This window comes from Streptomyces sp. NPDC019443 (assembly GCF_044389785.1).
In the GTDB taxonomy this organism is placed as follows: Bacteria; Actinomycetota; Actinomycetes; order Streptomycetales; family Streptomycetaceae; genus Streptomyces.
In genome coordinates, this window is sequence record NZ_JBIRYJ010000002.1 from 1 (window position 1) to 54941 (window position 54941).

Annotated in this window: 62 protein-coding genes and 3 pseudogenes; 33 read left to right on the forward strand and 32 right to left on the reverse strand. The window is 68.4% G+C overall.

The window, feature by feature from the left end; all coding sequences use genetic code 11:
* A partial coding sequence (locus tag ACH492_RS06110; protein WP_281179312.1) for a biotin carboxylase N-terminal domain-containing protein occupies window positions 1-96 on the reverse strand: 96 nt, incomplete at its 3' end.
* Window positions 97-452: 356 nt separating this feature from the next.
* On the opposite strand from ACH492_RS06110, the gene ACH492_RS06115 reads away from it, so the two are divergent.
* Window positions 453-914 (forward strand): hypothetical protein, encoded by a 462-nt coding sequence (locus tag ACH492_RS06115; RefSeq protein ID WP_398983347.1) that lies wholly within the window; start codon window positions 453-455, stop codon window positions 912-914.
* 1 nt (window position 915) lies between these two features.
* Here the strand turns inward: ACH492_RS06115 and ACH492_RS06120 are convergent, their stop codons facing one another.
* The 4 genes from ACH492_RS06120 to ACH492_RS06135 all read right to left on the reverse strand — a co-directional run bounded on the left by ACH492_RS06120 (window position 916) and on the right by ACH492_RS06135 (window position 3706).
* Window positions 916-1521: a Maf family protein gene (locus tag ACH492_RS06120; RefSeq protein WP_398983349.1), complete on the reverse strand. Its 606-nt coding sequence runs from the start codon at window positions 1519-1521 to the stop codon at window positions 916-918.
* A gap of 19 nt (window positions 1522-1540) precedes the next feature.
* On the reverse strand, window positions 1541-1669 hold the full coding sequence (gene mmpB, locus ACH492_RS06125; protein ID WP_398983351.1) for a morphogenic membrane protein MmpB: 129 nt from the start codon (window positions 1667-1669) through the stop codon (window positions 1541-1543).
* A 216-nt stretch (window positions 1670-1885) separates the two neighbouring features.
* Window positions 1886-2092, reverse strand: a complete 207-nt coding sequence (locus tag ACH492_RS06130) for an acyl-CoA carboxylase epsilon subunit (protein ID WP_398983353.1) — start codon at window positions 2090-2092, stop codon at window positions 1886-1888.
* Window positions 2093-2125: 33 nt separating this feature from the next.
* Window positions 2126-3706: an acyl-CoA carboxylase subunit beta gene (locus tag ACH492_RS06135; protein ID WP_398983355.1), complete on the reverse strand. Its 1581-nt coding sequence runs from the start codon at window positions 3704-3706 to the stop codon at window positions 2126-2128.
* A 114-nt stretch (window positions 3707-3820) separates the two neighbouring features.
* Here ACH492_RS06135 and ACH492_RS06140 point away from each other — a divergent pair, with 114 nt between their 5' ends.
* The 5 genes from ACH492_RS06140 (at window position 3821) to hutH (ending at window position 9876) form a co-directional block, all read left to right on the forward strand.
* Window positions 3821-4678 carry a biotin--[acetyl-CoA-carboxylase] ligase gene (locus tag ACH492_RS06140; protein WP_398983357.1) on the forward strand — a complete coding sequence of 286 codons (858 nt, stop codon included), beginning with the start codon at window positions 3821-3823 and terminating at the stop codon, window positions 4676-4678.
* A 300-nt stretch (window positions 4679-4978) separates the two neighbouring features.
* The gene (locus tag ACH492_RS06145) at window positions 4979-6067 is read left to right on the forward strand and encodes an adenylate/guanylate cyclase domain-containing protein (RefSeq protein ID WP_398984774.1); all 1089 of its coding nucleotides are present in this window, start codon (window positions 4979-4981) and stop codon (window positions 6065-6067) included.
* A 90-nt stretch (window positions 6068-6157) separates the two neighbouring features.
* Window positions 6158-6952 (forward strand): enoyl-CoA hydratase/isomerase family protein, encoded by a 795-nt coding sequence (locus ACH492_RS06150; protein WP_398983359.1) that lies wholly within the window; start codon window positions 6158-6160, stop codon window positions 6950-6952.
* Window positions 6953-7051: 99 nt separating this feature from the next.
* Window positions 7052-8218 carry a diguanylate cyclase domain-containing protein gene (locus tag ACH492_RS06155; protein ID WP_398983361.1) on the forward strand — a complete coding sequence of 389 codons (1167 nt, stop codon included), beginning with the start codon at window positions 7052-7054 and terminating at the stop codon, window positions 8216-8218.
* A gap of 86 nt (window positions 8219-8304) precedes the next feature.
* Entirely contained in the window at window positions 8305-9876 is a 1572-nt protein-coding gene (gene hutH, locus ACH492_RS06160) for a histidine ammonia-lyase (RefSeq protein WP_398984776.1), read from the forward strand.
* Window positions 9877-9938: 62 nt separating this feature from the next.
* Here the strand turns inward: hutH and ACH492_RS06165 are convergent, their stop codons facing one another.
* Window positions 9939-10211, reverse strand: coding sequence for a hypothetical protein (locus ACH492_RS06165; protein ID WP_398983363.1), 273 nt, complete (start codon window positions 10209-10211; stop codon window positions 9939-9941).
* A 108-nt stretch (window positions 10212-10319) separates the two neighbouring features.
* Between ACH492_RS06165 and ACH492_RS06170 the strand changes: the two genes are divergently transcribed.
* The 3 genes and pseudogenes from ACH492_RS06170 to ACH492_RS06180 form a co-directional block, all read left to right on the forward strand.
* Complete coding sequence (locus tag ACH492_RS06170) at window positions 10320-10697, forward strand: hypothetical protein (protein WP_398983365.1); 378 nt, start codon at window positions 10320-10322, stop codon at window positions 10695-10697.
* A gap of 158 nt (window positions 10698-10855) precedes the next feature.
* The gene (locus ACH492_RS06175; RefSeq protein ID WP_398983367.1) at window positions 10856-12115 is read left to right on the forward strand and encodes an Ig-like domain-containing protein; all 1260 of its coding nucleotides are present in this window, start codon (window positions 10856-10858) and stop codon (window positions 12113-12115) included.
* Between the two features lie 166 nt (window positions 12116-12281).
* Window positions 12282-12638, forward strand: a pseudogene (locus ACH492_RS06180) (zinc-binding dehydrogenase); the annotation flags it as partial.
* A gap of 73 nt (window positions 12639-12711) precedes the next feature.
* On the opposite strand, the gene ACH492_RS06185 reads toward ACH492_RS06180, so the two are convergent.
* From ACH492_RS06185 to ACH492_RS06220, 8 genes are read right to left on the reverse strand one after another with little or no spacing between them, the layout of a single operon-like run.
* Complete coding sequence (locus ACH492_RS06185) at window positions 12712-13080, reverse strand: VOC family protein (protein ID WP_398983369.1); 369 nt, start codon at window positions 13078-13080, stop codon at window positions 12712-12714.
* 56 nt (window positions 13081-13136) lie between these two features.
* Window positions 13137-14786, reverse strand: a complete 1650-nt coding sequence (locus tag ACH492_RS06190; protein WP_398983371.1) for a hypothetical protein — start codon at window positions 14784-14786, stop codon at window positions 13137-13139.
* A 57-nt stretch (window positions 14787-14843) separates the two neighbouring features.
* A complete protein-coding gene (locus ACH492_RS06195) occupies window positions 14844-15032 on the reverse strand; it encodes a hypothetical protein (protein WP_398983373.1) in 189 nt (62 codons plus the stop codon).
* 21 nt (window positions 15033-15053) lie between these two features.
* Window positions 15054-16310, reverse strand: a complete 1257-nt coding sequence (locus ACH492_RS06200) for an ABC transporter substrate-binding protein (protein ID WP_398983376.1) — start codon at window positions 16308-16310, stop codon at window positions 15054-15056.
* Window positions 16307-17554, reverse strand: coding sequence for a branched-chain amino acid ABC transporter permease (locus ACH492_RS06205; RefSeq protein ID WP_398983378.1), 1248 nt, complete (start codon window positions 17552-17554; stop codon window positions 16307-16309). The genes ACH492_RS06200 and ACH492_RS06205 overlap by 4 nt, the downstream gene beginning before the upstream one ends.
* Window positions 17547-18437, reverse strand: a complete 891-nt coding sequence (locus ACH492_RS06210) for a branched-chain amino acid ABC transporter permease (RefSeq protein WP_398983380.1) — start codon at window positions 18435-18437, stop codon at window positions 17547-17549. The genes ACH492_RS06205 and ACH492_RS06210 overlap by 8 nt, the downstream gene beginning before the upstream one ends.
* The gene (locus ACH492_RS06215) at window positions 18434-19306 is read right to left on the reverse strand and encodes an ABC transporter ATP-binding protein (RefSeq protein WP_398983382.1); all 873 of its coding nucleotides are present in this window, start codon (window positions 19304-19306) and stop codon (window positions 18434-18436) included. The genes ACH492_RS06210 and ACH492_RS06215 overlap by 4 nt, the downstream gene beginning before the upstream one ends.
* Window positions 19303-20163 carry an ABC transporter ATP-binding protein gene (locus ACH492_RS06220; protein WP_398983384.1) on the reverse strand — a complete coding sequence of 287 codons (861 nt, stop codon included), beginning with the start codon at window positions 20161-20163 and terminating at the stop codon, window positions 19303-19305. Before ACH492_RS06220 ends, ACH492_RS06215 begins: the two co-directional genes overlap by 4 nt.
* Window positions 20164-20533: 370 nt before the next feature.
* Between ACH492_RS06220 and ACH492_RS06225 the strand changes: the two genes are divergently transcribed.
* From ACH492_RS06225 to ACH492_RS06235, 3 genes are all read left to right on the forward strand, one after another.
* The gene (locus tag ACH492_RS06225) at window positions 20534-21838 is read left to right on the forward strand and encodes a PucR family transcriptional regulator (RefSeq protein ID WP_398983386.1); all 1305 of its coding nucleotides are present in this window, start codon (window positions 20534-20536) and stop codon (window positions 21836-21838) included.
* Window positions 21839-22113: 275 nt separating this feature from the next.
* Window positions 22114-22335, forward strand: a complete 222-nt coding sequence (locus ACH492_RS06230; protein WP_398983388.1) for a hypothetical protein — start codon at window positions 22114-22116, stop codon at window positions 22333-22335.
* Window positions 22335-23939 (forward strand): cation acetate symporter, encoded by a 1605-nt coding sequence (locus tag ACH492_RS06235; RefSeq protein WP_398983390.1) that lies wholly within the window; start codon window positions 22335-22337, stop codon window positions 23937-23939. The genes ACH492_RS06230 and ACH492_RS06235 overlap by 1 nt, the downstream gene beginning before the upstream one ends.
* 37 nt (window positions 23940-23976) lie before the next feature.
* Here the strand turns inward: ACH492_RS06235 and ACH492_RS06240 are convergent, their stop codons facing one another.
* Window positions 23977-25962 (reverse strand): nitrate- and nitrite sensing domain-containing protein, encoded by a 1986-nt coding sequence (locus tag ACH492_RS06240; protein ID WP_398983392.1) that lies wholly within the window; start codon window positions 25960-25962, stop codon window positions 23977-23979.
* 138 nt (window positions 25963-26100) lie between these two features.
* Between ACH492_RS06240 and ACH492_RS06245 the strand changes: the two genes are divergently transcribed.
* Window positions 26101-27321: a hypothetical protein gene (locus ACH492_RS06245; protein ID WP_398983394.1), complete on the forward strand. Its 1221-nt coding sequence runs from the start codon at window positions 26101-26103 to the stop codon at window positions 27319-27321.
* Between the two features lie 88 nt (window positions 27322-27409).
* Here ACH492_RS06245 and ACH492_RS06250 read toward each other — a convergent pair whose 3' ends face one another.
* Together ACH492_RS06250 and ACH492_RS06255 are read right to left on the reverse strand one after the other, a co-directional pair.
* Window positions 27410-27793, reverse strand: a complete 384-nt coding sequence (locus ACH492_RS06250) for an MmcQ/YjbR family DNA-binding protein (protein ID WP_398983396.1) — start codon at window positions 27791-27793, stop codon at window positions 27410-27412.
* A gap of 417 nt (window positions 27794-28210) precedes the next feature.
* A pseudogene (locus ACH492_RS06255) lies at window positions 28211-28288 on the reverse strand (DUF4291 domain-containing protein); the annotation flags it as partial.
* A 199-nt stretch (window positions 28289-28487) separates the two neighbouring features.
* Between ACH492_RS06255 and ACH492_RS06260 the strand changes: the two are divergent.
* The 12 genes and pseudogenes from ACH492_RS06260 to ACH492_RS06315 all read left to right on the forward strand — a co-directional run.
* Window positions 28488-28901, forward strand: a complete 414-nt coding sequence (locus ACH492_RS06260) for an Imm10 family immunity protein (RefSeq protein WP_398983398.1) — start codon at window positions 28488-28490, stop codon at window positions 28899-28901.
* A gap of 418 nt (window positions 28902-29319) precedes the next feature.
* Window positions 29320-29838: a hypothetical protein gene (locus ACH492_RS06265; RefSeq protein WP_398983400.1), complete on the forward strand. Its 519-nt coding sequence runs from the start codon at window positions 29320-29322 to the stop codon at window positions 29836-29838.
* A complete protein-coding gene (locus ACH492_RS06270; protein WP_398983402.1) occupies window positions 29838-30914 on the forward strand; it encodes an SRPBCC family protein in 1077 nt (358 codons plus the stop codon). Before ACH492_RS06265 ends, ACH492_RS06270 begins: the two co-directional genes overlap by 1 nt.
* A 6-nt stretch (window positions 30915-30920) precedes the next feature.
* Window positions 30921-31364: a gas vesicle protein GvpJ gene (gvpJ, locus tag ACH492_RS06275; RefSeq protein WP_398983404.1), complete on the forward strand. Its 444-nt coding sequence runs from the start codon at window positions 30921-30923 to the stop codon at window positions 31362-31364.
* Window positions 31361-32167, forward strand: coding sequence for a GvpL/GvpF family gas vesicle protein (locus tag ACH492_RS06280; protein ID WP_398983405.1), 807 nt, complete (start codon window positions 31361-31363; stop codon window positions 32165-32167). The genes gvpJ and ACH492_RS06280 overlap by 4 nt, the downstream gene beginning before the upstream one ends.
* Before the next feature lie 2 nt (window positions 32168-32169).
* A complete protein-coding gene (gene ccmI / locus ACH492_RS06285; protein ID WP_398983406.1) occupies window positions 32170-32421 on the forward strand; it encodes a c-type cytochrome biogenesis protein CcmI in 252 nt (83 codons plus the stop codon).
* Between the two features lie 3 nt (window positions 32422-32424).
* Window positions 32425-32823, forward strand: coding sequence for a gas vesicle protein GvpO (gvpO, locus tag ACH492_RS06290; RefSeq protein ID WP_398983408.1), 399 nt, complete (start codon window positions 32425-32427; stop codon window positions 32821-32823).
* A complete protein-coding gene (locus ACH492_RS06295) occupies window positions 32820-33215 on the forward strand; it encodes a gas vesicle protein (protein ID WP_398983410.1) in 396 nt (131 codons plus the stop codon). Before gvpO ends, ACH492_RS06295 begins: the two co-directional genes overlap by 4 nt.
* Window positions 33212-34015 carry a GvpL/GvpF family gas vesicle protein gene (locus ACH492_RS06300; protein ID WP_398983412.1) on the forward strand — a complete coding sequence of 268 codons (804 nt, stop codon included), beginning with the start codon at window positions 33212-33214 and terminating at the stop codon, window positions 34013-34015. Before ACH492_RS06295 ends, ACH492_RS06300 begins: the two co-directional genes overlap by 4 nt.
* Window positions 34016-34062: 47 nt before the next feature.
* Window positions 34063-34281, forward strand: coding sequence for a gas vesicle protein (locus ACH492_RS06305; protein ID WP_398984778.1), 219 nt, complete (start codon window positions 34063-34065; stop codon window positions 34279-34281).
* A gap of 74 nt (window positions 34282-34355) precedes the next feature.
* Window positions 34356-34655, forward strand: coding sequence for a gas vesicle protein K (locus tag ACH492_RS06310; RefSeq protein WP_398984780.1), 300 nt, complete (start codon window positions 34356-34358; stop codon window positions 34653-34655).
* 21 nt (window positions 34656-34676) lie between these two features.
* Window positions 34677-34855, forward strand: a pseudogene (locus ACH492_RS06315) (flavoprotein); the annotation flags it as partial.
* A gap of 33 nt (window positions 34856-34888) precedes the next feature.
* Here ACH492_RS06315 and msrA (ACH492_RS06320) read toward each other — a convergent pair.
* Entirely contained in the window at window positions 34889-35596 is a 708-nt protein-coding gene (msrA, locus tag ACH492_RS06320) for a peptide-methionine (S)-S-oxide reductase MsrA (protein WP_398983414.1), read from the reverse strand.
* A 627-nt stretch (window positions 35597-36223) separates the two neighbouring features.
* A complete protein-coding gene (locus ACH492_RS06325) occupies window positions 36224-38530 on the reverse strand; it encodes an LAETG motif-containing sortase-dependent surface protein (protein ID WP_398983416.1) in 2307 nt (768 codons plus the stop codon).
* A gap of 201 nt (window positions 38531-38731) precedes the next feature.
* On the opposite strand from ACH492_RS06325, the gene ACH492_RS06330 reads away from it, so the two are divergent.
* On the forward strand, window positions 38732-39235 hold the full coding sequence (locus tag ACH492_RS06330) for a hypothetical protein (protein ID WP_398983418.1): 504 nt from the start codon (window positions 38732-38734) through the stop codon (window positions 39233-39235).
* A 272-nt stretch (window positions 39236-39507) separates the two neighbouring features.
* Here the strand turns inward: ACH492_RS06330 and ACH492_RS06335 are convergent, their stop codons facing one another.
* Window positions 39508-39720 (reverse strand): hypothetical protein, encoded by a 213-nt coding sequence (locus tag ACH492_RS06335; protein ID WP_356227271.1) that lies wholly within the window; start codon window positions 39718-39720, stop codon window positions 39508-39510.
* Between the two features lie 972 nt (window positions 39721-40692).
* Between ACH492_RS06335 and ACH492_RS06340 the strand changes: the two genes are divergently transcribed.
* Window positions 40693-41130 (forward strand): hypothetical protein, encoded by a 438-nt coding sequence (locus ACH492_RS06340; RefSeq protein ID WP_398983420.1) that lies wholly within the window; start codon window positions 40693-40695, stop codon window positions 41128-41130.
* A gap of 118 nt (window positions 41131-41248) precedes the next feature.
* Here the strand turns inward: ACH492_RS06340 and ACH492_RS06345 are convergent, their stop codons facing one another.
* The 6 genes from ACH492_RS06345 to ACH492_RS06370 form a co-directional block, all read right to left on the reverse strand.
* Complete coding sequence (locus ACH492_RS06345) at window positions 41249-42658, reverse strand: caspase family protein (RefSeq protein ID WP_398983422.1); 1410 nt, start codon at window positions 42656-42658, stop codon at window positions 41249-41251.
* 7 nt (window positions 42659-42665) lie between these two features.
* Complete coding sequence (locus ACH492_RS06350; RefSeq protein WP_398983424.1) at window positions 42666-43010, reverse strand: hypothetical protein; 345 nt, start codon at window positions 43008-43010, stop codon at window positions 42666-42668.
* Window positions 43011-43381: 371 nt separating this feature from the next.
* Complete coding sequence (locus tag ACH492_RS06355; RefSeq protein WP_398983426.1) at window positions 43382-43747, reverse strand: hypothetical protein; 366 nt, start codon at window positions 43745-43747, stop codon at window positions 43382-43384.
* Window positions 43674-44048 carry a hypothetical protein gene (locus ACH492_RS06360; RefSeq protein ID WP_398983428.1) on the reverse strand — a complete coding sequence of 125 codons (375 nt, stop codon included), beginning with the start codon at window positions 44046-44048 and terminating at the stop codon, window positions 43674-43676. Before ACH492_RS06360 ends, ACH492_RS06355 begins: the two co-directional genes overlap by 74 nt.
* Complete coding sequence (gene msrA / locus ACH492_RS06365) at window positions 44045-44710, reverse strand: peptide-methionine (S)-S-oxide reductase MsrA (RefSeq protein ID WP_398983430.1); 666 nt, start codon at window positions 44708-44710, stop codon at window positions 44045-44047. Before msrA (ACH492_RS06365) ends, ACH492_RS06360 begins: the two co-directional genes overlap by 4 nt.
* 84 nt (window positions 44711-44794) lie before the next feature.
* Window positions 44795-45898 (reverse strand): hypothetical protein, encoded by a 1104-nt coding sequence (locus tag ACH492_RS06370; protein WP_398983432.1) that lies wholly within the window; start codon window positions 45896-45898, stop codon window positions 44795-44797.
* Between the two features lie 188 nt (window positions 45899-46086).
* On the opposite strand from ACH492_RS06370, the gene ACH492_RS06375 reads away from it, so the two are divergent.
* Complete coding sequence (locus ACH492_RS06375) at window positions 46087-47241, forward strand: cystathionine gamma-synthase (protein WP_307661461.1); 1155 nt, start codon at window positions 46087-46089, stop codon at window positions 47239-47241.
* Between the two features lie 97 nt (window positions 47242-47338).
* Here the strand turns inward: ACH492_RS06375 and ACH492_RS06380 are convergent, their stop codons facing one another.
* The 4 genes from ACH492_RS06380 to ACH492_RS06395 form a co-directional block, all read right to left on the reverse strand.
* Entirely contained in the window at window positions 47339-47530 is a 192-nt protein-coding gene (locus ACH492_RS06380; protein ID WP_307661460.1) for a DUF1059 domain-containing protein, read from the reverse strand.
* 63 nt (window positions 47531-47593) lie between these two features.
* A complete protein-coding gene (locus ACH492_RS06385; RefSeq protein WP_398983435.1) occupies window positions 47594-47845 on the reverse strand; it encodes a hypothetical protein in 252 nt (83 codons plus the stop codon).
* Complete coding sequence (locus ACH492_RS06390; protein ID WP_398983437.1) at window positions 47842-48315, reverse strand: sigma factor-like helix-turn-helix DNA-binding protein; 474 nt, start codon at window positions 48313-48315, stop codon at window positions 47842-47844. Before ACH492_RS06390 ends, ACH492_RS06385 begins: the two co-directional genes overlap by 4 nt.
* A gap of 32 nt (window positions 48316-48347) precedes the next feature.
* Window positions 48348-48860: a MarR family winged helix-turn-helix transcriptional regulator gene (locus ACH492_RS06395; RefSeq protein WP_398983439.1), complete on the reverse strand. Its 513-nt coding sequence runs from the start codon at window positions 48858-48860 to the stop codon at window positions 48348-48350.
* 145 nt (window positions 48861-49005) lie between these two features.
* Here ACH492_RS06395 and ilvA point away from each other — a divergent pair, with 145 nt between their 5' ends.
* The 3 genes from ilvA (at window position 49006) to ACH492_RS06410 (ending at window position 52340) form a co-directional block, all read left to right on the forward strand.
* Window positions 49006-50235 carry a threonine ammonia-lyase gene (gene ilvA / locus ACH492_RS06400; RefSeq protein ID WP_398983441.1) on the forward strand — a complete coding sequence of 410 codons (1230 nt, stop codon included), beginning with the start codon at window positions 49006-49008 and terminating at the stop codon, window positions 50233-50235.
* A gap of 192 nt (window positions 50236-50427) precedes the next feature.
* Window positions 50428-51483, forward strand: coding sequence for an ATP-binding cassette domain-containing protein (locus ACH492_RS06405; RefSeq protein ID WP_398983443.1), 1056 nt, complete (start codon window positions 50428-50430; stop codon window positions 51481-51483).
* Entirely contained in the window at window positions 51480-52340 is an 861-nt protein-coding gene (locus tag ACH492_RS06410; RefSeq protein WP_398983445.1) for an ABC transporter permease, read from the forward strand. Before ACH492_RS06405 ends, ACH492_RS06410 begins: the two co-directional genes overlap by 4 nt.
* Window positions 52341-52407: 67 nt before the next feature.
* Here the strand turns inward: ACH492_RS06410 and greA are convergent, their stop codons facing one another.
* Together greA and ACH492_RS06420 are read right to left on the reverse strand one after the other, a co-directional pair.
* Window positions 52408-52905, reverse strand: a complete 498-nt coding sequence (gene greA / locus ACH492_RS06415) for a transcription elongation factor GreA (protein WP_356226719.1) — start codon at window positions 52903-52905, stop codon at window positions 52408-52410.
* Between the two features lie 173 nt (window positions 52906-53078).
* Window positions 53079-53483, reverse strand: a complete 405-nt coding sequence (locus tag ACH492_RS06420; protein ID WP_398983447.1) for a DUF4307 domain-containing protein — start codon at window positions 53481-53483, stop codon at window positions 53079-53081.
* Between the two features lie 153 nt (window positions 53484-53636).
* Here ACH492_RS06420 and mca point away from each other — a divergent pair, with 153 nt between their 5' ends.
* Both mca and ACH492_RS06430 read left to right on the forward strand, forming a co-directional pair.
* Window positions 53637-54518, forward strand: a complete 882-nt coding sequence (mca, locus tag ACH492_RS06425; protein WP_398983449.1) for a mycothiol conjugate amidase Mca — start codon at window positions 53637-53639, stop codon at window positions 54516-54518.
* Window positions 54511-54762 carry a hypothetical protein gene (locus ACH492_RS06430; protein ID WP_398983451.1) on the forward strand — a complete coding sequence of 84 codons (252 nt, stop codon included), beginning with the start codon at window positions 54511-54513 and terminating at the stop codon, window positions 54760-54762. Before mca ends, ACH492_RS06430 begins: the two co-directional genes overlap by 8 nt.
* Window positions 54763-54941: the final 179 nt, after the last annotated feature.

Genomic DNA, 54941 nt, shown 5'->3' on the forward strand with positions numbered 1-54941 from the left:
GGCGTAGACGGCTACGCTCCCGATCCCGGCGTCCCGGCATGCACGGGCAACGCGAACAGCGATTTCGCCACGGTTGGCGATGAGCACCTTGCGCACGATGGCTCCCTCCTTGAAACAAGCTGAGTTTAGGGACTGCCGACACGGCCTTTCGACCCATCCCCAATGGTGAGCTTGCCCACACGGAGCGTGATTCGAGGCTCGCGCAAGTCACGAAATCCCTTGTCGCACCACGGTACGACGGGTTCCTCCCTCGAACAGTAGCCCTCGGGTGTGGCACAGGTCTCTGTTCGAGAGGCCAGCGACGGATGACGTTTCTTTGTCGAGTCCCTACGAATGGCCCAATGATTCTTTGCTGCGGGACCGAGCGTGCCGGAACCCTTGTCCTGCCCTTTACCCGTTAGTAGCGTTCACGCTGTCGTACGTACTTCCGGTAACAGAGGGTTGGGGGCGCCGTGGCGCGCAGACCGGTGGCCGTGGTGGCCGCGATTGTTCTGCTGGTGGAGGCCGTCGGCATCGTGCTGATCAACGGCATCCTCGCCACCTTGGTCGACAACCAGAACATGTCGCTCGCCGACCTGGACCCGGGCGCGATGGTCGTCGGCACCTGGGTGATGGGCGGGGTCTTCGGCCTGTATCTGGCGACGTGTGGCGTGTTGTGTCTGGTGATGGGGCTGCGCGACCGGGCCCCGGGGCGTCTCGCCCGGATTCTGCTGATCAGTTGCGCGATCGTGCACGGGGTACTCGGGGCGCTGACGGTGGGGCTCGTGGGGTGGGACGCGTTCGCGTTCCTGATGGTCGTGCTGGCGCTGATCGTGCTGACGCTGGTGTCTTACGGCAAGGAGAAGGAGAAGAAGAGGGGGACCGGCGCCGAGAACGGCAACGGGGCGGAGACCGAGGCCCCCGCCACAGCCTGAACTACGCCCACAGGTCCGTGATCGAGTAACCGAGCTCGGCCAGCAGCCCGCGCAGCAGCGGCAGCGAGAGGCCGATCACGTTCCCGTGGTCGCCCTCTATGGAGTCGATGAACGGCGCCGAGCGGCCGTCCAGCGTGAACGCGCCCGCCACATGCAGCGGTTCGCCGCTGTCGACGTACGCGGCGATCTCGGCGTCCGTCGGGTCGCCGAAGCGCACCGTGGTCGACGCGGTGGCGGACGCGCTGCGGCCGGTCGCGGTGTCGGTCACGCAGTGGCCGGTCAGCAGGACGCCCGAGCGGCCGCGCATGGCCTTCCAGCGGGCGGTGGCGTCCTCCGCGTCGGCCGGCTTGCCGAGGGCCTCGCCGTCGAGTTCGAGGATCGAGTCGCAGCCGATGACGAGAGCGTCGGCGGCCTCGGGACGGGCGGCCACGGCGGCTGCCTTCGCCTCGGCGAGTACCAGGGCCAGCTCGGCGGGGGTCGGCGCGTTCAGCGCGTCCTCGTCGACGCCGCTGACGATCACCTCGGGGGCGAGTCCGGCATGGCGCAGCAGATTGAGCCGGGCGGGGGAGGCGGAACCGAGGACGAGGCGGGGGCGCTGAGCGGTCATGGGGTCATCGTAGGTGGCGTCAGCGGAGGCCGAGCACGAACATCCCAAGCACCATGGCCAGCGCCAGCACAAGGCCCACGCGGCGCATCATGGCTTGCGTCTCGCGCAGTTCCTTTGGGGGCTCGTCCTCCGGGTCGGACCACAGCATGCCTTCGATCCTGCTGCCGGGTCGTGGACGGCGCCTGAGTACGGGTACTCAACCGCCGGGGTGACAACGGACTAATTTCAGGTGTCGAAGCGAGCAAATGGGACTGATGTTCCGTTAGGGGTGCGCAGCCTGCCATGGGATCAGCCGGACGGGCTGAAGAGCAGCCCGTCCGGCGATCGACGACCAGGGTGTGGGGCGGAGCCTCGTTGCCCTGCCCTACACCGGCCAGTACGTACGCGCCCACGCGCGCGGCCCCGGCAGCGGCCTGCGGCTGCGCGCGATGCGCGCCGGGTCGGCCCACTGCTCGGGCGGCGCCGCGGCGCCCTCCACCGCGGAGGCCATCGCCGCGGCGCGCGCCTGAACAACCGCAAGTGCGGCGGCCAGTTCCTCCGGCGTCGGATTGCCCCGTACAACCTTGATCACAGCGGCTCCTTCCAGGCTTATGGGTTTGTGCGCTTACAGAGGGATGTTGCCGTGCTTCTTCGGCGGCAGGCTTGCCCGCTTCGTACGCAGCTGACGCAGGCCCCGCACGACGTGCGCCCGCGTCTCCGACGGCATGATCACGGCGTCCACGTAGCCGCGCTCGGCCGCGATGTACGGATTGAGGAGCGTGTCCTCGTAGTCCTGGATCAGCTCGACGCGGGTCGCCTCCTGGTCGTCGGCGGCCGCGATGGTGCGGCGGTGCAGGATATTGACCGCGCCCTGCGCGCCCATCACCGCGATCTGCGCGGTCGGCCAGGCCACATTGAGGTCGGCGCCCAGGTGCTTGGAGCCCATGACGTCGTACGCGCCGCCGAAGGCCTTCCGCGTGATCACCGTGATCAGCGGGACCGTCGCCTCCGCGTAGGCGTAGATCAGCTTCGCGCCGCGCCGGATGATCCCGCCGTACTCCTGGTCGACGCCGGGCAGGAAGCCGGGCACGTCGACGAAGGTCAGCACGGGAATGTTGAAGGCGTCGCAGGTGCGGACGAAACGCGCGGCCTTCTCGGAGGCGTTGATGTCCAGACAGCCGGCGAACTGCATCGGCTGGTTGGCCACGATGCCGACCGGGTAGCCCTCGACCCGGCCGAAGCCGGTGACGATGTTCGGCGCGAACAGCGTCTGCGTCTCCAGGAACTCGCCGTCGTCCAGCACATGCTCGATGACCGTGTGCATGTCGTAGGGCTGGTTCGCGGAGTCGGGGATGAGGGTGTCGAGCTCGCGGTCCTCGTCGGTCGTCTCCAGGTCGGCCTCCTCGGGGAAGGCCGGTGCTTCGGAGAGGTTGTTGGACGGCAGGTACGACAGCAGCGACTTGACGTAGTCGACGGCGTCCTTCTCGTCGCCCGCCATGTGGTGCGCGACACCCGAGGTGGTGTTGTGCGTACGGGCTCCGCCCAGCTCCTCGAAGCCGACGTCCTCGCCGGTGACCGTCTTGATGACGTCGGGTCCGGTGATGAACATGTGCGAGGTCTGGTCGACCATCACCGTGAAGTCGGTGATCGCGGGGGAGTAGACGGCGCCGCCCGCGCACGGTCCGACGACCAGCGAGATCTGCGGGATCACGCCGGAGGCATGGGTGTTGCGGCGGAAGATCTCCCCGTACATGCCAAGGGCCATGACGCCCTCCTGGATACGGGCGCCCCCGGAGTCGTTGATGCCGATGACGGGACAGCCGGTCTTCAGCGCGAAGTCCATCACCTTCATGATCTTCTGGCCGAAGACCTCGCCCAGGGAGCCGCCGAGGACCGTGAAGTCCTGGGAGAAGACCGCCACCGGGCGGCCGTCGACCGTGCCGTAGCCGGTGACCACACCGTCGCCGTAGGGACGGTTCTTCTCCATGCCGAAGTCGGTGGACCGGTGCCGGGCGAACTCGTCGAGTTCCACGAACGAACCCTCGTCCAGCAGCAGTTCGATCCGCTCGCGGGCAGTCAACTTGCCCTTGGCGTGCTGCTTTTCCACCGCGCGGGCGGAGCCGGCATGCGTCGCCTCTTCAACACGGCGCTGCAGGTCCGCGAGCTTTCCTGCGGTGGTGTGGATGTCAATCTCGGACTCCGACATCGGGATGCGGCTCCCTGTCCTGGTCAACGTCAAGCGGAATGGCTACTGACACGTAGCGTATCGGCGTGCATGGCGCTCAGCAGTGCGGCGTTTGCCACACCTAACCTGGCTTGCATGACGCCTGAGAATGCGCCCGAGAGCCGCTGGTCCGACCTCGACCGGCCGCCGCTGAACGAGCCCATGCTGCGCCGTGCGCTGCTACAGCCGGGCGGGCTGTGGACCTCGCTCGACATCGTGGCATCGACCGGCTCCACCAACTCCGACCTGGCGGCCCGCGCCGCGTCCCTGGACGAGGGGGCGGTGCTCGTCGCCGAGGAGCAGACGGCGGGGCGGGGGCGGCTGGACCGGACCTGGACGTCCCCCGCGCGCTCGGGACTGTTCCTGTCCGTACTGCTGCGGCCCGGGGCGGGCGTCCCGGTGGAGCGCTGGGGGTGGCTGCCGCTGCTCGCCGGAGTGGCGGCCGCGACCGGCCTCGCGCGGGCCGCGGGAGTCGACCTGTCCCTCAAATGGCCCAATGACCTGCTGGTAAAAGTCGGCGGTGAGGAGCGCAAGACCGGCGGGATCCTCGCCGAGCGTGCGGGGGACGACGCGGTCGTCATCGGCATCGGCGTCAATGTCACCCTGCGTGGGGGTGAACTCCCGGTCCCCACCGCGGGCTCCCTGGGCCTGGCGAACGCGATCTCCACGGACCGCGACCCGCTGCTGCGGGCGGTGCTGCGCTCGCTGGAGCAGTGGTACGGCGACTGGCGCGCGGCGGGCGGCGACCCGGGGCCCTCGGGGCTGCAGGCGGCGTACGCGGCGGGCTGCGCGACGCTGGGACAGACCGTACGGGCCGAGCTGCCGGGCGGCCGCTCGGTCACCGGCGAGGCGGTGGCCCTGGACGGCGACGGGCGGCTGGTGCTGGCCACAGAGGACGGCGAGCACCAGCCGATCAGCGCGGGCGACATCGTGCACCTGCGGCCTACCGGCTGAACGGGTACGACGACCAGGACGTGAGCCAGGGCACACCTGCCGTATCGTTGAGGCGATCGAGCGACAGATCGGCAGGGCAGTGCGCAGGGAACGGGCAGGAGGCGGCTGGTGACCGTCGACGACACCAATTCCGGCGAGGGCGCGCAGCCGCCGTCGGACTCCTCCTCCGGCGCGTCCGCCTCGTCCAGTTCATCGTCCGACGAGACATCCGCGTCGTCGGACACGTCCTCTGCCCTTTCCTCTTCCAGGGCGTCTTCCGGTTCCGGACCCTCTTCCGGGCCGTATTCCGGATCCTCCTCCGTGCACCCGCCGCACCACGAGGTCGATCACACGGCGGAGCCGACCCACGACCCGCTGGCGATCCGCCTCGAGCAGCTGATTCTCGGTGCGGACCGGCGCTATACGCCGTTTCAGGCAGCCCGTACGGCCGGTGTCTCGATGGAGCTGGCCTCCCGCTTCTGGCGGGCGATGGGCTTCGCCGACATCGGCCAGGCGAAGGCGCTCACCGAGGCGGACGTGCTGGCCCTGCGGCGGCTCGCCGGTCTGGTCGAGGCGGGCCTGCTGAGCGAGCCGATGGCGGTCCAGGTGGCCCGCTCGACCGGGCAGACCACCGCCCGGCTGGCGGAATGGCAGATCGATTCCTTTCTGGAGGGCCTGACCGAGCCGCCCGAGCCCGGGATGACCCGCACGGAAGTCACGTACCCCCTGGTGGAGCTGCTCCTGCCGGAGCTGGAGGAGTTCCTGGTGTACGTCTGGCGCCGCCAGCTCGCCGCGGCCACCGGGCGTGTGGTCCAGGCCGCGGACGACGAGGAGATGGTCGACCGTCGGCTCGCGGTCGGCTTCGCGGACCTCGTCGGCTTCACGCGGCTGACGCGACGGCTCGAGGAAGAGGAACTGGGCGAGCTGGTCGAGGCGTTCGAAACCACTTCGGCCGACCTGGTCGCGGCGCACGGCGGCCGCCTGATCAAGACGCTGGGCGACGAGGTCCTGTACGCGGCGGACGACGCGGGCACGGCGGCGGAGATCGCGCTGCGGCTGATAGAGACGATGACTCACGACGAGTCGATGCCGTCACTGCGTGTCGGCATCGCTTTCGGGACGGTCACCACGCGGATGGGCGATGTCTTCGGTACGACGGTGAACCTGGCCAGTCGGCTGACATCGATAGCGCCGAAGGACGCGGTGCTGGTGGACGGCGCGTTCGCGGAGGAACTTGTCCGTACGGGCGACGCGCCCACCTCCGAGACGGAGGCGGCGGAGGAGGCGGCCGCGGCCGAGAAGGAGGGCGAGGAGCCCCCCTCGTACCGCTTCGCCCTCCAGCCGATGTGGCAGCGCCCGGTCCGCGGCCTGGGAGTCGTCGAGCCCTGGCTGCTGTCGCGCAGGGGCTGAGTCCGGGGGCGCCCCCGCGCGCCTATGATCCGGTGAACCATCGTGCTGTGCTTTGGGGGTTCCCCCCAAACCCCCAGGGAGGGTGCCGTCATGTCCGAGTCCGAGCAGCGGTTCGGGGAATTCGTCGTCGTACGCCGGCACGAGCACGTCGCCGAGCTGGTGCTCGACCGGCCCAAGGCCATGAACGCCGTCTCGACCGAGATGGCCCGCTCCATCGCCGCCGCCTGCGACGCGCTCGCCGCCGACCGGGGCGTGCGCGTCACCGTCCTCACCTCCACCCATGAGCGGGCCTTCTGCGTCGGCGCCGATCTCAAGGAGCGGAACTCCTTCTCCGATGCCGAGTTGGTGCGCCAGCGGCCGACCGCGCGGGCCGCCTACACCGGGGTGCTCGAGCTGCCCATGCCGACCGTCGCCGCTGTGCACGGTTTCGCGCTCGGCGGGGGATTCGAGCTGGCGCTGGCCTGCGATCTGATCGTGGCCGACGGCACCGCCGTCGTGGGGCTGCCCGAGGTGTCCGTGGGTGTCATCCCCGGCGGCGGCGGGACGCAGCTGCTGCCACGCCGGGTCGGGGCCGCGCGGGCCGCCGAGCTGGTCTATACGGCACGGCGCTTGGAGGCCGCCGAGGCGCGGGAGTTGGGGCTCGTCGATCAGCTGGCGGACGACGCCAGGACCGAGGCGCTCGCCATCGCCGCCCGGATCGCCGCGAACTCGCCCGTCGGGCTGCGCGCCGCCAAGCGCGCGCTGCGGCTGGGGCAGGGGCTCGATCTGCGGGCGGGTCTCGAGGTGGAGGATGCCGCCTGGCGTTCGGTCGCCTTCTCCGGGGACCGGGCCGAGGGCGTCGCGGCCTTCAACGAGAAGCGGAAGCCGCAGTGGCCCGGCGAGTGACCACGTACCGCGAGTGACCACGTACCGGATGACTCGGTCGGCATTTCGGATCGGGGACGACCCAGGTGATCGAAGTGGGGCAATACTCCCTAAGCTGGGATGATGGCTGAGGATCGGCGGCTGCGAGCCGTAGTGGCGCTGGCGCAGGCGATGGCGTCCGCGCACACCCCGCGCGAGTCCTGGCGGGCTGCTGCGCTGGGCGCGCGCGACGCGCTCGCCGGGTCCTTCGCCGCGCTGTCGGTGTGGGAGCGCGAGCTCGGACGGCTCAAGGTCCTCGTCAACGCGGGCGAACGGGTCCCCGAGGAGGAGGAGTTCCCCGAGTCCGAGACCTACCCGGTCAACCGCTTCCCGGAGATCACAGAGTTTCTGCACGAGCGGTGGGCCGGCGGCGGCGAGCCCGACGCCTGGGTGGAGACCGTGGACGGCCCGGCGACGCCCGCGCACGGCTACTGCCACCAGAGGGTCGCGGCCCTGCGCCGGCGCCGCCGCGGCTGCTGCGTCGTCGCACCGATAGTGCTGCATGGGCGCGCCTGGGGCGAGCTGTACGTCGCCAGGCCGCTCGACGCTCCGGTGTTCGGCCGGGACGACGCGGATTTCGCGACTGTGCTCGCCTCCGTCGTGGCCGCCGGGATCGCCCAGACCGAGCGCCTCGAAGAGGTCCGCAGGCTGGCCTTCACCGACCCGCTGACCGGGCTCGCCAACCGCCGCGCCGTCGACATAAGGCTCGACCAGGCCCTTGAGCGGCATCGCGCGGACGGCTCGGTCGTCAGCCTCGTCGTCTGCGACATCAACGGCCTCAAGCAGGTGAACGACACCCACGGCCATGCCGTCGGTGACCGGCTGCTCGAACGATTCGGCTCGGTCCTCTCGCTGTGCGGGGCGATGCTGCCGGGCGCGCTCGCGGCGCGGCTCGGCGGGGACGAGTTCTGCCTGGTCACGGTGGGCCCCGCGGCGGACGAGGTGGTCCACGTCGCGGACGAACTCTGCGTCCGCGCGGGCGAGTTGGAGCTGGGTGAGGGAGTGGCGTGCGGGGTCGCGTCGACCGGCGACCCTATCGGGCAGGTCCGCTCTTCCCGCCGGCTGTTCCGGCTCGCGGACGCGGCTCAGTACCGGGCGAAGGCGGCGCGCTCCCCGAAGCCGGTGGTCGCCGGCCGCGACGGCACCGTGATCCGCCTCGCGGACGCCCCGCCGCGCCCGCCGCACGAGCGCCGCGCCTTCCGGGGCGTACGGCCACAGGACGCCGAGGAGCCCTGGAGCGAGCCCTGACGGTGGTGTGACATTGCAGTAAGGGGTCTACCCGGCCGGCAGTAGTGACAGGTTGAGATTCAGTCCGTACGCTGCTGAATATGGATATGCAAACAGTCGTGGTGGGGACGTCCGGTACCACCGCCGATGACGTCATCGCCGTGGCCCGCGAAGGCGCCCGGATCGAGCTCTCCGCCGAGGCCGTCGCCGCCCTGGCCGCGGCACGCGGGATCGTCGACGCCCTGGCCGCCAAGCCCGAGCCCGTCTACGGGGTCTCCACCGGATTCGGCGCACTCGCCACCCGGCACATCAGCCCCGAGCTCCGCGCCCAGCTCCAGCGCAACATCGTCCGCTCGCACGCTGCCGGCATGGGCCCGCGCGTCGAGCGCGAGGTCGTCCGCGCGCTGATGTTCCTCCGCCTGAAGACCGTGGCTTCCGGCCACACCGGCGTACGCCCCGAGGTTGCGCAGACCATGGCGGACATTCTGAACGCCGGGATCACGCCCGTCGTCCACGAGTACGGCTCCCTCGGTTGCTCCGGCGACCTCGCCCCGCTCTCCCACTGCGCGCTCACCCTCATGGGCGAGGGCGACGCCGAGGGCCCCGACGGGATCGTGAAGCCCGCCGGTGAGCTGCTCGCGGCGCACGGCATTGAGCCCGTCGAGCTCCGCGAGAAGGAGGGCCTCGCCCTCCTGAACGGCACCGACGGCATGCTCGGCATGCTGGTCATGGCCCTCGCCGACCTCCAGCGCCTCTACGTCACCGCCGACATCACCGCCGCGCTGTCACTGGAGGCGCTGCTCGGCACCGACAAGGTGCTCGCCCCCGAACTGCACGCCATCCGCCCGCACCCCGGCCAGGCCGCCGCCGCCGCCAATATGAGCGCAGTGCTCAAGGGCTCCGGGCTCACCGGCCACTTCCAGGAGGAGGAAGCGCCCCGCGTCCAGGACGCGTACTCGGTGCGCTGCGCCCCGCAGGTCGCCGGGGCCGGGCGGGACACCCTCGCCCATGCCCGCCTTGTCGCCGACCGCGAGCTCGCCTCCGCCATCGACAACCCGGTCGTACTCCATGGGGGTACCTCCCAGGCCGACGGCTCTGGGGGAGGTCGGTTGGAGTCCAACGGCAACTTCCACGGCGCGCCCGTCGCGTACGTCCTGGACTTCCTGGCCATCGCCGCCGCTGACCTCGGCTCCATCGCCGAGCGCCGCACCGACCGGCTCCTCGACAAGAACCGCAGCCACGGGCTGCCGCCCTTCCTCGCCGACGACGCCGGCGTGGACTCGGGCCTGATGATCGCCCAGTACACGCAGGCCGCCCTGGTCAGCGAGATGAAGCGGCTCGCCGTGCCGGCCTCGGCCGACTCGATCCCGTCCTCGGCGATGCAGGAGGACCATGTCTCGATGGGCTGGTCCGCCGCGCGCAAGCTGCGCACGACCGTCGACAACCTGAGCCGGATCCTCGCCGTGGAGCTCTATGCCGCGACCCGGGCGATCGAGCTCCGGCGCGGTCTGACCCCGGCGCCCGCCTCGCGGGCCGCCATCGAGGCGCTGCGCGCGGCAGGCGTCGAGGGGCCGGGCCCGGACCGTTTCCTCGCGCCCGACCTGGAGGCCGCGGACGCGTTCGTACGGGGCGGAAAGCTCATCGCGGCCGTGGAGCCGGTGACCGGCCCGCTGGCCTAGCGCGCACGTGGAGGGGCCGCCCCATCCGGGCGGCCCTTCCCGTACACGTCACACAAAAATCGTCACATCTGCCAGGCGCCGCGGCGGCGCACCGAGTACGTCACGAAGCCGACGCCGATCCCCAGGAAGGCCGTCCCGCCGACCAGATACGGAGTCGTGTCCACGGTGCCCGTGTCGGCGAGAGTCAGCCCCTGCGACGACGCGGCGGCACCGCTGTGTTGTCTCTGCACCGCTTCCCGCTCGGCGGTGGCATTCGCCGAGGGAACGAACCACAGCGCGCACAGCAGAGTCCCTGCGGCAGTGGCGGTCAGAAGCGGTCGACGTGCGACGGACACGGACTCGATCCCCCTTGAGGCATCCTCGAATTGGGCGGGTGCGTTGATGCTAATGAAAGCAGCGGGTCGGGGGAAAGCCGCAGGGGTGAGAGGCCTACCCTCCGTCGTATGACCACTTCTGAGACATCACGTTATGTGCGGCTGCGGGTGGAATTGGTGCTTGAGGTGGGGGACCCCGGCGAGCTGACCGGCGCCGCCCTCGACCGCATCGCGGCGGACGAGTTCATGCCCGACGAGGAGCGTACGCACGCCGAGTCGGCCGTACGCGAGGACGAGGCCGAGGCCATCGCCTATCTCGTGGACCCCTTCGACCTGGTCAGCGACGTCCCTGGGGTGGAGCTCGCCCAGGCATCCTGGAGCAGTGAGCAGATCGATTACGACCCCGATGCGGAGGACTGGGAGCTCGACGAGGAAGATGGAGGGAGCCAGGCCTACGAACACGGCGATGAAGACGGCGACGAGGGCGGCGACGAAGACCGTCGGTGAACCGGGGCCCGGCTGATTTCGTGCCGTGGTGCAACCGCCGGGGGCCGCGGTTGCGTCCGTTGATCGGTAAGTGGTCTTCCCCACATCCAAATGTGATGTGGAACCGGACAGCTCGGTATGGGTGTTCTTCAAGGTGTGGGTCAGGGGAATCGGCGACGATGGAGAAGCGTGTGATAACGGACAGCAAGCGGCGCAGGGGCCTTATGGCCGCGTCCGCCGTGCTCGGTGGCGTGCTGGTGATGTCTGCCTGCAGCGGCGACGGGGACAAGGGCGCCGAAGGCTCGAAGAAGTCACAGGCCCAGGTCGACGAGGCGGCCGCGAAGGACGCTTCGAAGGCCCGAATAACCATCTCGCCCAAGAACGGCGCGACCAACACCGGCATCAACAATGACGCCAAAGTCACCGTCAGTGACGGCACCCTGACTCAGGTGACCATGACCACCGCCGATGGTCAGAGCGTCAAGGGCACGCTGGCCGCCGACGGCAAGAGCTGGAAGCCGGACGCACAGCTCGAGCGCTCCACCACGTACAAGATCGCCGTGACGGCGAAGGACGCCGAGGGCCTGGAGGCCCACGAGAACTCCTCCTTCACCACGGTCTCGCCCGCCAACAGCTTCATCGGCAACTTCACGCCGGAGGACGGTTCCACCGTCGGCGTGGGCATGCCGGTGTCGATCAACTTCAACAAGGCGATCACCGACAAGAAGGCCGTCCAGTCCGGGATCACCGTGACGTCGAGCAGCGGCCAGGAGGTCGTCGGCCACTGGTTCAACGGGCAGCGTCTCGACTTCCGCCCCGACCAGTACTGGCAGGAGGGCTCGACCGTCACTCTGAAGCTGAACCTCGACGGCGTCGAGGGCGCCGACGGAGTCTTCGGCGTCCAGCAGAAGACGGTCACCTTCAAGATCGGCCGCAACCAGGTCTCCACCGTCGATGCCTCCTCCAAGACCATGACGGTCACCCAGGACGGCAAGACGATCAAGACCATCCCGATCTCCGCGGGCTCCTCCGACAACCCGACCTACAACGGTCAGATGGTGGTCTCCGAGAAGTTCAAGGAGACCCGGATGAACGGCGCGACTGTCGGCTTCACGGACGACGACGGCAAGGGCGAGTACGACATCAAGGACGTACCGCACGCGATGCGGCTGTCCACGTCGGGCACCTTCATCCACGGCAACTACTGGGGCGCCGACTCGATCTTCGGCAGCGCCAACACCAGCCACGGCTGTGTCGGCCTGAACGACGTCAAGGGCGCGGGCGACCCGAACCAGCCCGCCGCCTGGCTGTTCAACAACACGATCGTCGGCGACGTCGTCATCGTGAAGAACTCCAAGGACCGGGTCATCCAGCCCGACAACGGCCTGAACGGCTGGAACCTGAACTGGAGCCAGTGGAAGGCCGGATCCGCGGTCTGAGCCAGGCTCCGTACGGATTGAGAAAACGGATTGAGAAAGCGGCGGTGCCCCTGCCCGGGGTGCCGCCGCTTTCGTCGCTGCGGGACCGAGCCACGGTCTTCCGCGCGAAGCTCCAGCCGCGTTCGGTCGCGTCGGCGTCCGCCGCCTCGTCCACGCCCCAGCCGGCCAGCAACTCGCGGTCACCTTCGACCTGATCGTCTCCACGGTCTCCGCGCCGCTTCGACTGGACAAGTACCTGAGACTGCTGAAGACGGACGGGGCCTTTGTGAACGTGGGCGCTCCCGAGGAGCCCGTCTCGCTCAACCTGTTCTCCGTCATCGCCGGCCGCAAGACCCTCGCGGCTTCGGGAATCGGCGGTATCCGCGAGACCCAGGAGATGCTCGACTTCTGCGCCGAACACGGTCTGGGCACGGAGATCGAACTGATCCGCGCGGACCAGATCAACGAGGCGTACGCGCGGGTGCCGGCGAGTGACGTCCGCTACCGGTTCGTGATCGACACGGCGACGATCCGAGCTGACTGAGCCGGTCGCGCCAAGTGCCCCGGTCGCGGCGGATCAGGCGAGCCCTGACCCGCCGCGACCGGGGGCTGAAGCTTCACTCCGGCCTATGGCAGACCGCCTCCACGTTGTTGCCGTCCAGATCCCTGACGAACGCCCCGTAGTACGACGGGTGGTACTCGGGCCACACCCGTGGCTCGTGCAGCACCTCCGCCCCCGCCTCGACGGCCGCCGCGTGGAACGCTCGTACGCCCGCGCGGTCGGCCGCCGCGAACGCGATGTGCACCTCGCGCGGCTGCCCCTCCGTCGTCACCGGGCTGATCCAGAACGTCGGTTGCGTCGTGCCCCAGCCGATCACCTCGCCGAAGTCGAGCAGCCGGGTGCCGCCGAGCGGGGCCAGCACACGGTCATAGAAGACGGCACTGGCCGCCGGGTCATCCACCTGCACCGCGATGTGGTCAATCATGAGCCCGAGCGTGGCACACGCCACTGACAATCGGCCCTCACCGCGAGCCGGTCGGCTCAGCAGCCCGAGTCCGCCGAGCGCGGCAGCCGGTAGGGCGATTCCAGCCGGTACTCTCCCGCCCGCGGCACGGTCAGCCGTGTCCACTCGCCCTCCTCCCGCAGACACGCCCCCTCCGCCCGCAGCCACGGCGAGTACGCCACCCGCACCGTCACCGATCCCGCCGCCGGCATCCGTACCACCAGCTCCGCGTCGTCGCCGCGCACCACCGCCGCCGGGGCGGCCGCCAGCGGAACCGCGTCCCGCACCCGGTAGACCGTCCAGCCCTCGTCCTGCCACACCCGCTCCAGCCAGCCGGGCCCGCTCCTGACGATCGCGGCCTCGCCCTCGGCGGGCCCGTCGGGGCGCCCGTGGTGCAGCACGACCAAGCCGACGGCCCACCGGTCCAGCCACTGCCGGTATGTCGCCTCGGTCAGCGACCCGTCGTAGAAGAGCCGCCCGCGCTCGACGTCGAGCTGCCGGTTCCAGCCGCGCGCCATGTTGATGTGCGGGGCGAGGACCGTCGCCTCGCGGTGATTGCGGGCGGGGACGACCTCGACCCGCATACGGTCGGCGCCCAGCCGCTCCAGCGCCCGTACGACACCGTCGGTGCGCGCGGCCCACGCGGGCACGTCGTTGGAGACGACCAGATCGTCCTCGGTCTTGTCGGTCAGCCAGTACGTGTTCATGACGAGCGCGATCGCGAGCACGGCCCGCAGGAGCCCGCCGAGCGTGACCAGCCCTCTGAGCCTGCCCAGCCCCCTGAGCTTGTCCAGTCCTCTGATCCCGCTCGCGAGTACCGCCGCGAGCAGCACCGGCGGCCCCACCAGACCCACCAGCCGCTCGACGTTCGTGCCGATCGGCGAGGCGATGAGATACGTCAGCACCACCCCGACGCCGTACACCCCGGCTCCGTACCGCACCACCGGCCACGTGCGCGGCGCCGCGACGGCCACCGCGGCGGAGACGGTCAGCGGCAGCCACAATTTGCCGGTCGCCATGGGCTGTTCGCCCTGGAAGGGGAAGAGCAGTGTCACCGCCCCCACCACGAGGAACGGCGGCAGCGCGAGCGCGGCGCCTTTCCGCCACCGCCGGTCCAGCAGATACGCCGCCCCCGCCACCAGCAGGAACAGCCCGGCGACTGGACTGGCCATGGTCGCGAGCGCCGCGCACACCGCCGCGATCGCGCTCCTGCGTACGTACAGCACGGCGAGCAGCCCGATCGCGACGCCCAGCGCGAAGGTCGTACGCCCGGAGGCCACGTTGCACCAGAGCGCGAGCGCCCCGACGACAGCAGGCCACACCGGGCGCGGCACCCCGCTGCGTACGAACAGGCAGGCCAGTACCCACGCTCCGGAGAGGCCGGCGGCCACGGACACGGCCCGTACGCCGAAGACGGCCATCAGCGGGGGAGTCAGCAGGCTGTAATTGGCGGTGTGGGTGCCGCCGTACCAGGAGAGGTTGTACGCGGACGCAGGGTGCCGCTCCATGAAGCCGGCCCAGGCGAGCTGCGCGGCCAGATCGCCGCCGCCGGTCGCGAGCCGGCCCGACCACAGGATGTACAGCGGCACGACGACGGCGATCGCGACAAGCGGGACGCGCCACCTCGGTGACGTGTTCCGCTCGCCGACGCTTGTCCGTACGGTCTCTGCCTGTTCGCCGACCCCCACGCCGGCAACCCTAACGGGGGCGTCATCCGGCCGATCGGGGGATCGGCGGGCCGGGCCTCACCAGGGGCGTCCGTCCTCCCGCAGCCGCGCGCCGTAGCCCTTCGGGGCGTCCCATCTCGCCGTCACAGGGCGCGAGTTGCTCTGGCACGGCACCTCCTGCAGCCGCGCGTGCCGGAACTCGTACACGCTGCCGCGCCGCCGCAGCAGCCCCCGCCCGTGTGCGGCAGCGTGAAAGCGCTGCCGCACACGGCGGACCGGGGTGACGGGTCAGCTCTTGGGCAGTGAATAGCTCCGTGCCGCGGGCACTTCGCGGGCCGGCTCGACGGTCACCAGTCCGCCCGCCGCCTGCTTGGCGGGCTTCTGGATGAAGGACTGGTAGGTGGACGGCTTGGCGCGGTCGGAGAAGTCGAACGACACTCCGAGAACGTTGAGCCCGGACTGCTTGCGGTGCGCCGCGGCGATGCCTTCCCGGGTGAGGTCCTTGGCCTTGCAGGCTGCCTTGAGGTCCTCACCGAGGACGCTGATGGTGTTCCAGCCGCTGACGACCCCTGCGTCGAGCAGCTCGCTCGGATACTTCGCCCGGTAGTCCTTGGCGAGCTTCTGGATCGCCGGGGTGTCGGAGCTGAACGCCGGGGCGGCGCTCACCAGGTAGAGCTGCTTCTCCAGAGCGGGGCCGACCGGGGTGGCGAGCAGTTGCGGGGCGAAGCCGGGTGCGTTGCTGAGTACCGGGACCGCGAATCCCTTCGCCGCCGCGGTGCCGACCAGGGCCGCCGACTGCTTGGGACCGGCGCTGATGAGGACCGCCTTGACACCGGCTTGCTTGAGGGCGGTGACCTGTGCGGTCAGATCCTGATCGGTGGGCTTGATCTTCTGCTCGACGATGCTCAGCCGGTGCTGCTTCGCCGCGTACTTGGCTCCGGCCAGGGCGTTCTCACCGTACTCGCCCTCGAAGTAGACGTGGCCGATCTTGTCGCCGGGCTTGAGCTTGGCCTTGCGGACGACGAAGTCGACGCCGTTGATCATGTCGATGTCATAGGTGGATCCGACCACTTGGACGTACTCGTGGCCCAGCAGGCTGGAGGCCCATCCCATCGGAAGCGTCAGCAGGTGCTTGGCTTCGATCTCCTGCTGCAACGAGGACACCACGGGAGAACCGACCACCTGGGACAGGGCGGCCACATTCGGCTCGGTCTCGGTGAACGCGGACACGGCCTTCTGAACGTCGTAGCCGTGATCCTTGACGGTTATCCGGACGTTACGGCCGCAGACGCCGCCGGAGGCGTTGAGCTGGTCGACGTACAGCTGCTGCGCGTTGACGATGCTCTTGCCGAGCGATGCGTACGGTCCGGTGAGGTCGGTCAGCGCGCCCAGGGTGATGGTCTTCTGCGTCACTCCGGGGCCGGTCTTGACGCCGTCGCTGCCGGCCGTGTTCGCGTCGGTACCGCTTTTGGTGCTGCAGGCCGTGGCGCTCAGGGTGAGTACGGCAAGGACGGCTGCAGCCGGGGCAAGGCGGGGGTGTCTCACGGTGTGTGCTCCTTCGGGGTGGCGCCTTCGACGCCCTGAGGGTCGGAGGTGGTGCGGGTGCGGAGAGGGAAACGCCAGTTGCGGCGAGTGCCGTCGCCGGTGCGGCGCGGCCGTTTGTGGGCCAGGCCGGCCAGGCCGCCCGGCGCGAAGACCAGGACGAGGACGATCGCGGCGCCGTAGAGATAGCGCGCGGCGTCGCCGGGGGTCACACCGGATCCGGCGGTACCGGGTGCGGTGAGCAGCGGCAGGTGGTCGGCGTATTTGGTGAGGACATGCGGTATCAGGGCGACGAAGACAGCTCCGGCGACGGCGCCGCCGACCGATCCCAGGCCGCCGATGACGATCATCGCGAGGTAGTCGATGGAGAGCAGCAGGCCGAAGTGGTCGGGGACGACGCGCTTGAACACCAGAGCCAGCAGAGCGCCGGCGGCGCCCGCGTACATCGAGGAGACGATGAACGCAGAGGCGCGGTAACGGGAGAGGGGAACTCCCATGACGGCTGCGGCGACTTCGCTGTCGCGTACCGCCGCAAGGGCGCGGCCGGGACGTCCGCGCACGAGATTGCGCGCGGCGAGCCAGGCCATGGCCACCAGTACGAGGCCGAAGTACCAGAGGCGTTCAAGTCCGCCGAAGGGGACGCCGAGTACAGCGAGCCCGTCGGGTGAGGTGTCGGAGAAGGAGAACCCGAAGATTTCCAGCGCCGGCACGGAGCGGCCGTTGAACCCGCCTGTGATGTCACGGGCGTTGAGCATGATGTGGTGGCCGAGGAAGACCAGGGCGAGGGTGGCGATGCCCAGGTACATACCGCGCAGGCGACCGGAGATGGGGCTGAACAGCCCTCCCGCGACGCCGGCGAGGACGACGGCGAGAACGAAGGCGAGCAGGGGCGGCAGCCCGAGCCCGTACAGGTGGGCGGAGCCGGTGCCGGACGGGTCCGCGGCCAGCCACACATAGCCGTACGCGCCTACAGCGAGGAAGAAGGCGTGGCCCAGGGACAGTTGTCCGGTGGTCCCGGACAGCAGGTTCAGTCCGATGGCGCCGATGACGGCGGCCATGGCGAACAGGCCTGTCTGAAGCCAGAACGAGGAGACGTAGAAGGGGAGGACGAGCAGAAGCAGCACGGCGGCGACGGTGCCCGCCCTGGAGGCTGTGCCGGACCGGCGTCCGGCGGCGCCGCCCGAGTCGTCGGCGGGAGCGCCCGTGGTGGCAGGAGGGGAGGCGTTGGGCGACAGGGTGTCAGACACGGGTCAGCTCCTTCGATCCGAAGAGACCGGTCGGGCGGACCAGGAGTACGAGCACCATCACGAGGTAGGGGGCCACGTCGGAGAATCCGGAACCCAGGGCGCTCAGCTCGTTCTGGTAGCCGGCGGCCATCGCGGCTGTCAGGCCGATCACGAAACTGCCGACGAGTGCGCCGACGGCCGAGTCCATACCGCCGAGGATGGCGGCGGGGAAGGCGCTCAGGGCGATCTGGCTGGTGGTGCGGTCCAGGCCCGCGGCGGGAAAGGCGGCGAGGAACACCGCCGCGAGAGCGGCCAGCGCTCCGGCGACGCACCAGGCGATGAGCCGTACGCGGTCCAGCCGTATGCCCATCAAGGAGGCGGCCTCCGGGTCGGCGGCCGCCGACCGCATGGACAGGCCCCAGCGGGACCAGCGGAACGCCGCGAAGAACACGCTGATGACAACGATCGCCACCGCTATGCTCGCGATCCGGGAGTCGGCGACGGTGATGTCCCCGAGCTGTGTCACGTCGGCACCCCAAGGGTCTCCCATGTTGAGGAAATCGGCGCCCACCCGCCTGTTCAGTTCGGTGCTGAGCAGAACGTCGATACCGATCGTCAGGATCGTCAGCGTGTGGATTTCCGCTCCGCGCAGACCGCGGGTGGCCAGCAGTTGCACCAGCCCGGCGAGCGCCGCCGCCAGCGCGGCGCCGACGAGCACAGCCGGCAGGAAGCCGATGGTGTCGTGCAGCCGTGCCGTGACATAGCCGCCGAACAGGAGCAGGGAGCCGTGGGCGAAGTTCATGACGCCTGACGCCTTGAAGATCACGACGAAGCCCAGGGCTATCAGGGCGTACACCGAACCCAGCGCCAGTCCGTTCAGAATCGTTTCGGCCAGCTTGATCATGGTTGCGTTCCTTCGTCCTGGGCGTCCTGGGCGTCCTCTGCGGGGACGCCGAGGTAGGCGCTGATGACCGCCGGGTCGCGCTGGACACGTTCGGGCGTCCCGTCGGCGATGAGCCGGCCGAAATCGAGAACGGTCACGGAATCGGCGATCCGCATGATCAAGCCCATGTCGTGCTCGACGATGAGGATCGAGATGCCCAGGGCGTCACGGACCTTGGCGATGGTTTCGGCCATGGCCACCCGCTCGGTGGGATGCATACCGGCGACGGGTTCGTCGAGCAGCAGCAGCTTGGGCTCCATGCACAACGCGCGTGCCATCTCGACGCGCTTGCGGTCGCCGTACGCGAGCGAACCCACCGGCTTGTCGAAGGCGGGGCCCAGGCCGAGGAAGTCCGCGATCTCGGCCGCGCGCTCCCGGTGGCGGCGCTGCTCCCGTACCGCTTGGGGCAGTCGCAACGCGGTCGCCGTGAATCCCGCACGGGTCAGGCTGTGGCGGCCGAGCATGAGGTTGTCGGCAACGGTTCCGTGGGTGAGCACGATGTTCTGGAAGGTGCGGGCCACTCCGAGCTGGGCGATGCGGTGCGGTGCCAGGCGGGTGAGGTCCTTGCCCGCGTACCGGACGGCTCCGGCCGTGGCGCGGTACACCCCGGACACGACGTTGAAGCAGGTCGACTTCCCCGCGCCGTTGGGCCCGATGAGGGCGTGGATCGTACCGGGGGCGACGGTGAATGAGACGGCGTCGAGGGCGACGAGGCCGGAGAAGCGGACGGTCAGCGCGTCGACCGTGAGCGTCGGCACCGGCTCTGTCTCCGCGTCCGGTTCCGGTGACGAGGCGGGATCGCGCGTCGTGGCCGCGGCGTCGATGCTCATCCGTTCCACCTGGCCAGCTCTGTCAGTCCTGGTGCGGTTGCGGACAGGGCGGTCGGGGGCGTAGCGGCGGACACCGCATCCTGGCCCGACGTGTCGGCGTCGATGCTCTCGCCCAGGTACAGGCGCCGTACTTCGTCCGTGCCGGCGAGGTCGGCCGACGCCCCCTCCAGCCGCACCTGGCCGACGTCCAGCACCGAGGCACGGTCGGACAGTGCCAGGCCCATGGAGGCGTTCTGCTCGACGAGCAGGATGGACGTTCCCTGGGCGTTGATCTCGCGGATGACCGACGCGATGCGCTGAACCATGAGGGGCGCCAGTCCCAGTGAGGGCTCGTCGAGCAGCAGCAGCCGGGGGGCGGCCATGAGCGCGCGGCCCATCGCGAGCATCTGCTGCTCGCCCCCGGACAGCAGCCCCGCGGCCTGCCGCCGCCGCTCGGCCAGCAGCGGGAACAGCGCGAAGACGCGGTCGCGGGCCGCCTGCCGGTCAGCGCCACCGCGACTGCGGGCCCCCAGGAACCCGGCCCGCAGGTTGTCCTCCACCGACAGGGCGCCGAAGATCCTTCGGCCCTCGGGCACCTGCACCACTCCGGCGGCCACCGACCGCGCGGGATCGCCGGTCAGCCGTGTCTCGCCGAAGTGCACGGTGCCGCTGTCGACCGTGCCCCGATGGAGCGCGAGGGTCCCGGAGACCGCCCGCAGCAGCGTGGTCTTGCCCGCTCCGTTGGAGCCGAGGACGGCAACAATCCCGCCTTGCGGGACGCTCAGCGAAACCCCGTGCAGCGCCCGCACGGACCTTCCGTAGGTGACCTGGAGATCAGTGATCCGAAGGGATCCTGACTGCGTCGGTGGAGGGCTCATAGGGGGTCTCCTCGCAAAAGGTGCAAACGAGCGGGTCGGGCTGGGCGCTACGAGAACACGGCCCGAGCAGGGCGTCCATACAGGTACGGCGAGCCGCTGTCCGCTCCCAGCCGGGAGGCGTCCGGCTTGTGAGAGCTCACAGTCCGCAAGGCCTACTGGCCGGAAACATCACGGTTTGGCTGAAACCTCGCCGTTCGGTAAGCGACTGCTTAGCATGGTGGCCTCCGGGAAGGGTGCCGTTTCGGCTTCCGCACGCGGCTTCCGCGCGGCAGCCATTGACCCGGTGGAGGAACTTCACTGCGCTCCGCGCGGCTCACGACATGGCAACTCGCGTGTTCTTCTCGCACGCCCCGTCCAACCTGGAGGGTCCATGCACGCCAGTTCCGTCCCCGGCAGTGTTCGCACTCGCCGCCCCGACATAGCCCTGCCCCGCGGTCCGCTGCCCGACGGCGGCGCGGACGCCTCTCCTCTCCAGCTCTTCGACCGTGCCTGCCGGCGCCTTCTGGGGCACGGAGTGGAATTCACCGACACCGTGGTGGACAGGATCCGCGCCGAAGTGCCGTACTACGCCGACCCGGTGCTCGCGCCGCCCGACGTGCGGCGGAACGTAGGCATCGGCATCCGCCACGGGCTGGAAGCCGGCGTGGATCCCAGCAGAATCGTGGACGTCGAGCGGTACACCAGAGACCTCGGCATGAGACGCGCGGAACAGGGCCGCCCGCTCGACGAGGTGCTGCACGCCTTCCGTGTCGCCGGCTCCGAAGTATGGAGCGGGATCATCAGCGTGGTGGAGCGGGAGGGACTCGGCGACACGCGTCAGTTGGTACACGTCGCCGAGCTGGTGTGGAAGAGCAACGACCGCGACGCCGTCATGGTCGCCGACGCCTACCGGCAGGTCGCCAAAGGCGTCGCAAGCCAGCACGGTGAACGCGTCCGTCTGATCCTCGCCGCCTTGCTGGAGACCCGTAACGAACCCGAGTTCACCCGCGACGCGGCGGCCATCCTCGATCTGCCGATCGACGGGCGTTTCGCGGTGGCGGTGGTGGGGGCGACACCGCCGTACGGCCGCGCGCCGCAGACCACTCCGGAGGTTCGCGGCATCCGGATCCTGCGCCAAGCCTGCGGACGCCGCGATGTGCTCGTTGCCCACCTGGGCGATCGTCCCCTGGACGCGTTCGCCTCGGCCCTGGACGCCGGTCCCGGGTTCCGTATCGGGATCAGCCCGGTCGTCCAGGGGCTGGAAAGCCTGGCCCGAGCGCGTGACATGGCCGGGCTCGCCCTTCGCACGTGCCGGGCCGACGGTGAGGTCGCCCGGCTCGATTCCCGCCTGCCCGAAGGGCTCCTGATCTCGCGGCCCGACCTGTCCGCCGAGCTGGCCCACGGGGTGCTCCGGCCCATGTACGACCTTGAACCTGCCGACCGGGACACGCTGTTCGACACCGTCGGTATCTGGATCGAGAACGGCGGATCCGCCGTCCAGGCCGCCCGGCACATGCTCTGCCATCGCAACACCGTGCTCAACCGTCTGCGCCGCTTCGAGCAGATAACCGGCCTTGAGCTGACCCGCCCCCGCGATCTGGTGCAACTCACGCTCGCGCTCGACGCCCACCGCCTGCTCGGACCAGCCGCCGCACTCGGCATCACCGACGACCGCAATCGCCCGCTCACTGCCTGACGACGCACGGCTCCGCGGCAGCCGATGACCGCCGGCGGTCCGCCGGCGGGCACGGCTGAATGGGCACCAGCACAGTCACCCATGCGGGGCATTGGGAGCGGACAACGGCCCGAGCACAGCGCATGGACGGGCCGGGGCGCGGGTGCTCTGGTGAGCCTCGCATCAGAGGTGACCCACCCGAGTGCCCCACCCGCATCCGCGCCTGCCAGGAGACAGCCATGGCCCAACAGCACGCCCCCATGCTTCATCATCGACCACGGCCGCATCGCCCGGGCATGTCCTTCGCCGTGGTCAACGGACTGACCTTCGGGGTCCACCTGCTGCTCGCCTGTTCCGCCGCCGACTTCATGGCCACCCGCATCTGGGGGGAGACCACCATCGGCGTGCTGGCCCTCCTCTTCCAGGGTTCCCTGCTGGTGTGGACCGCGGCGCGGTACGACCGCCGTGCGGACGAACGCCGCGTTCCGCAGGAGCAGGAGCAGGAGCTGGATTACTGATGAATCCGGAGATCCTGCTCGCCGCGCCCGGCGCCCTGGACAGAGACACCCGCGCCCTGGTCCTCGTGGGCTTTCTTACGTTCATCGTCCCCATCTTGTTCATCTGCGTCCTCAGCGGCCCCGAGAGAGACCGGGTCAACGACTTCTACACAGCAGGTCGCAGCGTGTCGCCCTTGCGGGGAGCCCTCGTACTGTCCGGCGTCTACCTGTCCGCGGCCACGGTGCTCGGCACCACGGGAAGCGTCGCGGTCTTCGGCTACGACGGGCTTTTCATCGCCCTGTGCACCGTGCTGTCCCTCGGCGTGCTCCTGCTGCTGGCCCGCCCCCTGCGCGAGCGCGCCGGCTACACCTTGGGCGACATATTCGCCCTGCGGGCTCCGGGGCCCGCGGCAAGGATCGCGGCCGCCGTCGTGACCCTGAGCGCGTGCGTCCCCTATCTGGTCGTGCAGCTCTCCGGTGCGGGAGTGACCACCACGGCGCTGCTGGGACTGTCCGGTGTGGGCGCCGAACAGACAGCCGTCATCATGATCGGCGCACTGGTCGTCTGCGCCACGGTGTTCGGCGGCATGCGCGGCACCATCGTGATTCAGGTGATCAAAACGGTGGTGCTGCTCGGCGCGGCCCTGGCTGTGACAGCTGTGCTGCTCCATCGCTTCGACTGGAGCAGCGATTCTCTGATCGACGCCGCCGGACAGGGCAGCGGCCGTCCCGCCGGCTATATGAGTCCCGGCCTCCGGTTCGCCGGCGGCACCGACCCCGAAAGCACACTCGACTTCGTCGGCCTGATGATCACGATCGTGCTGGGAGTGGCGTGCCTGCCACACGTGTCCATGCAACTGGGCACCGCTCCCGACGCGGCCACCGCGCGCCGTACGGTGCGCCACACCATCGGCATCGTCGGCGCTTTCTGCCTCACCACAGCTCTGATGGGCTTCGCGGCCGCCGCGGTGGTCGGCGCCCCGGCGATCATCGCCGGGGATCCGGGAGGCAACACCACCCTGCTGATGCTCACCGGCGAACTGGCGGGCGGCTCGTCCACCAACACGGGCGGTGCGTTTCTCGTCGTACTGGTCTCCTCCGCGGTGTTCCTCACCACGCTCGCGGTCGTAGCGAGCATCACCCTGGCGGCCGCGGCGGCGGTCGCCCACGACCTGTACACGCATGTCCTGCGCCGGAGGCGCACGACCGAAGGCCGAGAGGTGGCGGCCGCACGCTTGGCGTCCGCCGGGGTGGGAGTACTGAGCATCGGACTGGCGGTCTGGGTCCAGGAATGGAACGTCCTGTTCCTGTCTGCTCTCTCCCTGGCGGTGGCGGCCTCCTGCCTGCTTCCGGCACTGGTGTACTCCCTCTTCTGGAGGGGCTACACCCGCGCCGGGCTGCTCTGGACGCTGTACGGAGGCCTGGGCTGCGCCGTCGGACTGCAGATCTCCGGCCCGGTCTTCTCCGGCTCCCCCTCGGCGCTCTTCCCGGACTGGCACCTCGACTGGTTCCCGCTTCAGACGGTCGTCCTCGTATCGATGCCCGCCGCCTTTCTGCTCGGCGCGCTGGGCAGCGTATGGGGAAAGCAACGGGTGTCGGAGGTCGCCGAGCATGCCAGGGCATGAAATGGCGCACGGGGCTACTGCTGCCGACCCGTCCCCGTCACAGAGCCGCCTGCCGAGTTCCGCCGACCGTCGCCGATTGCGTCTGAGACACATCGACGAGGGTCGCCGGCAGTGCGATGTACGCCGTGACTCCCACGGCCCCGTCCTGCCCCTGCGTGGGGCGCAGTTCGACCTGGGCGCCGAGCCGGGCCGCCAGGGTCCCGACGACGTAGTGGCCGAGGTAGCGGGTGGGGGCGATCAGGAAGGTTTCCCGGCCCGCGAGCCGGGCGTTGGAGCGGGCCAGTTCCTCGGCGGTCATGCCGGAACCCCGATCGACGACTGCGAGGCAGTAATCGCCGCCGTCGCGCCAGCCGTAGATCTCGACCGGGTGCGAGGGAGGTGAGAAGACCAGGGCGTTCTCGATGAGTTCGGCGAGCAGATGGGAGAGCTCGGCGACGGCACGGCCGCGGATCCGGCCGACCTGTACGTCGGCCACAACGACGCGCTGGTACTGCTCGACCTCGGCGATCGCCGACTGCACCACCTCGGCCGCCGTCACCAGGCCGGACCAGGTCCGCGGCGGCAGCTCCTCGCCCGCGAGCACGAGCAGCGACTCGGCATTGCGGCGCATACGGGTTGCCAGGTGGTCGAGTTCGAAGAGCTCGGCAAGCGCGTCCGGGTCGATTTCCTGGCGCTCCAGGACGGTGATCAGACCGAGCTGGCGCGAGAGCAGTGCCTGATTGCGGCGGCCGAGGCTGGCGAGCGACTCGGAGGTGTTGCGGCGGAGCACAGCCTGCTCGGTCGCAAGGCCGATGGCAGTGTGCTCGACATTGTGCAGGGCGGTGGCGAGCCGGGTGAACTCACGAGCGCTGTCAGGGACCCGGCGGGAGAGTTCAGGGACGAGTTCGTCGCCCGCCTCGGCCTCCTGTATACTGGCGACAGCGGCGGGCAGTCCGCTACGGGCCACCGAGTCGGCCTCATCGGCGAGTGCGACGAGCGGCCGGGTGATCGAGCGGGCGGAGAGCACGGCGAGTGCGGTGGCAACCGCGAGGATCAGCACACCGAGGCCGATGAAGCCGCCCAGCTGACCGGTGGCGTCGTCCCCGATCCCGTCCGCGCGAACCTGTAGATCGGCGCCGATCTGCCCCTGAACGCGGTGCAGTTGGTCGACGAGCACGGTCATCGACGACCACCAGCGGCGGGGGTCCACAGCGAGTTTGCTGCCATCGGCTCCGCCCTCCGCCTGCTTCTCGAAGCCGGTGGCGCGCCGGGCGTCGCTGGTGGCGAAGGCGGCGTCGAGTGCGGACTGCTGGTCGAAGGTGGCGAGTTCGGCGTACTGACGCAGGAAGGACAGCCGGTCCGCCCGTACCTCGGTGAAGTCGAGGAACTCGCTCTCCTTGAAACGCCCGGCGGCAAAGACCCCGTTGAGGGAGCCGCGCTCCAGGGCGACCGCCTCGGTGGCCCGGGCAAGGGCGTGCAGGGCGCCCATCGCGTCGGCAAGGGGGCGGTCACCACGAGCGGGTTCCGCGGCCGAGGCGCTGATCAGTCCGCCGATCGCCTCTGTGTACGCGGCGAGAGTCAGGGCGCGCTGAGCGGTGCCGTCGTCAACCGACTGGCGCACGGCGGCCAACGCCGCGACCGGGGAGAGCGCGTCCCGCAACTCGTCGGCGGTGTCCGCTCCCGCGCCGCCTGCCGCGAGCAGGGCGTCGAATCCGGTACGGGCGGTGTCGGTGCGGGCACGCTGGACGTCGACGTCGTCGCGATACTCCTTGGCGCCGCCCACCAGCCCATTGGTGAGCCCACGTTCGCGCTGCAGCTCGCGCACCAGCTCCTGGGCCTTGAGGACAAGCTCGACCCGGCCGGCGGTCTCGCGCGCCGCGGACCAGTCGGCCGCCCGGTCGACGACACCGAGGCCGGTCAGGACCAGCAGGAGACAGGTGGGGACGGCGAGCACGATGGCCACACGGCCGCGGATCGTGCCCCAACCGAGCAGGGCGGGCAGAGCGGGCGGTCGAGGCAGAGTGCGTCGTTGGTTGCGCGTCACGTCCGACGACGATACGAACCGGCATGCCCGGTGCGGTTTCATGGCGGTAAGGGGATGGTTGCTCCCGGCTCACAGGAGGCCCGGCCGCCCCGCGCGCCATCCGCCATTCTCCTGTAACTCAGCTACGGGCGACGGGAGTTGTGGACGCCGAGACTGTCGGCCACACCGTCGGCCCGGGGCCTGGGCGCGGGCTCCTCGGCCGCCGACGATGAAAACAGGGATCCCGTCGACACCCGGGTCCTGGCCCAGGCGGGACGGCTGCTGTCCCGGATGACGAGTCTGCGCGACTACCAGGCCGAGATCCTCGCCTACCCCCAGGCCATCACCGCGTACGACGCGCTCGTCGCCCGAGCCTCCCAACTGCCCCCGACCCTCGACCACTACGCGACGCTGCTCTCCCTCGCCCTTGACCTGCACAGCGGCCCCAGCTTTCTCCTCGACTGGCGGCCCGGACAGCGCGAGGCGCTGCTGGACACCCTGGAGTCCGTACTGAGTACGCCCGCCTGGGCCGCTGTACCGGCCGGTGAACCCACCGATCCCGCCGAACGCCGCCGGGCCCACTGGGCCCGGCGCGCGGCACGGCAGCCCTTCAGCTCCCGAGACAGGTCGACCCGACTGCGAGTCGAGGTCGTCGTGCGCGATCCGGCAGACCCGGACACTGTCGAGACCCGGCTGCTGATCGACGGCCGTCCCCTGGTGCCGGAGGCCTTCGGCCGGGGCCCGGCCAACTCCCCGGAGTACCTGCTCGACAGCGGCCGCCTGCGGGCCGCGGCCGAGCCCCGGGAAGTGCAGCTCGCCGAGGCATACTGCACCGAGGGCTGCTGCGGTGCGCTCTACGTCACCATCTGCCGCGACGGGGAACACGTCGTGTGGCGCGACTGGCGCCGCCCGGCCACGCCGCCTTCCCGGCAACCCCCGCCCGAGCTCCCCGAGTACCGCTTCAACGCGGCCGACTACGACGCCGAGATCGCGCGTGCCGAGAACGACCACTCATGGGCCTGGCCGGCCCGGAGCACCGCACGCCTGATCGCCGCGGGCCTGCGCGAACGGCCGGACCTCCTCACCCGGTGGGACGCCCGCCCGGGGTGGGTCGGCACCGACTTCACCGACCCGGACGCGACCGTGCTGTCCTTTACTTACTGGCCGGGGCTCGCCGCCGGGCAGAGGGACAAGGACGGCCCCTGGCTGCAGTTCATCTGGAGCCTCCCGGAGGACGGCACCCCTCCCGAGGACCGGGCCGCCGCCGCGCTGCGACGCCTCGCCACGGCGGACCCGAAGACCTACGCGGAGGTCAGGGGCGGCAGCCGCGAGTACGCCGAGGCGCTCGGCTTCCCGTGGCCGGAAGGGGGGAGCCGCTAGGGCGCCCCGCCGAGGTGGAGCGGGAAGGCACCTCGCCCTGCATGCACGATGACTGGAGCAAGCGCTGCGCGTCCGGGCCGGGGCGCGATCAGCGGGCCTCGAATTCGGCGATCAGCTTCTTCGTGGCGATGGTGCGGTAGCTCTCCTCCACCCAGTCGCAGAGCACCTCCGCCGGCGGTGCGCCCTTCTGGGCGAGGGGGATCTGCACCCAGCCCGCCTTCCCCAGCCCGTAGCCGGACGGCTCAGCGCCCGGGCAGGACAGAGCATGGGCGTGCATCGCCTCGTCCTTGAGTTTGACGCCAACCCCCAGCGGATAGCTGCCGTCGGTCACTCCCAGAAAGACGAAGATCTTCTTGTTGACCTTGACGACGGTCTCGCCCCAGGGGAATTCCTCGCCGGCGCCGGGCAGTCCCAAGGCAAAGGACCGCACCTTCTCCCACTTCGCCAGCGCGTGCTTCGGTGGTGCCGCCATACCGTTCTCCCGATTGCGCAGTCTGTTCCGTCTCACGCTACTGAACTGCGACTGCACATCGCGGCAGCTCAAGTGGCGCTCGGGCCCGGTCGGCTCGGCCATCCAGGCTGTCACTACCTATACGTCGCCGTCGGCAAAGAGCTCATCGAGGATCGTGTTGTAGCGGTCCAAGACGATCGCGTACTCGTCCTTGCTCTTCTGGGGTGCGCATCGAGCCGGGCAGGCTGTGGAAGCGCACCCAGCGATCGCCCTTGCTGCCACAGTGCGGACAGGTGGTCGGGATCGATACCGAGGCTCATCCTTCGGCGGGCGTGACGCCGATCGGGCAGGAGACTCCCGTCCCGCCGAGCCTGTGCTGCCATGTGACCCATGGGCCATGGCCGACTGTTGGGTGAACCAGTTCGTTATCCTCGTAGTCTTGATCCATGTCATCCTGTCCCGCTTCCACGCTGCAGGGAAACGGCCCTCGCGGGCAGCGGGCAGGCCGATGTCCGGACCGTCCTTCACTCAGGGCTCGTGCCACCGGCTACTTGTCGGTGGCCTCCGGAGCTGGCGCGATGCCCGTCGGGCAGGATGCTCCCCAGTTCGTCTCGAACGGGGTACTGGACGTTGTTTCTTATGGCGGTATCGACGGTGCTTCTTGGCTGAGGGGACTGAGCACGAGTCTGTGCCGGGCTCCTGGTAGAACCGGCGTATGGCATACAGGTTCACGGCCCGTGCGGTGGCTGCCGAGGTCGACGTTGATGGCGAGATGCAGGCCGGCGTGGCGGAGTACGAGGATGAGGAGGGCTTCTTCCTGCTGTTCACGAGCCCTATCGCTGAGCCGTCTACACAGGACATCTCGCTCGGGCTCGACACGTACTGCGTGATGACCCCGGACCAGTGCACGGCCTTTGGCTGTGTCCGTGAGGTGGCTCTGACAGGCAGCCTGCTCACGGTGTCGCTGGATCCCGATTGTCTGGATGACTTGGAGTTGGAGGACGCCGAGATCGAGGCAGTGCTCGACATGCCGGCCAAGAGCATTGACGAGATGCGCGACGTGCTTGCGAAGGTGCTGGCCTTCGGACGCACGGAAGTCCGGCCTCGGCTCACTGGTTTCTCGGTTTGATCCGCCTCATGAGTCGGCGGACCTGGCGGGGCAGAAATCTCCTCGTACAAGATCCGCAACGCCGCCGCGTCCGGCCCTGGTCGCGGCGGTCTCGGTGGGTGCTGGGGCGCCCCACCGAGTAGCCCAGCAGCACGAGCCATGTGTTGGTCTAGGAGGCTCACGGCCGTCTTCCGGGCTCCACTCGCGGAGCAAGCCGACGTCTTTGTCCTGCAGGTTCGGCACCGCGCGAGTTTTGCGTTTGGTCGACTCCCATCCCAGGTTTGCATTACGGACATATGCCTCATACTTGTACATAACGATTGTCTCGGCGCCTGCTCATGGGGGGAGTGGGGTTTCTCGGATGCTCCACCCCGACGGCGCGAAAGCGACACATGCAGGTGGCGGGACGGGGATTCTCTATTCTAGGCGGTTTTGGATCATGAAAAATGGCCAGGTGGCCCTTGTCTTGACCGCCGGCTACGCCCTCGGACGCACCCACAAGATGCGGTGGGCGCTCGCTCTTGCAGGTATTACGGCGGCCGGTAAGGGGCTGGGTGCGGGCCGCCTTGCGGCAGGAGCGGCCAAGTCCCCGGAATTGGCACGATTGACGCAAGACGTGCGGGGTCAATTGGTGTCGGCGGGCCGGAAGGCCGTTGTGGCGACGGCGAGTAACCGGATCGACTCGCTTAGTGACCGGCTGCAATCCCGTGCTGAGTCGCTTCGCGCAGGACCCGGCGCGGAGGAGACGGAGGAGACGGAGGAACCCGAGGACCGCGAGGACCGCGAGGACACCGAGGACACCGAAGACACCGAAGACACCGAAGACAGGGACATGGACGAGGAAGCGGATGAGGAGCAGGCGCCCAGGAAGCGGGCTCCGGCAAAGAAGACCTCAAGCCATGCGCCGCGGAAGAAGACCTCCAGTCGTTCCTCGCAACGGAGCCGGGGTGATGAGTAATGGCTGAGCGATCGGACGAGAAGCGCGGGAGCGGACACGGGTCCGTGTTGGAAGGTCTCCCGACGGACCGCTTGATTCAGGAGCTCGAGAACTTCATTGCCGCGCTCGGTGAACGGGCTTTGTCCGCGGTCACGGAAAGGGCGAGCGGGGGTGTCAAGCGCCTGGCTCATCCCGGCGGGGATGGCGACGGTTTGAAGGAAGCGGTGGCCGCGGGAGGTCGGCAGCTGGTGGAACACGTACCTCTCAAGGCAGTTGCCGGCGCCGGATTGTCAAAGGTGAAGGACAAGGCGAAAGAGGCGCTACCTGGTGGTGGCGGTGATCAGAAGGACGGCGACAAGAAGATCAAGGTCGTCAATATCGTCGAAGAAATCGACGTGGGCGTCCCCGTGTCGGTCGCGTACAACCAGTGGACCCAGTTCGAGGACTACCCGAGCTTTATGAAGAAGGTCGAGCGCGTTGAGCAGGAGTCCGAAACGGAACTCGAATGGAAGGCCCAGATCTTCCTCTCGCACCGCGAATGGCATTCGACCGTCATCGAGCAGGTGCCCGACGAGAAGATCGTCTGGCAGTCCAAGGCCGAGAAGGGGCATGTGGACGGTGCTGTGACCTTCCACGAGATCGCACCGAACCTCACCAGGATCCTGCTGGTCCTGCAGTACCACCCGCAAGGCTTGTTCGAGGGGACCGGCAACCTCTTGCGGGCGCAGGGACGCCGCGTCCGACTGGAACTCAAGCACTTCCGGCGACAGGTCATGACCCAGGCCCTTCTCAACCCTGAAGAGGTCAGGGGCTGGCGTGGCGAGGTCCGTGACGGCGAAGTCGTCCGCACCGACGAGGAAGTACGCGAGGAAGAGGAACGCGAGCGCGAGGAAGCCGAGGGCGCGGAACCGGAAGAAGCCGAGTACGAGGACGAGTACGAAGGCGAAGACGAAGAATACGAAGCCGAGGACGAGGGTTCTCCTCCGGAGGAGGAAGAAGAGGAAGAAGAGGAGGAGGAAGAGCCCGAAGAGGAAGAGCCGGAGGAAAAGCCCGCACCGTCCGCTCGGCGGCGGTCCAGCAGGGCAAAGTCGAGGTGAAGTGCAATGACCGTAGCCCCTCAGACCAGCCGCTATTTGGACCGGCCTTCCACCAGTGGTCTCGTCGACGTGGTCGACCTCATCCTGGACAAGGGCCTCGTCATCGACATCTTCGTCCGTGTCTCTCTCGTGGGCATCGAACTTCTGACGATCGACGCACGCATCGTCGTTGCGAGTGTCGACACCTACCTCCGCTTCGCGGAAGCCGTGAACCGTCTCGACCTCGCCCGCGCCGGAACCGAACGCGGGCTGCCGGAGCTCGTGGACGACCTCCGGGAAGGCGGCGCGAAGCACAAGACCCGCGGTGCTCTCGAGGGCGTCAAAGAGAAGGTCAGTGACGCCTTCGGCACAGGCGAGGACGAGGAGGACGAGGATCAAGAGGAGAAGCAGCCCGAGGAGAGGCCCCGCCGCAGGCCCAGGCCCGAAGGCCGGAAGGAGCGGGAGCGGTGACTGCCGACGAGGTGGGGACGGCTGCGCCGGTGGAGGGCGCCTGCTATGTCTACGGCGTCGTCCCCGAGCCCACAGACCGCGCCCCCGCACTGGACCTGCCCGGGGTCGGCGGCCCGGAAGCACAGGCCACATTCGTACGACACCGGGGAATTGCAGCTGTTGTCAGCACAGTCCCCACCGACCGCCCGCTGGGCACGCCGGAGGATCTGCACGCCCACGCACGCGTGCTGGACTCTCTGGCCGCCTCGACTACTGCCGTAGTCCCCTTCCGCTTTGGCACCGTACTGCCGGATGTACGGACAGTGGTCGAGCAGTTGCTGGAAGAAGGACTCGACGACTTCGCCGAGATCCTGAAACGGCTGCACGGCCAGGCGCAGTTCACCCTCAGAGCCCGGTACGTCCAGGACGCCGTGTTGCGCGAGGTGCTCGGTGAGAATCCGGCGATAGCCCGACTGCGGGAGGAGGTGGCGGCGAAGGACGAGGAGGCGAGCTACTACCAACGTGTCGAGCTCGGCAGAGCCATCACCGACGCGATCGCCGGCAAACGTCATACGGATGCGGCTGAGATCCAACGGCGTCTGGTTCCCTTCGCCGTCGCCACCGCCACCGCCGAACCAACCGTCGCGGAAGGGGTGGTGAATGCCTCCTTCCTCGTTCCGCAGGTGAAGTGGGCCGCGCTTGAAAAGGCGGCAGAGGAACTCGCTGTTCAGTGGCACGGCAGGATCCACCTGCGCCTCCTCGGGCCGCTCGCGCCCTACGACTTCGTGGACGAGGCGGCGAGCGAGATCGAGGAGGGCGGATAGCCGTGGGACTCCTCAGCGGACTGGTTACCTGGCCGCTCGCGCCGATCCGCGGAGTGGTGTGGGTTGCGGAGAGAGCCGAAGAGGTGGCTGAGCGCGAACTCAGTGACCCGGACGTCATCCGGCAGCGCCTGGAGGAGGTGGAGATCGCCCGGGACGCCGGTGAGATCACAGATGAGGAGGCAGCCCAACAGGAAGCAGAGCTGGTACGCCGCCTCATGGCCTCGCGGTTCCCCGACGGCGGGATGGAGGTGTGAACCGTGCCCGGGTCAGAGCGCGCTGCGCCGGAGCCGAAGAGGCCGGCCCGGCCGAAGCAGGAGTCGGCGACACGTGCGTCCCAGCGCAGCTCGACCGAAGGTACGAGGCGCAAGACGACGAAGTCCTCATCCTCGCACCGTCTCAGCGGCCGCCGGGCCGCCGCACGAGCGGCAGAGCACGTCCGCGAACTCGCCGATAAAGACCTCGAGGCCGTGACCTCTCTGGAGAAGACGGAGCAGGGCTGGCAGGTGGGCATCGAGGTCGTGGAAACGCATCGGATACCCGACTCCACCGACATCCTCGCCGTCTACCTCGTCGAGATGGACGACGAGGGAGAGCTGATCTCCTACCGCCGCGAAAAGCGCCATTACCGGGGCAGGGCAGAAAAGAGCGACGCATGAGCCAGGGTTCGGGCTGGAGTGCCCCAAGCCGGCGAGGAGACCCCTCGCTCGTGCCCGCCCGGCCCGAACCGGCCAACCTGGCCGACATACTGGAACGCGTTCTCGACAAGGGCATCGTCATCGCCGGTGACATCCGGATCAACCTGCTGGATATCGAGCTGCTCACCATAAAGATCCGTCTTCTGGTGGCGTCCGTCGACCGTGCCCGCGAAATGGGCATCGACTGGTGGGAACACGACCCCACCCTTTCCTCCGGGCAACGTGACGTCATCGAGGAGAACCGCCGCTTGCGCCGCCGTATCGGTGAGCTGGAGGCAGGAGACGGGGACAGTGGGGCCGTTGAGGCCGAGGAGGAGGCCGACCGGTCGGAGCACGAGGGGAAGCAGCGATGACCGAGTCCTGCGTCACCTGGCTCTATGCCATCGCATTCGACGCTCACCCAGTCACCGGGGTCAGAGAAACGCCTGCGTTGACGGGGGTGGCCGGTGAGCCTGTGCATGTCGTCGAGGAGTCCGGCCTGCTCGGCATCGTCGGTTCAGTGCCGGTCAGCGACTTCGGCGAAGAGGAACTGCGCGAACGCCTCCAGGACCTCGAGTGGCTCGAAGCAGCTGCCCGAGCCCACCACAAGGTGATTTCCACGGTGGCCCGCGAGGGGAACATCATCCCTCTGCGTTTCGCGACGATCTACCACGACGACGATCGTGTGCGCTCTCTCCTGACGGAGTGCCGGGCGGACTTCGCCTCGGCGTTGAACCGGGTGGCCGGGCGGACGGAGTGGGGCATCAAGGCGTACGTCGACCCGCGGACGCTGGAGCGGCAAGAATCACACGACGCGAGCCCCGAGGAGGGCGGTAGCCCCGGCACGGCCTACCTCCTGCGTCGTCGAGCGCAGCGACAGGGGCAAGAGACGGCGCAGCGGGAAGCTCAGGACCAGGCGGAGCAGATCCATGTCGCGCTCCAGGAACTCGCGGTGGAGTCGGCCCACCATCCCCCTCAGGACGCCCGCCTGGCTCGGTACGAGGGCTCCATGATCCTCAACACCTCGTATCTCGTGCCGAACGTCCTTACTGAGGAGTTCGTCACCGCGGTCGAGGACATCCGAGGCCGCTTTCCCGATGTGCGGATCGAGCTCGTCGGCCCGTGGCCCGCGTACTCCTTCGCCGGTGACAACGTGGGGCCGGAGCGGGTGTGAGCGCCGTGGCCGACCACCGGCAGTCTCCCGTACGGCAGCAGCCCCAAGTGCCGTACGCCTTCGAGGGACAGCAGATAGCGCTCGTCGACCTGCTTGACCGGGTGCTGGCCGGAGGTGTGGTCATCGCCGGGGAGATCACCCTGAGTATCGCGGACATCGACCTCGTCAGGATCTCGCTGCGCGCACTGATCGCCTCGATCCGTCCCGGCATGGAGGACTCCCGTGCCACGAAGGCAGACGCACGTGCCGCGGAGCGGCCGCGATGAACCGTCAACGCGGCGAAGATCGCGCCGGTGGCACGCCAAGGAACGCGGCGCGTCGATTCCCCGAACGAGTAGAGATGGACCCCGAGTCGGTGGAGCGAGGTCTGGCTGGTCTGGTGCTGACCATCGTTGAACTGCTGCGCCAGTTGATGGAACGGCAGGCATTGCGCCGCATCGAAGGCGGAGACCTGAGCGAGGAGCAGATCGAACAGCTCGGGCTGACGTTGATGGCACTGGAGAAGCGCGTGGAGGAGCTGCGCGAGCACTTCGGCCTCTCACCGGACGATTTGAACATAGACCTGGGCCCGCTGGGTCCTCTGCTGTCTCCGGAACCTTCTCCTGGAAATCCTCGAAACTCTGCGCCTGAGGGCGGGTAGGGCAACGCCACGGCGCACACGGTTCAGCACACGCAGTTCAACCAGAGCATCGCGACACTCCGCGCCATGGCGTCCAAGTTCTCTACGGGGAAGGCGGGTTCGTTCCCAACGAGCCGGGCAAAGGCCGACCGGACGCGTACCCGTGGCACCTCGCGCTGGCCTCCGTAGAGTCAGCCGTCAGCCGACGCGACACGCCGTGACGTGGCTGTTGACCCCGACGCGCCCCAGTGGGTTCAGTCCTCCGCAGGCGCGATGCCCGTCGGGCAGGAACGGCCCAAGTTCGTCTCAGACGGGGCACCCAGTTTGACGCCCGTCCCGCCGATTCCGCAGTATCCCGCCGGGTTTTTGTCCAAGTACTGCTGGTGATAGGCCCGCGCCGGATAGAAGGGGTGGTGCTCGGCCGGGAGGATCTCCGTGGTGATCTCGCCGTATCCGGCGGCGGACAGGGCCTGCTGGTAGCGCGTCCGGGTCCGCTCGGCCGCCGCCCGCTGGGCAGGGGAGTGGGTGAAGACGATCGACCTGACGTGGGTACCGACGTCATTGCCCTGGCGGAAGCCCTGGGTGGGGTCGTGGGACTCCCAGAAGAGCTGGAGCAGCCGCTCGTACGTGATCTCCGCGGGGTTGAAGACCACCCGCACCGTCTCCGCGTGCCCCGTCAGCCCGGTGCGTATCTCGTCGTCCACCGGGTGGGGCGTGTAGCCCCCCTGAAAGCCGGTCAGGGTGGTCCAGACGCCGACCGGAAGCTGCCAGAACCGGCGCTCGGCGCCCCAGAAGCAGCCAAGGGCGAAGTCGGCGACCTCGAAGCCCTCGGGATAGGGGCCCTGCAACGCCGTCCCGAGGACGGTGTGCTTCTCGGGAACCTCGTACGCGAGCGCGGACCGGCCCGGCGGAGCCTCCTCGGGTGTGGGCAGACGCAGATCACGACTCCGTGCAAACGACATGGCGGCCTCCTCATTGTCTGCGGGCGCTGAGGTCGGCGCTTCGGGCGTCGAGCTGTGTCCAAGCATGGCGTGCCGACTGGCTACTTGCCAAAACTCCGCATGCAGAAGGGGGCATTGGCCCCCAGGGTCGGCTGCGACCAGCAATGCGAGCGGCGCCCGGCCCCGGAGGACGGAGCGGTCAGTCGTCCCGCCTGGCGACCCCAATCGGGCAGGCGACGCCGGTCCCGCCGATACGGCGTTGCCATGTGACCTGTGGTTACGCCGACCGAACGTTCTCGCTTTGCTCATGTCACTCTCCTTCCGTCCGAGGTGGCGTCTCAACTTCTGGGGTGCTTTCGAGGACCAGAACGATGAACCGAACAACCACTGTGGCCGAAACGAGAGCGAGGAAGAGCATCACATCGCGCCCGGTACCTGGCGACGCCTCAACTGACGACCCCTCCACCGTAGTTGAGACAGAAGGCGATTGCGGTTGACCTGGGAAGACACAGGATGCCCATTACCTGGCGTACAGCAACATGCCGGTGGCCCGTTCCGCATCAGCGGGAGTGGACTGATAGACGGCTTCGGCCCCGCACCCAGTCGTTGGGTGCGGGGCCGAGCCGTTATGAGAGCGCTGTGGTCGGACTACTCCTGGTCGGCGGTGCGGCGGCGCTTCCACCACACCAGGCCGCCGCCGATGGCCGCGAGGGCTGCGGCGAGTCCAGCGATCAGTCCGACCGGCGTGCTGGAGCCGGTGTCGGCGAGGTCGCCTTCCGGGTCGTTCCCGCCCGTGCCGCCGCCGCTGCTGCCGCCGGTAGCCGGGGGCGTGGTGGGGTCGGTGGGCTTATCCGTCGGCTCACCCGGCTTGGTCGGCGTCGGCGTGGGAGTCGGCGTCGGGTCCGGGGTGTCGCCGCCGCTGGAGACGTCGGAGGAGACGGTGTTGCCGCCCAAGAGCAGAAGGTTCTTCTCGCCGTCCTTGGCGTTGTCCGTCAGCGTGCGCACCGATGACTTCGTCTCGCGAGGGAGGTAGCGGTGCTCGGTATCGAAGCGGACCTTCGTCATGTTCCGCTTCGGCTGCTTGGACAGGTCCACACCGCCGACCCCGTAGGCGTACCGGCCGCCGCCGGCGTCGTGCTCCCAGTGATCCTCACCGGTGCGCAGAGACTTCAGGTATGCCTGGTAGGTCTTCTCTCGCGTCCAGTCCTTGTTTTCCCCGCGCAGCGGCCACGCGGTCACGTCGTTGCTGTTGATGACCTTGTGGTAGTCCGTGGGTGCCTTGGCGTCCTGCTGGCGGATGAACTCCGCCGCCACTCGCGCCGTGTACACCCGCCGCAGGTCCGCGTAGCGGGGGCTGGTGTTCACCTGCTTCTCCACCTCGGGGATGATCAGCGTGTTGACCTGCCGCTCGGCCCACTTCTTCTGCTGCTCGTTGAAGTCGCACAGCTCCGTGCCGTTGTCGGGCATGTTGCTGTAGGCGAGGTACTGGGCCTTGACCTTCAGCGGCGTGTCGAGGATGTGGATGCCGCCGTTCTCCTCACGGACGACGGCGGTCGCAGGCTCGATCCAGTTCCGCACGGAGAACCAGCACGGAACGCCCTCACTGTTGCGAGGCATCGACTTCCAGAACCGGTCGGCCTCGGGCCGCTTGGTCGGGTTCATCGCCGAGGCGTAGTCCCGCTTCATCTCCAGGTCGGCTTCCAGCAGGATCCGGCCGGCATCGGTCTTCCCGAACGCCGTGTCCATGATCTTGTCGGGCTGGTCCGGGTTCAGGTTCACCCAGAACTTCGACGGGTCCAGCGCGAGCCACGTGAAGAACGCGTCGTTGATGAGCTGCGACTTGGCCTTGCCTCCCCAGCCGGCCGTGTCCTCGGGGACTTCCTTGGCGGAGAAGCTGTAGTCGACGCCCTTGCCCTTGACCGGCTTGCCGATGTACCGCAGCTCCAGCGTGGTGAAGTCCACCCCACCCGGGCCCTTGGGCTGAAGACGGTTCGGGTCGGCTGCGTTCTTGCGGTCCAGGAACTCCTTCATGTCCTTCGGGTTCGGCCGCGACTCACGGATCAGATCCTGCGCGCCGCCGCCGGTCACCCCCTTGGATCCGGGGGGCTGCATGGTGGTCGACTTGTCCCGCACGCCGCCGCCCGGGGCCAGCTCGACCTTGCGGGAGCGGTAGTTGTACTCGGTGACCTTGCCCGGAGCGTTCTTCTTCAGCTCGTTCAGGTGGTCCTTGGCGGACTTCTCCTGCGGCTCGGCGAAGATGTACTTCAGCGACTTGACCGGGGATTCCTTCTGCTTCGACCAGGCGATGTCACCCGGCTTCTGCTTCTTCTCCGGATGCCCGTTGGACTTGATCTCCAGCGCCTGCCCGGTGCTCTTGTTCCACGCATCCGCCTGACGCCGGTGAGTCTTGCCGGTATCGGGGTCGGTGTAGTCGAACTCCTTCTGGCAGATCCAGTCGTCACCGACGAGACCGTGTTCCTTGATGATCTTCTTCTCGAACGCCTTGCCGCGCGGGTCGTTCCCGGCGTTCTTGATCAGGATGATGTCGCGCCAGTAGGTGAAGTCCCCGAACGCGTTCGGGTTCTTCTTGCTGGCCCGGATCCACTTCCACCAGACCCGGTCGACCGGCCGGGACTTCGGAGGCTCCTTGGTCTCCTTCTCCAGGCGCTTGTAGTCCGCCTCGGACGGCCCCTGAAGACCGTCCCACTTCTTGCCCGGGTTCTCGTACTCGTAGGTGTCCCACTGGGACTTCGCCCGCGACGCATCCCCGCCGGGCATCTCCACGATGGCAACGAGGTCTTCCGCGAGATCGAAGTAGTCGCGGCAGAGCATGCCCGGGTTCGGTGGCTTCTTCCCCGGTGCGGCATCCGCGCTGGAGGTCAGGCCCGGAAGGCCGGTGAACGCGAGGGTGGCCGCGGCGGCGACCGCGACAGCGGATGCCAGGCGTGCCCTCACGCGTGAACGTATGGTTTTCAAGTGCTTTGTCCCTTACCTGCGGGGGCCTGGGGACATGTGAGAGAGCGGTGTGAGCCCCCGTGACATGACACCGCCAAAGAGGCAGCCTAGTACCTGAACTCTTTGTGAATGCAACCCTATTGGGGCGCGTCGCACGGGCCGCTGCCGCACTGTCAGGGGTGCCGGGTAGGGTCGGCCGGTATGGAGATGACCGACGACGAGTACCAGGAACTGGCCGAGCTGGACCGCATACGCTCCAGCAACCCCGTCCTGGACGCCTGGCTTCAGATCCAGCAGCAAGAGTTCCCCGGATGGGCCCAGCGGCACGACGGGGACTGGGACTTCACCCCCGGCTCCCTTGAGCGCCTGGACGCCCTCGTTCGCTCCCGCTACACCAGCAGCGACCAGGCATGGGAGGAACGCGGCAGCGACTTCCTCCAGACGGCCGCCTGGTATGTCGGCGAGGTCCACAACCGCACCTGCGGCACCCAGTGGCAGTACCACCCTGACTCCGTCGCCGCCGACCCGGCCGTGTGGCCGTTCGTCACCGTGCCGTTCGACCGGCTCTTCGACTTCGAAGACGAAGACGGCATCGAATCCGACGCCAGGCCCCTGTACACGCCGGTCAACCGCCTGTGCGGAATCCTCGACGCGGACGGCGGGAGCCTCATCACCGACATCGACATCCACACACCCCCGCAGTAGTCGTCAGGACTGCCTCAAGACACCCTGGGGGAAGGCCGGTTAGGTCACGATGGTCCGACCGGTGCCGCGCATCCGCGCGCCCGATCGTGCAGGGGAACCCTCTTGGCCACACCACCGCGATCCGCCCGCACAAAGCCCAGGCCGGCCCGCGCCGCGGCCGTCGCCCTCGCGGCGTCGCCGCCCGAACAATCGACCGTGGTGAGCGCCGAGTCGCTCGGGCGATCACAAGCAAGCATGTGGGGGCGGCCCCTGGGAAACGCCCCCACCGAGGGTTAGTTACCCTGCCTCTTGACGTAGGCGACGGCCGTCATGCAGAGACCGAAGACCCCGGCGAGCACCACGGCTCCAGTACCGACTGCCGACACCGGCGACATGCCAAGTGCGACCCAGAGAAGGCCGCTCATCAGGCCCGCGACCACGGACACCAGGAAAACGATCACGACTTCGTAGACCCGGTGGTTACACACCGGCACCTGAGTGGACAACGACGATCCTTCCGAGTTCTGGTCAGAACATCGGCGTCCGGATCTTGCAGGGTGAAACACACATGCCAGCCGGACGACCAATGCCTACGCATTGAGGTCGTAGCCAGAGCGCATCGCCTGCGAAGCGAACGCTTGGCCGCCACGGGGTAGAACCCACGTGGCCTAAGCACTGCATGTGCATCCCCCTGAGCTTGTCCTCAACCGTCGGCATTCGCCGAGCAGTCGAAGAAGGCTACCGCCCGCCCCACACAACGGCCCACTGACGCAAGGGAGTTGATGTCCAGATAGCAACCGTAGGGGGTGGGTCGCTCCGGCCGTCGTCTTCTTCGCTCGACCGAGAAGCCGCAGGCAAAACCTGCGTACGGGACGCCGTTGCCCTCGCGAGCACTAGCGCGGTCGGTAGTCCACGCGGCCAAGTCCATCGCCGGATATGGCCGGAACCGACCACGGTTCCTCGAGATGCAGCATCGTGAGGCTGGCCCTTCGGGCGCTCCCCTCTTGAACGGAGGGATGAGCCCTTTGCGGCATCGCTGACGGCCTCTTGGGAAGCTCACAAACGAGCCGGGCAAGGGCCGACCGGACGCGTACCCATGGCACCTCGCGATGGCCGCCACAGAGTCAGCCATCAGCCGACACGACACGCCGTGACGTGGCTGTCACGCGGGCCAGGGCGACGATGGTGACGGCAGCTCCTGCCGTAGCGGGACTGATGTACCAACTTCCGGTTCAGGTCGTGGTGTTCGCCCATGAGAGGTAAGTCCGTACATACGATCACGTCATGGCACTGCAACCTGTTGAGGCCACCCTGATAGTCGGGGCGGTCGGGGTTTTGACGACGACGTCTGCTGTACTGATCACCCACCGGCTGACCCTTCGCCGGGACCGCCAGCACCGTGTGTGGGACCGCCGCATGGATACCTACCAAGAGGTGCTGTGCACCCGCCGGGCTCTGGCTCAACACCGGGGGCGGAGGTGCTACGTACGCAGTCGGCCGAGTCGAGCATCATCAACCCCGGGAAGGAACTCAACGCGTTCCTGCTGACCCAGGCCCAGTTGGAAATGTTCGGCTCACCCGCAATCAGGGCCCTGGACACCCTTTCGCTGGCAGCGTTCAACCACTGGGCCCGTCTGCTGTCGGAGTGGCGCGACTTGCACGCCCGCGCTACGAGCCACTTCAACAACCAAGGGATGTACGACGAGACCGATATGAAGTGGGCCGAACTCCAACAAGCCTCGAAGACCGTGGACCTGACTGACAGACGGCTGGCCGAGGTGATCCGAGACGAGGCGGAGTTCAACCAATTCCGTGGGCCTAGGCTGTGGCACCGCCTGGCAACAAGGTTGCTGCGCCTCCGCTCCGGCGGCCAGATCGAGCGCGGAGGGGGTACTCCGCCGACGTCATCTGCCTGACTACGCCCCTCTCAGGGAATCGAGTCTCCAGCAGACCCGGAGCGTTTCACCGACCGCCTAAATCCTCGACTGGCGCGGGGTGTGGCTCTACGGAATCGCCGATCATCCATTCAAGGGGTCAGCTATTCTCCTCAACCTTTGTGAAAGGGGTGTATCTAAGGAGGAGCCTTTTTGGCTTCCCGTCTCCGAAGTTGACAATAGCCACGGCGGATTCCCCCTTTCCTGTGGTTGACAAGACAATTCCGCGTCCGAACTTCTCGTGTTCGATTTCGTCACCCGTGGTGAGGAATTTCGCGTGTACGTTGCCGGACGTAAGCGGTTGTGTTGGGTCTTGAGGGAGTGGAGTAGGCGTAGCGCGAGTTACGGTCGCCTCGATCTCGTACTCTTGGCCAAGAACATCGGAAAGGGCAAGTTGGAGTACTGGTTCGGAGCCGCTGTTGACATAATTATCCAGGCTCCCCTTGTTAATGAATACAAGCTGGACTTTTCCGGAGTCAAGATCGACGATTTTTGCATGCTGGCTGAGTAGTATCCAGGTGAATCTTCTGCGGCTCTTTACGGCCTCGAGTACTTTGGGCCACAATAGGTGAGCGGAGGTGCTGTTGGATGCAGCTTCCTTCTCAATGATACGAGGGAGTGATACCGGTCGTCGTTCTCCGGCGTGCGTTTCTCCTGTGCGAGGTGCGTCGACCGGCGTCGGCGACAAGTTGAATGGAGGCGAAACGTTGGTGGGGGCGGTGATAGGCTCAGTGACGCTTGTCCGGCTCGCGAGTATATTGCTAAGCTGCTGGGTCATCCATTGCCTGTTCCAGGCAATCGCCAAATTTCCTGGAGAATTCCGAACCCGTCTCTGTGGCACAGGGAGAGATTTGGCTCGTAGGGATCGAACCAACTGGTTAAATGTGGTGTCCAGGTCTAGAAGTGCTTGGCTCGAGTCCTGTACGCCATTGCGAAGGAGATGGATCAGTTCGGCCGTGAACGCGGTGAAACCGTTCTCGCCGTCGGCTTTGGCTATCTGTGTTTCGCCAGTAGCTGCGATCAGATATGTTCCCTCGATTAACGCATCTTCTGCTATGGACTCGGTGGAGTCTGCCATGGCGCCCAGTGCCCTGGCTGCGTAGCAGCAATCGAGAATTACAATTCGACGAGCGGCTGGAGAAGCGAGCAGGATGTCGCGGATGTCGTCGTAAAGAGTTGCAGTGTAAGGGGCGTTGGGGCGTGAGTTCGTGCTGGTGAGTCGCAATTCTCCTCGGTTCGGCCCTTTGGTGCCGTGTCCGGCATAGTAGACGAGGAGGGTATCTGTAGCGGCGTTGGCGGATTCCAAGATGGGATCCACCAGTTCGTCGGTGTTTCGCGGGTCGTGGACAGCGACGCAGTGCCGAAATGGCAGATTCCATGATGCTGCCCCAGTCAGGGAATACCGCAAAGCTTCCACATTATTCGCCACGTTGGGTAGCTTCGGCATCGCGACATAATTGCTAACACCGACAAGAACTGCTCGTGACTGATCAGGATCAGGCAGAATCACGGTACTCCTACTGAGACGTCAACGCCCGCGCAATGCGCTGTACCGCCTCTTCGTCGTGCCCGTCGATGGTGAACGCTGTCCCATTGTGCTCAATCGTCACCGTCGGGGCGCTACGTCGTGTGCGGCGCCATGTGCTGTAGGCCAAAGCGAAGGTGGTGACCTGCCAAAAGTTGTCGGTAATGAGCTGCAGAATCTCGACGGTGCCGCTGCCCATCTCGCCGGGCGCCGGTGGTGGTGTCACCCATGAAATCTTGCAGTGCTGACGCATTTCAGGCGTTTCCACGAGCCATGCGCGAAATGAGCGTAGTTCTTCGTCGGCACCGGGACCCGTCATGCCGATCTGTACAATCACCTAGGAACCCCCCAGCCAAGTTGCCTACAGTCTAGGCCACTTGAGCACGGCACCGGGCGCGCAGGCGAGCTAAACGCTGGGGAGACCCCCCGGTCTGAGGGTCACACTGGATCGATCGACCACCACTCCACACGGGCGGCTCGGAGCCCATGTTGTGTACCCTGAGCGGGAAAGTGATCGGCTTGCAGCGCGCCGGGTTCCAGGGGGCCGCGCCCGTTGAGATCTTGGTTGGTGAGACGCACCCTTCGTAGGCGTGAGTCCTCTCGGGCATGACGCCTCCCGTTCCTCTCGAACAGACCTAGCTTGCTGCCCGTCCCGCCGATCCCGCAGTACCCGTTCGGGTCTTTGCTGCTTGAAAGATGCTGCTGGTGTTACAGCCCCGCTGCGTTGCTGGGGAGCCATGCGGTGTGCTCGCGGCGTAGCCGGTCTCGCTCTGCGGTTGAGGTGGGGACGACGTCTGCGCCGCCGTCGTAAGGGTGGTGGATGCGTCGAAGTTCCGTATCGGTGAAGAACACTTCGACGAGCGCCTCGTCCGCGACGGCGCGCAGCAGCTCATCGACGCAGCCGCGTTCCCACGGGCGCCGGTCGGCGTACAGACGTGTGTGGGCGTGGAACTCCGGGTCGGGGTCAGCCTGGTCCGACTCGGTCCACCAGCGGACGCCTTCAGGGTGCAGTTTCTGTCGTGTCTCGTGTGTCGGGTGGCCGGCGGGCCCGGTCGGCGTGTTCGACCAGTCCATGGTCACCACGAACACGTCCGTGCCCGCGAACAGTTCGTCGGGTCGGCGTGTTCGACCAGTCCATGGTCACCACGAACACGTCCGTGCCCGCGAACAGTTCGTCGAGGACCGTGTTGTACCGGTCCAGCACGATCGCGTACTCGACCTCGGACTCCGGGTAGCGCTTCGAGCCGAGGAGGCTGTGGAATCGCACCCAGCGGTCCGCGTACGCACTACGGAACATGTGGGCGACGGGCGGACCCGACGGTCGCCGTTCCTGCCACAGCCCCGCCAACAGCTCGGGCGTGACGCCAGCGCTCACCCCTCCGCCTTCGCGACGCCGATCGGGCACGAGACACCCGTGCCGCCGATCCCGCAGTACCCCGCCGGATTCTTGTCCAAGTACTGCTGGTGGTACCCCTCCGCCGGGTAGAACGGGCGGCCCTCCGCCGGCAGCAGTTCCGTCGTGATCGTGCCGTACCCCGAGCCCGTCAGGACCCCCTGGTACGCCTCCCGGGACGCCTGCGCAGTCTTCGCCTGGGAGTCCGAGTGGGTGTAGATCGCCGAGCGGTACTGCGTGCCCACGTCGTTGCCCTGGCGGAAGCCCTGCGTCGGGTCGTGGGACTCCCAGAACAGCTTCAGCAGCGACTCGTACGAGACGACCGACGGGTCGAAGACGACGCGGACCGCCTCCGTGTGGCCGGTCAGGCCCGAGCAGACCTCTTCGTATGCCGGGTTCGGGGTGTATCCGCCCTGGTAGCCGACCAGCGTCGTCCAGACGCCGTCCGTCTGCCAGAACTTGCGCTCCGCGCCCCAGAAACAGCCCAGGCCGAAGTCTGCGATCTCCAGGTCCTCCGGGTACGGGCCCAGCAGCGGGTTGCCGAGGACCGTGTGGCGGTCGGGGACGGAGAACTCGGGGGTCGGGCGGCCGCGCAGGGCCTGGTCGGGGGTGGGGAGCTCGGGGGTGCGGCGGGACAGGAACATGCGGGTCTCCTCGACAGTCGGCCTTCATGACAACGTCCGGGGGTAGGCAAGGATTCCTGGCCCCGCCGCCCTTGCCCCGCCGCCTCACTGCAGCAGCGTCGCCGGGCTCCCCCCATTCGCCTCGTACCCCGCCACCGCCAGGTTCCGGTACACCGTGTACTCCGCCGCCGGGTCGCCGCTTTGCGTCCACGGCAGCGCGCCGACGTGGCCGTCCACCCTCACCAGCTGGTTCATCGCCTCGGCCCACCTCTCGGACCGTACGAGGAAGAGGACCAGCAGATGCCGTACGTGCGCGAGCATCGGGTCGTCGGGGCGGGCGGAGTGCACCGCGAAGAGTGCGCCCTCCATCGCCTTCGTCACCACCGCGCTCTGGTAGAAGCCCTGCACCAGGACAACGTCCGGCACGTGCTCGTACACCGCGAACAGCGGCAGCGCGGCCAGCAGCGAGCCCTGCGGTGCGCGGGCCGCTGCCGTCGTCGCGAAGTGGTCGGCCTCCTCGCGGGAGCCGTGCCACTTCTCGCACCAGTAGTGCAGCGCGGCCAGATGCGCGCCCATGTGCTCCGGCGCCCGGTCGATGACCTTCGCCCACAACTGGTCGAACTGCTCGGGGGTGTAGCCGAGTCCGCGCGCGACGGCGAGCTCGACGATGTACGGGACGGGGTCGCCGGGTGCGAGCAGAGCCGCCTCGCCGCAGACCGTACGGGCCTCCTCCAGGATGATCCGGAAGTCGTCCGTCCCTGCGGTCGAGGACCGCCAGGCCTGCTGCACCAGGAACTCCGCGTGCACCTGCGCGCCGCCCGCGTCCTTGGGGGACTCCGAGCGCCAGGCGCGCAGCCATGCCCCGCCGACGCCCGGCCGCTGCCGGAGCTCCAGCGACGCCGCTCCGGCGAAGGCCTGTACGCGCTGCCAGCGCACCTCGCCGTCCTTCGGGGTGCCCGCCAGCAGCTGCGACGCGGCCCGCCAGTCCTGGGTGTGCTGTACGACGTCGAGTACGTCGAGGAGGTCCTGGTCCGGTCCCGGCAGCCGGATGTCCAGTTCCTCCTGGCGCATGAATCCGTACGTGTCCGGGTCGGCGGCGTCGGGCGAGCCGGGCGCGACCTGCCGGATGCCCGAGCGGCGGCGCAGCGCAAACGGACCGATGACCGCGGCCAGCATGGCCATCGCGATCAGGAACCAGAGAATCTCCATGGCTCCATTGTCTCCAAGACCGAACAGTCCAGGACAGCGGCGGGGGCGGGCCGCGTACCAGGGTCCGACCGCAATTTCCCGGACAGCGGCCGGGGCGGGGCCGTGCACCGGAGTCCGACCGCACAGTCCCGGACAGCGGCCGGGGCGGGCCGCGCCCCCGAGCCCGACCCGGACTACGCTCGGGCCTCATGAGCGACCAGCACAGCTTGCACAGCTTCGAGACCATCGCGATCCACGCGGGCAACACGGCGGACCCGCTGACCGGCGCGGTCGTCCCGCCCATCTATCAGGTGTCCACCTACAAGCAGGACGGCGTGGGTGGCCTGCGCGGAGGCTATGAGTACAGCCGCAGCGCCAACCCGACCCGTACCGCCCTCGAGGAGAATCTCGCGGCGCTGGAGGGCGGCCGGCGCGGGCTCGCCTTCGCGTCCGGGCTCGCGGCGGAGGACTGCCTGCTGCGTACGCTGCTGGAGCCGGGCGACCATGTGGTGATCCCGAACGACGCGTACGGCGGCACCTTCCGGCTCTTCGCGAAGGTCGTCTCCCGGTGGGGCGTCGAGTGGTCGGTGGCGAACACCTCCGACCCGGCCGCGGTGCGCGCCGCCCTCACTCCCAAGACGAAGGTCATCTGGGTGGAGACCCCGTCCAACCCCCTCCTCGGCATCACCGACATCGCCGCGGTCGCGGAGATCGCGCGGGGCGCGGGCGCGCGCCTCGTCGTGGACAACACCTTCGCCAGCCCCTATCTCCAGCAGCCGATCGCGCTCGGCGCGGACATCGTCGTGCACTCGCTGACCAAGTACATGGGCGGGCACTCCGACGTCGTCGGCGGTGCGCTGATCGCGGCGGACGCGACGGTGGGCGAGGAACTGGCGTACCACCAGAACGCGATGGGCGCGGTGGCAGGACCGTTCGACGCGTGGCTGGTGCTGCGCGGCATCAAGACGCTGCCCGTCCGCATGGACCGGCACAGCGCGAACGCCGCCCGAGTCGCCGAGATGCTCACCCGTCATCCCAAGGTCACGCAGGTCCTCTACCCGGGACTGCCGGAGCACCCGGGCCACGAGACCGCGGCGAAGCAGATGAAGGCCTTCGGCGGGATGGTCTCCTTCCGGGTCGAGGGCGGCGAGGAGGCGGCGGTCGAGGTCTGCAACCGCGCGAAGCTCTTCACGCTGGGCGAATCCCTGGGCGGCGTCGAGTCGCTGATCGAGCACCCGGGACGGATGACGCACGCCTCTGTGGCGGGCTCCGCCCTGGAGGTTCCGGCGGACCTGGTGCGTCTGTCGGTGGGCATCGAGGCGGGCGACGATCTGCTGGCGGACCTGCAGCAGGCGCTGGGCTGACCCGGGCGGACCGGAGACCGACGCCTGGCCGGCGCCCTACGGAAGTGGCCCTTACAGAAGAACCCCCTACGGAAGAGCCCCTACGGAAGTGGTCCGGTCAGGCGTGGACCTTCTCGTCCTCGAGGAACTCCCGGATCTGCGAACGCAGTTCCAGGCTGTCCGTGTGTCCGTGCACGGAGACCGCGTGTTCACTGGCGGCCCGGACGACTTCCTCTTCCTCGCCGGAGATGGTGAGGGTGCAGTTCATCTCGCTCGGGAACTTGCGGCAGTCGGCAACTTTTCTGGTCATGACGACCTCCTCGGCTCGATCTGTGCGCCGCTCCATCCAGCATAGATCCGGACAAGGGGGTCGTTACCAGCCCTCCAGCGGAGGGGTTGTCTTCGTCGGCGGTGTCACCCATGGCTCCGCCGTCGCCGCCCAGATCGCGAACGCGATCGCCGCGGCAATGAGCAGCAGCCATGCGGCGCGGCGCACCGCCCGGTGGCGGCGCAGCAGCCGCGTCCCGTGTTCCGCCGCGCGGGCCGCCAGATCCGCCGGGACCGCGGGGTGGCGGGACTCCAGCATCCGGCGGACCTCGTCCTCCTTGCGGTCCTGGCGGCTCATGTCACCGCCTGGGCCGGGGCGCGCGGCGGCGTCGGCGGGCCGCTGCGCATCGTCGCGATCGCGCGGGCGCAGATTGCGCGGACGCGTTCCACCGGTAGCCCGATCAGCGCCGCCGTCTGCTCCTCGGCGACCCCTTCGTACAGGCGTAGCACCAGGATGAGGCGTTCCTGCGGGGTGAGGCGGTCCAGTACGCCGCCGCGCACCCGGTGGTAGCGCCAGGCGCTGCGGGCGAAGCGGGCGGCGAGTTCCTGGCGGGTGTGGTCGTACGGGTCCTCGCCGCGCAGCCGGTCCCATTCCGCGTACGTATGGGCGAGCGCCGCGGTCAGCAGCTGCTGGGCCTGCGGGTTGGAACTGGGGGGCTCGGCGGTGAGCAGGGTCGCGGCATGCAGGAGCCGGCCGGCCGCGCCCGCGACGAACGCATCGAACTCACGGGCCCGGCGACGCCCTCGTACCGTCTGCCGCTCGCTCACGTCCTCATATAGAGGCAGATACGCCACCGGGGTCAAGAGGTCGGCGGCGTCTCCGTGTCCACGGGCGGCAGGCCGGCCTGGCGGGCGGAGAGCGCGGTGTTGAAGCGGGTGAGCAGGGTGCAGAACGACTCCCGCTCCCTCTCCGTCCAGCCGTCCGTCACCTGTGCCATCAGCTCGCGCCGCGAGGAGCGGACTTCTTCGAGCCTGGCCTGGCCGCGGGGGGACAGCTGGAGCACGACGGCGCGGCCGTCCTCCGGGTGCGAGGTCCGCTTGACGAGGCCCGTGTCGACGAGCGGCGCGACCTGGCGGGTGACGGTCGACGAGTCGATGCCCATCCCCGCGGCGAGCGCCTTGACCCCCATCGGTCCTTCCTTGTCGAGCCGGTTGAGCAGCAGATACGCGGCACGGTCCATGGAGTTGCGGACCTGGCCGACCCCGCCGAGCCGGGTCTGTTCCGCGCGGCGTGCGAAGACGGCGACCTGGTGCTGGAGGGCATCGAGGAGGCCGGGGTCGAGATGAGTCGTCATGTCCTGAGTGGTGGGCATGGCCAGGGGCTCTCTCGTGCGGTGGTCGGTTGGTGGGGGACAGAGTACGCGGCAACGACCCGGTGCGTACCAGGGCCGCACAAACCAGTGGGGAAGCGCGGGATCCGGGCGGCCGCCGGTCCGGTGAGCTGCGAGACTTGACGTCATGAGCTTCAGTGCACCTGGCACCTTTCGCCCCGTCATTCTCGACGACATCCGGGGGGCGCAGAAGATGCTCGCGGGGGTCGCAAGGATGACCGCGATGGAGGGCAGCAGGCATCTGTCGCAGCTGGTGGGCGCACCCGTCCACTTCAAGTGCGAGAACCTGCAGCGCACCGGTTCGTTCAAGCTGCGCGGCGCGTACGTACGGATCGCCGGGCTCTCCCCGGAGGAGCGGGCCGCGGGCGTCGTCGCCGCGTCCGCCGGCAACCACGCGCAGGGGGTCGCGCTGGCGTCGTCGCTGCTCGGGGTGCGCTCCACGGTGTTCATGCCGATGGGAGCGCCGCTGCCGAAGGTCGCGGCGACGAGGGAGTACGGCGCCGATGTGCGGATGGAGGGGCATGTCATCGACGAGACGCTGGCCGCCGCGCAGGAGTACGCGCACAAGACGGGTGCGGTCTTCATCCACCCCTTCGACCACCCCGACATCATCGCCGGGCAGGGCACGGTCGGTCTGGAGATCCTCGAGCAGTGCCCGGAGGTGCGGACGATCGTGGTCGGCATCGGCGGCGGCGGGCTTGCGGCCGGTATCGCGGTGGCGGTGAAGGCGCTGCGGCCGGATGTGAAGCTGATCGGCGTGCAGGCGGAGGGCGCGGCCGCGTATCCGCCCTCGCTCACCGCGGGGCACCCGGTGTCGATCGAGCATCTGTCGACGATGGCGGACGGCATCAAGGTGGGCCGCCCCGGGGACGTTCCGTTCAAAATCATTGGCGATCTTGTCGACGAGGTCCGTACGGTCTCCGAGGACGCGCTCTCCAGCGCGCTGCTGCTCTGCCTGGAGCGGGCGAAGCTCGTCGTCGAGCCCGCCGGGGCGAGTCCGGTGGCGGCGCTGCTGAGCGAGCCGCGGGCGTTCGAGGGACCTGTTGTCGCCCTGCTGTCGGGCGGCAATGTGGACCCGCTGCTGATGCAGCGCATACTGCGGCACGGCATGGCGGCGGCGGGCCGGTATCTCTCGCTGCGGCTGCGCCTGACGGACCGGCCGGGGGCCCTTGCCGCACTTCTCGGCTCGTTGTCAGTGGTCGACGCTAACGTCCTTGATGTGAGTCACGTACGGACCGATCCGCGGCTCGGGCTCACGGAGGCGGAGGTGGAGTTGCACCTGGAGACGAAGGGCCCGGAGCACTGCGAAGAGGTCGCTTCGGCGCTGCGCGATGCGGGTTACACCATCATCGAGTGAGCCGTGGTTCGAGTCATCGTCCTGCACCTATCGCGACTCATTACGTCCACCTGTCGCGACCCTCTTGAGTGACGCGATGTATCGCGTTACTGTAAGGGTCCTTGCCATGTTCCCGCCGAGCCGCGGGCACGCACGCACATCCGAGCTTTTCGCTCTGACGCGACCACCACCTGCCACCCTGGGAGACCCCATATGCCAGGCGCCATTTACGCCGAAGGTCTGGTGAAGACCTTCGGCGACGTAAGGGCTCTGGACGGCGTCGATCTCGACGTCCCCGAAGGTACGGTTCTGGGACTTCTCGGCCCGAACGGCGCCGGCAAGACCACCACCGTGCGCGTACTGACCACGCTGCTGCAGCCCGACAGCGGCACGGCCGTCGTCGCCGGTATCGACGTGCTCAAGCACCCGAACGAAGTCCGACGCTCCATCGGCCTCTCCGGCCAGTTCGCCGCGGTCGACGAGTATCTGACCGGTCGCGAGAACCTCCAAATGGTGGGCCAGCTCTACCAGATGAGCGCGCGGGACGCGAAGACGCGGGCGGGCCGGCTGCTGGAGCGGTTCAACCTCGCCGACGCCGCCGACCGCCCCGCCAAGACGTACTCCGGCGGTATGCGCCGCCGCCTCGACCTCGCCGCGGCCCTGGTCGTATCACCGCCGGTGATGTTCATGGACGAGCCGACCACCGGCCTCGACCCGCGCAACCGGCAGCAGCTGTGGGAGGTCATCCAGGAGCTGGTCAGCGGCGGTACGACACTGCTGCTCACCACCCAGTACCTCGAAGAAGCCGACCACCTGGCCCACGACATCTGCGTCGTCGACCACGGCAAGGTCATCGCCCGCGGCACCTCCGACCAGCTCAAGGCCCGGACGGGCGGTGAGCGCGTCGAGGTCGTCGTGCACGCGAGCGAGCAGATCAGCCCGGCCCGCGAGGTGCTCCTCGGCTTCGGCAAGGGCGACGTCGCGATAGCCGAGCACACACGCAAGCTCACCGTCCCGGTCACCGGCGGCGCCAAGCTGCTCGCCGAAGTCATCCGCGAGCTGGACGTCCGCGGCGTCGAGATCGACGACATCGGCCTGCGCCGCCCCACCCTCGACGATGTCTTCATCTCGCTGACCGGCCACGCCGCCGAGACCGAGTCCGAGGAGAACCTCGCTCCGGAGGATGCCAGGGGCGCCCAGGGCGCTCAGGACGCTCAGGGCGCTCAGGACGCGAAGGCCAAGAAGTCCCGGAAGGAGCCCGCGAAGTGACTGCCACAACCGCCACAACGGACGCCGTGCAGATCACGGCCCCCAGACCCCGCGGCGGCATCGTGCAGTCGGTCAACGACTCGCTCGTCGTCGCCAAGCGCAATCTCATACGCATGACCCGGATCCCGGAGATGATCATCTTCGGGATGATCCAGCCCGTCATGTTCGTGGTGCTGTTCAGCTACGTCTTCGGCGGCTCCATGGAGATCGGCGCGTCCACCGCCCCGTCCGTCTACCGCGAATTCCTGATGGCCGGCATCTTCGCCCAGACCGTCACCTTCGCCACCGCGGGCGCCGGCGCGGGCATCGCCGACGATATGCACAAGGGCCTCATCGACCGGTTCCGGTCGCTGCCGATGGCCCGCGGCGCGGTCCTCACCGGTCGTACGCTCGCGGACCTCGTACAGACCGCGCTGACCGTCGTGGTCCTCACGATCGTCGCCCTCCTCGTCGGCTGGCGGATCCACGAGGGCCTCCCCAAGGCGCTCGGGGCCTTCGCCCTGCTGCTTCTGCTGGGGTACGCCTTCTCGTGGATCGGCGCACTGATCGGACTCTCGGTCCAGACGCCCGAGGCGGCCACCTCCGGCGGTCTGATCTGGCTGTTCCCGGTGACCTTCATCTCGAACGCGTTCGTGGACTCCAGCAAAATGGCCGGCTGGCTGCAGCCCATCGCCGAGTGGAACCCCTTCAGCGCCACGGTCCAGGCCTGCCGCCTGCTCTTCGGCAACCCGGGCGTCTCGCCGTCCGACGCCTGGCCGATGGAGCACCCGGTGATGGCCTCGATCCTCTGGTCGGTCCTGATCATCGCGGTGTTCCGGACGCTGGCGGTGCGCAAGTACCGCTCGGCGACTGCCTGATCCGCAGCACGCAGAGCGAAGGGGCCGGACCGCGTCACGCGGTCCGGCCCCTTCGCTCTGTCCGGTCTCAGCCGGTGTACGGCTTGGCCTCGAGGATCTTCACCGAAGCCTTCTTGCCGTTGGGCAGCTCGTACTCCGCGTCCTCGCCGACCTTCTTGCCGTTCACGCCCGAGCCCAGCGGGGACTGCGGTGAGTACGTCTCGATGTCATCGCTCGCGTACTCGCGGGAGGCGAGCAGGAAGGTCGTCGTGTCGTCCTCGTCGCCGTCGAAGGCGATGGTCACGACCATGCCGGGGGCCACCACACCGGTCGCCGCCGGGGCCTCGCCGACCTTGGCGTTCTCCAGGAGCTGGGTCAGCTGGCGCACACGGAGCTCCTGCTTGCCCTGCTCCTCCTTGGCCGCGTGGTACCCGCCGTTCTCGCGCAGGTCGCCCTCCTCACGCGCTGCCGCGATCTTGGTGGCGATCTCGGTGCGCGCGGGACCAGACAGGTACTCCAGCTCGGCCTTCAGCTGGCTGTACGCCTCCTGGGTGAGCCAGGTGACGTTCTCGCTGGTCTGGGTCACAGGTGCTCCTCGTAGGTACTGGGAATACAAAGCATCGCCCTACCCAGAAGGATGTGCCTTCATGGATGGGCGAAACCACGAGCCTAACAATTTCGTGGCGGAAGGGGGAGGACGAAAGCTATCAGAATTACATCAGCGCAGGTCAGGGCCGATACCATCTCGGTGGCGCGCCGTCAGCGTGCGGTGCACTGCTCCAGCTCGGCGCTGGTTGCGCGCGCCCTGGTACGCACCGTCACGACCTGGTCGATCCGCTTCTCGCCCCGCTGGCCGACGACGACGTCGATACGGCCCACCTCACTGCCGTCCTCGGAGCGGGAGCGCAGCGTACAGGTGCCGGTGGCGTCCGCCTCCTTGCGCACCTCCAGATGCGCCTGGACCTCGGTGTCCGAGACAACCTTGAATTTGATCACTTCGGCGCTTATCTTCTGCCCGGCGATGTAGTCGTAACCGAACCAGCCGACCACTCCGAGCAGCACCACACCGAGGCCCGCGCCCACGATTTTGAGCATGCGGTCGGCGCGCTCGTCCGCCGAGCGGCCGTAACGGCCCTCCGGGAGCTGCTCGCGCACCGCGGTCATGATGGATCCTCTCCGGAACGGGCTGCCGGAATTTTCCGTCACCCGATTCGGTCACTATAGAAGCCTCCCGCCCGCCACCCGACCGCCGCCCCACATCGACGTCCCCGCGGGACGGCACCGGTTATTTCGCGACGAATCACTGAGGATCGAGTCTTGACTGAGCAGCTGCGACTGATGGCCGTTCACGCCCACCCCGACGACGAGTCGAGCAAGGGCGCGGCCACCATGGCCAAGTACGTATTCGAGGGGGTGGACGTGCTGGTCGTGACCTGCACGGGAGGCGAGCGCGGCTCCATCCTCAACCCGAAGCTCCAGGGGGACGCGTACATCGAGGAGCACATCCACGAAGTGCGCAAGAAAGAGATGGACGAGGCGCGCGAGATCCTCGGCGTCAAGCAGGAGTGGCTCGGCTTCGTCGACTCCGGCCTGCCCGAGGGCGATCCGCTGCCGCCGCTGCCCGAGGGCTGCTTCGCGCTGGAGGAGGTCGAGGCGGCGGCCGGCCGTCTGGTGAAGTCGATCCGCGCCTTCCGTCCGCAGGTCGTCACGACCTACGACGAGAACGGCGGGTACCCCCACCCCGACCACATCATGACCCACAAGATTTCGATGGTGGCCTTCGACGGTGCGAGTGACGCCGAGAAGTACCCGGAGTCCGAGTTCGGCCCCGTCTGGCAGCCGCAGAAGCTCTACTACAACCAGGGCTTCAACCGGCCGCGTACGGTCGCGCTGCACGAGGCGCTGCTGGAGCGCGGCATCGAGTCCCCGTACGGCGAGTGGCTGGAGCGCTGGAAGGAGTTCGTGCGCGCCGAGCGCACCCTGACCACGTACATTCCGTGCGCGGACTACTTCGAGATCCGCGACAAGGCGCTGATCGCGCACGCGACGCAGATCGACCCGGACGGCGGCTGGTTCCGCGTGCCGATGGAGATCCAGAAGAAGGTCTGGCCGACCGAGGAGTACGAGCTCGCCAAGTCCCTGGTCGATACTTCCCTCCCCGAGGACGACCTCTTCGCGGGCATCCGCGAGAATGCCTGATATGAGCGCAAGCGCAAACCTCGCACTGACGCATCTCGTCCCCCTCGCCAAGGAGGTCGACGACAACAAGGTCACCCCTGGTGTCCTCGGCTTCATCGTCTTCGCGGCGCTGGCCGTGGGCGTGTGGCTGCTGATGAAGTCGATGAACCGCCACATGGGAAGGGTCGACTTCGAGGAAGCCCCGGATCCGAAGGCGGACGCCCCCAAGGGGGGCAAGGGTAAGTCGGGGCCTGCCGCGGCGTGAGGTCGTGACGGGGTGGGGCGCCTGCGGCGGGTTCTGCCCCTACCCCGCCCTTTCCCGTAACGGGGGGCAAGCCCCCAGACCCTCCCCCCAGTACGCCCTCCGGGCGTAGGGGGAGTGTCCTCAATCGCCGGACGGGCTTGATTCCCGCCGGTCGGCCTGAAAATTCAGGCCGACCGGTG

Coding starts and splice junctions, on each gene's coding strand:
- ACH492_RS06120 (WP_398983349.1), bottom strand. CDS start 1,521: ATGACCGCTCAGCGCCCCCGCCTCGTCCTCGGTTCCGCCTCCCCCGCC.
- mmpB (WP_398983351.1), bottom strand. CDS start 1,669: ATGCTGTGGTCCGACCCGGAGGACGAGCCCCCAAAGGAACTGCGCGAG.
- ACH492_RS06135 (WP_398983355.1), bottom strand. CDS start 3,706: ATGTCGGAGTCCGAGATTGACATCCACACCACCGCAGGAAAGCTCGCG.
- ACH492_RS06140 (WP_398983357.1), top strand. CDS start 3,821: ATGACGCCTGAGAATGCGCCCGAGAGCCGCTGGTCCGACCTCGACCGG.
- ACH492_RS06150 (WP_398983359.1), top strand. CDS start 6,158: ATGTCCGAGTCCGAGCAGCGGTTCGGGGAATTCGTCGTCGTACGCCGG.
- ACH492_RS06155 (WP_398983361.1), top strand. CDS start 7,052: ATGATGGCTGAGGATCGGCGGCTGCGAGCCGTAGTGGCGCTGGCGCAG.
- hutH (WP_398984776.1), top strand. CDS start 8,305: ATGCAAACAGTCGTGGTGGGGACGTCCGGTACCACCGCCGATGACGTC.
- ACH492_RS06170 (WP_398983365.1), top strand. CDS start 10,320: ATGACCACTTCTGAGACATCACGTTATGTGCGGCTGCGGGTGGAATTG.
- ACH492_RS06175 (WP_398983367.1), top strand. CDS start 10,856: ATGGAGAAGCGTGTGATAACGGACAGCAAGCGGCGCAGGGGCCTTATG.
- ACH492_RS06185 (WP_398983369.1), bottom strand. CDS start 13,080: ATGATTGACCACATCGCGGTGCAGGTGGATGACCCGGCGGCCAGTGCC.
- ACH492_RS06210 (WP_398983380.1), bottom strand. CDS start 18,437: ATGATCAAGCTGGCCGAAACGATTCTGAACGGACTGGCGCTGGGTTCG.
- ACH492_RS06215 (WP_398983382.1), bottom strand. CDS start 19,306: ATGAGCATCGACGCCGCGGCCACGACGCGCGATCCCGCCTCGTCACCG.
- ACH492_RS06220 (WP_398983384.1), bottom strand. CDS start 20,163: ATGAGCCCTCCACCGACGCAGTCAGGATCCCTTCGGATCACTGATCTC.
- ACH492_RS06225 (WP_398983386.1), top strand. CDS start 20,534: ATGCACGCCAGTTCCGTCCCCGGCAGTGTTCGCACTCGCCGCCCCGAC.
- ACH492_RS06230 (WP_398983388.1), top strand. CDS start 22,114: ATGTCCTTCGCCGTGGTCAACGGACTGACCTTCGGGGTCCACCTGCTG.
- ACH492_RS06235 (WP_398983390.1), top strand. CDS start 22,335: ATGAATCCGGAGATCCTGCTCGCCGCGCCCGGCGCCCTGGACAGAGAC.
- ACH492_RS06250 (WP_398983396.1), bottom strand. CDS start 27,793: ATGGCGGCACCACCGAAGCACGCGCTGGCGAAGTGGGAGAAGGTGCGG.
- ACH492_RS06260 (WP_398983398.1), top strand. CDS start 28,488: ATGGCATACAGGTTCACGGCCCGTGCGGTGGCTGCCGAGGTCGACGTT.
- ACH492_RS06265 (WP_398983400.1), top strand. CDS start 29,320: ATGAAAAATGGCCAGGTGGCCCTTGTCTTGACCGCCGGCTACGCCCTC.
- ACH492_RS06270 (WP_398983402.1), top strand. CDS start 29,838: ATGGCTGAGCGATCGGACGAGAAGCGCGGGAGCGGACACGGGTCCGTG.
- gvpJ (WP_398983404.1), top strand. CDS start 30,921: ATGACCGTAGCCCCTCAGACCAGCCGCTATTTGGACCGGCCTTCCACC.
- ACH492_RS06295 (WP_398983410.1), top strand. CDS start 32,820: ATGAGCCAGGGTTCGGGCTGGAGTGCCCCAAGCCGGCGAGGAGACCCC.
- ACH492_RS06300 (WP_398983412.1), top strand. CDS start 33,212: ATGACCGAGTCCTGCGTCACCTGGCTCTATGCCATCGCATTCGACGCT.
- ACH492_RS06310 (WP_398984780.1), top strand. CDS start 34,356: ATGGACCCCGAGTCGGTGGAGCGAGGTCTGGCTGGTCTGGTGCTGACC.
- msrA (WP_398983414.1), bottom strand. CDS start 35,596: ATGTCGTTTGCACGGAGTCGTGATCTGCGTCTGCCCACACCCGAGGAG.
- ACH492_RS06330 (WP_398983418.1), top strand. CDS start 38,732: ATGGAGATGACCGACGACGAGTACCAGGAACTGGCCGAGCTGGACCGC.
- ACH492_RS06355 (WP_398983426.1), bottom strand. CDS start 43,747: ATGGACTGGTCGAACACGCCGACCGGGCCCGCCGGCCACCCGACACAC.
- msrA (WP_398983430.1), bottom strand. CDS start 44,710: ATGTTCCTGTCCCGCCGCACCCCCGAGCTCCCCACCCCCGACCAGGCC.
- ACH492_RS06370 (WP_398983432.1), bottom strand. CDS start 45,898: ATGGAGATTCTCTGGTTCCTGATCGCGATGGCCATGCTGGCCGCGGTC.
- ACH492_RS06375 (WP_307661461.1), top strand. CDS start 46,087: ATGAGCGACCAGCACAGCTTGCACAGCTTCGAGACCATCGCGATCCAC.
- ACH492_RS06380 (WP_307661460.1), bottom strand. CDS start 47,530: ATGACCAGAAAAGTTGCCGACTGCCGCAAGTTCCCGAGCGAGATGAAC.
- ACH492_RS06385 (WP_398983435.1), bottom strand. CDS start 47,845: ATGAGCCGCCAGGACCGCAAGGAGGACGAGGTCCGCCGGATGCTGGAG.
- ACH492_RS06395 (WP_398983439.1), bottom strand. CDS start 48,860: ATGCCCACCACTCAGGACATGACGACTCATCTCGACCCCGGCCTCCTC.
- ilvA (WP_398983441.1), top strand. CDS start 49,006: ATGAGCTTCAGTGCACCTGGCACCTTTCGCCCCGTCATTCTCGACGAC.
- ACH492_RS06405 (WP_398983443.1), top strand. CDS start 50,428: ATGCCAGGCGCCATTTACGCCGAAGGTCTGGTGAAGACCTTCGGCGAC.
- ACH492_RS06420 (WP_398983447.1), bottom strand. CDS start 53,483: ATGACCGCGGTGCGCGAGCAGCTCCCGGAGGGCCGTTACGGCCGCTCG.
- ACH492_RS06430 (WP_398983451.1), top strand. CDS start 54,511: ATGCCTGATATGAGCGCAAGCGCAAACCTCGCACTGACGCATCTCGTC.